The organism is Bacillus sp. MT94 (assembly GCF_058792475.1).
The window spans coordinates 1101277-1153676 of the sequence record NZ_JBXAEZ010000001.1 but is presented as its reverse complement, the minus strand read 5'-3'; the positions used below and the strand labels follow the sequence as shown (position 1 = coordinate 1153676).

Below are 52400 nucleotides of genomic sequence, written 5' to 3'. Positions count from 1 at the left end.
CATCAGCTGTAAATTTAGCCATAGAAAAACTGCACCTCCAATTGTTAGACTGTGTCTAACAATTGGGGTGCAGTTCAGAATTATAATCCATCTTGAACAGATTTCTTTACAATTACCCATGTGTCTTTCTTTTTAACCGTTATAGCTACATTAGTTCCATTAGATTCCTTATAAAAGATATATCCATTGTTTGAGTTTACATATGTTACTGGTTCGCCTATGCAATCTCGCGAGCAGGATTTGTTGACCAGTTCAATTAGGGATAGTTCGCTTGGATCGGTTTTGCTTGCTTCTATAACAGCATCAAGGCTTGTTTTTCGATAACCTTGCAAGTTTATATGAAAAAGTTGCTCTATTTCTCCTGTAATACTAGTATTCATTACTTCTACTGAATTCTTTTTTTCTTGAAGGAATCCGTTTTCATAAAGTAATTTTGCATATCCAATCCATGCTATTAATACTAGCATGAAAAACATACCCGTCAGTTTAAGTATTCGAAGTCGTTTGCTTATAATTGTTTCTGAGTATTTCATTCAGTCTAATCCTCCAATGTTTTTAATTTAAAATATGCTTGGATACGTATTTTTAGAAGAGGATGAGGGTGAATGAGTTTTCAATAAAAAAGAAAACATCTAGAGTTAGATGCTTTCTTTTTTGTATTTTTCGCTATCTGTTAGTTACATGTTTCATAAGTGGTCTTATTTCTTTAACCGGTGGTTTCTTATCATAGGCATCAACGTAAGAAAAGTAGTAGTTTAAGTTTCTTAGAAGACCTTTTCCTATTTTTGCACTTAAGAAAGGAAATACTTGTCCGGTATAATCATCGAGAGATTTACAGTAATATTTTTCGTCTAAATATATGCTGTATTTACATGTTAGTTCTACTAAAGAATTACCTTCATCATCAAATACTTCTTTAGAATCAATAATATCTATTAGTGCAAATTTTTCATTTAGGTAAACTTTCTTTTTTTTCTCGTGTTTATTTGTGAGTATAAAAACGAGACCAATGGCGTTAATCAAACTATTTCCTCCTATAAAAAACGGATATTAATAAAATATATCGATATAAGCTAAATGTAAAGAGGAGAGGTGAAATATCATGGATAAAAATAAGTCGATTTATGTTGGGAAATCGACTTATTTTTATCCAGTATTAATGAGTAGTAACCTACTCTGATTAAAGTTTCACTTTATTGAAAGACTTGCGGGAATTGTTTTACGATTGCGTTTGTTATCATGTCAGCCATTTCTAATGCTTCTTTTTCAATTTTATCGTAAAGTTTTACTCCTGCTTCATAATCTTTATTTAGGAAGGCAAGTGCTTCTGCTTTCGTTAGTGCTAAATGTTCATAAAACATTTTTCTAAATTCTTCTTTATCTATATATGGGTTGATACTGTTAAGAAATTCAATAATTGCGTCACCATTAGCGTACCATTTTTTCTCTATAGCGGCCGCTGCATTTTGATTACCAGCTTTTGCGGCTTTAACAAGATCCGCTGCAATTACTAAGTGATCTTTAATTAATGCACTATATTTTTTCACTGCATCCTCACCGTAAAATGGTTCAAGTGATAGTCCCATATGTGTTGCGTTTTGTAGAAGTCGTCCAACAGTAACATTAACATCTGGTAAATTAAATACTATACTTATAATAGCCAATCTCGTCCAAGCGACGTGTTGTTCCCATAAAGAACGCATATACCCTTTTAAAAAATTCTCATTTTTACTAATTCGGTAGTTCCGTACGGATAAATCATAGTTTACATAAGGGTTATGGTAGGGGGAGTAATACGATTGCCAATAAGAATACATAAATAGTAACACTCCTTTGAACATGTATAACTCAAAGTATGATGAAGATTTATTTTTAGTTACGTGTCCTAGATTATTTTTAGGGAATTTGAAATGGAGAAATTCAACGAATGATGTTGTGGTATATATGAATAAAATGAATATAAAGTAAAAGAGGGTCTGCAAGGGAAGTTGCAGACCCTCAAAAGGGTATTGCCGAGATGTCGGACTCGACTACGTAATGTTATCATAAAATTCTTTTGAAAAAACCTGGTAAATGTGTCCAAATGAAATTGGTACCGTCATAAAGTCAAAGGGACCTGCTTCCCGCGGCAGGCCCCATTAACTAGATAATGTCGATGAGCAAAAACTCATCTGGAGTACTTTTATAGTAACAAGTAAAATGTGTTTTGTGTATTGAGAAAGAAGAATTGCATAATTATATGTGAACAATTTAGATCCCAACAATTAATGATTATCATTAATTGTTGGGATCTAAATATGGTTATAAAATGGAGAAAAGACTTGGAAGTGAGATCGAGGTACACAGAAGTATGTAATCATGAAAAAGACCTGCTAATATAAGCAGGTCAACTTAAGGGGTTTATCCAACAGATTATTATATATGGTAACAACTGAATTGTAGTAAGTCTATACGTTTAATATTGAGAAAACTTCTGTGAATGATACATTTTTTGCGCATATATTAACGTCTAAAAAGTTGAGAAAGAAAATGTAAAAGCTTTTTATAAGAGAATAATGGCTGGTACTTATAGTATGATTCATATTTCCACGCATCATTATTAGAGAATTGGAGTTGTGTTGTTTTCTTTTTTGTTGTGATGGAACTCATATTACGATGTTTCATATAGAAACCTCCTGAATTTATATGTATACGATTAGTAGTATTCAAGAAAGGGAAATAAAATGAATATTTAAATTGAAACTCTTTCTTCATGTGTACTGGATTTACGTTATAAATGTTGTAAAACATATAAAACACGGATGCTAATTCATATTAAATATAGAATAATGAAAAAACAATAAGCATTTATTCATCCCTTTCAAGTCGTATAAGTGATTGATATAATAGAAGTAGATGAAAGATAAAGAAAAGCAGGTGACTCTTTTTTGTTTACTAAAGCACAAGAACTTTTAGCGTCCTACTTTGGTTATTCGTCGTTTCGAAGAGGACAAGATGAAACAATTAAAAATGTACTAGATGGGAAAGATACAGTTTGTATTATGCCAACAGGTGGCGGTAAGTCGATTTGTTATCAAATTCCGGCATTAGTATTTGAAGGAACGACGTTGGTTATATCCCCTTTAATATCACTTATGAAGGATCAAGTAGATACATTGGTACAGAATGGCATTTCAGCTACATATATTAATAGTTCTATTTCTATTGCTGAAGCAAATCAGCGAATTCAATTAGCGAAACAAGGACATTACAAGTTACTTTATGTGGCGCCTGAGCGTCTTGATTCGATGGAGTTTGTTGACCAACTTATCGATATGAAAATCCCTATGATTGCGATTGATGAAGCACACTGTATTTCACAGTGGGGACATGATTTCCGTCCAAGTTATTTACATATACATCGCATTTTAGATTATCTTCCAGAAAAACCGCTCGTATTAGCATTAACAGCAACAGCAACACCGCAAGTACGTGAAGATATTTGTAACACACTTGAAATTAATCAAGAAAATACAATTATGACAACGTTTGAGCGAGAGAACTTATCGTTTTCTGTCATTAAAGGACAAGATCGAAATGCATATTTGGCGGATTATATTCGTCAAAATCAAAAGGAATCTGGGATTATATATGCAGCTACTAGAAAAGTAGTCGATCAGTTATATGAAGATTTAATGAAGGCAGGAGTTTCTGTATCAAAATATCATGCTGGTATGAGTGATAGTGATCGAAATGAGCAACAAGAACTCTTTTTACGAGATGAAGTAAGTGTAATGGTAGCAACATCTGCATTCGGGATGGGTATTGATAAATCGAATATTCGTTACGTAATTCATTATCAGCTTCCAAAAAATATGGAAAGTTACTATCAAGAAGCAGGACGTGCTGGTCGTGATGGATTAGATAGTACATGTATATTGTTATATTCTTCTCAAGATGTACAAGTACAGCGTTTTTTAATTGATCAATCAACTGGAGAATCACGTTTTTCAAATGAACTTGAAAAATTGCAAAATATGACCGATTACTGTCATACAGAACAATGTTTACAATCATTCATTTTGCAATACTTTGGAGAAGAACCGAAAGAAGATTGTGGACGCTGTGGTAATTGTACAGACAATCGCGAGAGCATCGATGTGACAAGAGAATCACAAATGGTTTTATCATGCATGATTAGAACGAACCAACGCTTTGGAAAGCAAATGATAGCGCAAGTATTAACTGGGTCGAAGAATAAGAAAGTTATTGAATTTAATTTTCATACTTTACCAACGTATGGGCTTTTATCGAACCGTAGTGTAAAAGAAGTCAGTGAGTTTATTGAGTTTTTAATTTCAGACGAGTTAATTGCAGTTGAACATGGCACTTATCCGACGTTAAAAGTAACTGAAAAAGGGAAAGAAGTATTACTTGGTAAAGAGAATGTTTTACGAAAAGAACGAGTAGAGACAAGACAAATTGTTCAAGACCATCCTTTATTTGAAGTGCTTCGTGAAGTACGTAAAGAAATTGCACAAGGAGAAGGTGTACCTCCGTTCGTTATTTTCTCTGACCAAACATTAAAAGATATGTGTGTGAAAATGCCGCAAAATGATTCTGAATTGTTGACGGTAAAAGGTATCGGAGAACACAAACTTGTGAAATATGGCTCGCACTTCTTACAAGCAGTTCAGCGTTTTATTGAGGAAAATCCAAATTATGCTGAAACGATTAAGACAGAAGTAGTTTCAGAGCGTAAAAAGTCAGGAAAAGCGTCCGCAAATTCTCATTTAGAAACATATGAAATGTATAAACAAGGTATTGATTTGAATGAGATTGCAAAAGAACGTAACTTATCAAGACAAACAATTGAAAGCCATTTAATTCGCTGCTACGAGGATGGAATGGAAGTAGAGTGGCAAAGTTTTGTTCCAGCAGAGTATGAATCTCTTATTGAAACTGCCGTTCAAAATGCAGAGGGTGGTCTGAAATCTATTAAAGAACAGCTTCCGAATGAAGTGAGTTACTTTATGATTCGTGCTTATTTACAAATAAGAAAGTAGAGACATATAAAGGGGATAAGAATTTATGTATCATGTTTTCGTTTATGGCACGTTAAGAAGAGGACAAACGAATGCTCATTATATGCTAGGTGCAACATGCATTGCAGACAGAGCTTGGACATATGGAAAATTATTTGATACGAACGAAGGATATCCGGCCATGACTTATTCGATTGAAGAAAAGGTGTATGGAGAAGTTTATGTAGTAAATGATGAGATATTGTGTAAGTTAGATGAACTAGAAGAATATACAGGTAATGCGGAGACTGATTTATATGATCGAATTACGCAAACAGTATATGTTGCTTATAGGGAAATTGAGGCATATGTGTATATCGCTCAGAATAAAAAGATGTTAAAGAAAGTGATAGACTCTGGTGACTGGCTTATGTATCAAAAAATATAATAAGGTAGTTTTAAAAATTGGAAAGCAGATAATGACGAATTCATTATCTGCTTTTTATTGTGTGAATAATTGTCGTTCTCTTTTTATTCTTATAGTTCTTAGTACGATTCCAATTCCGAGAAATAAAACAGTAGCAGCGACCCCGCTAATAGGATTTAACCAAAAATCACTACTGTTTGTAAGGGTAATAATCCCTGTTATGGTAACTAAAACAGTAGGAACAGCATCCTCGATCGCATGCATGATAACGCATGGCCAGACGGATTTTGTAAGTCTATATATTTCAACATACATAATTGACCAACAAACCATAAGGATACAGCCAGATAAAAGCATATTTAATCTTGAGATAGATTCAAAATATTCATTTGGCAAAAAGACTAGATAATATGCAGCATGCCAAAGTGCCCAAATTAAACCAGAAATAATATAAATGTACCAATCGTTTAGATTTAGTTCAATCAACTTTGGAGTTAAATAACCACGCCAAGAAAACTCTTCAAAAATATTTTTAATAAAGTTACCAATAGTAGACATGACTATGAGTGACAATAACGTGGATATATCAAAACTAGCAATATGAGCTACTCCAAAAATGAGCGATATGCTTATCGTTATTACTGTAACGAATGGATAAATAAGTAGTGCAGTGAAATACCATATAAAGTTTCCTTTCAAATTTGGCTTGATGCCAAAATCATTCCAATCTCGGCTAATAACTCTAAGTAAAATGCTTACGAGGAAAGGTAATATTAGCCATAACCCCATACCTAAAGTATTTCCTTCAGGTTGATTTGTTAGAAGAGAATCTAGAAATACCCCAATCCATCCACTGGCCAAAACAGTTAATACAAAAATAAGTAAATATAACTTTAGTGATTTCTTTTTCGCGACATTCATTTGAAGAGCCTCCTTTACTTTTGTTTATCCTACTATTTATGGGCAGTAAAACGCCCATTGATTAAAGTCTTTAATTTTTACAATGTTTTTTAATAGATAAATTAAATAGGAGACAAATAGAAAGTAGTATCTTTTGCATGCATCACTATACTATATGTGTATTTGTGTGATTTAGATGTTGCATATTCTTTTTAAATTAGAAAGATGAAAAGTAAGTTTTTTCGGAAAATTTAAATGGAAACTATTGACTTTATGATTGGATTTTTAATACAATAATACTTCGACTGAAAAATTAGAACGGACAGGAGGGAATCGTCGAAATGAGCAACATATTTGAAGATGAGTTACAAAAAATGAAGGATACTTTACATACGATGGATGAGCAATTGGATAAGCTTGAAAAAATCCCAGTTTATTATGGAGAAGATTTTAAAGAGCAAATTCTTGAAAGTATGAGAGAGTCTAATAGACAAAATTTACGTATTGGTGTGCAAGAGCCGTACTTTGGAAGGTTAGATTTTCAGGAAGATGGTAAAGAAGCAGTTATGCCGATTTATATTGGAAAAGTAGGGGTTTCGGATATGGACACGATGAAACCAATCATTATTGATTGGAGAGCACCTGTCGCAAGTATGTTTTATTCATTTACCGGTGGAGAAGAATTAGCATTTTATCAATCACCAGATGGGTTAGTAGAAGGTGATGTGTATTTAAAACGAAACATTTCTATTCGAAAAAGAGAACTTGAACGTGTTGTTGATACATATGTAAAAGGAAATGAAGATGTATCGCATGCCGATGATTTTCTTCTATATCGATTAGGTGAGAATAAAGATAATAAGCTAAAGGATATTGTTTCAACGATTCAATCGGAACAAAATGATATTATTCGAGCGGAAAGAAATTTACCATTACTTATTCAAGGGGTTGCAGGGAGCGGAAAGACAACAATCGCTTTACATCGCCTTGCTTTTTTGATTTATGAATATCGTGAGCAGCTAGAAGCTGAGAGAATGATCGTATTTGCGCCGAATAGTCTGTTTTTAGACTATATTTCGAGTGTACTTCCTGAATTAGGTGTAGGGAATATTAGTCAAACAACGTTTCCAGATTGGGCATTACGTACGTTAGAGGGTTCAGTGAAACTAAAGCAGACAGAAGAAAAATTGAAAGAAGCCTTTTCAATTAATCGCGATGAAAGAAAGATTATGATCGGTAAATTAAAAGGTACGCTAGAATTTAAGGCGTTTATAGAAGAAAGAATGACTCAATTTGAAAATGATTTAGTGCCAACAAAAGATTTTGAGGCATGGGATAAAGCTGTTATTCCAGTGGAAGACGTTAAAAAATGGATGCAAGTTGAATATAAACATTATCCTTTAAAGAAAAGAAGAGAACGATTAGTAGGACGAATGAAGCGCTGGATTGAAATTGAACTTAAAAAATTCGGGGAAACAAACGAGAAAAAATTCCTTAAAAAAGAAGCGACTAAGAGACTGAACGCATATATGAAGTTTTGGCCGAAAATGAGTGCTCTATCACTGTATAGTTCAATAGTAAAAAGTAAAGAAATACTTGAGGTATTACCTGAAGAACTTGTTCAAGAAACAGAAAAGAGTTGTCGTAAAAAAGAAATGTATGTAGAAGATTTACCAGCTTTAATATACATACATCATCGTATAACAGGGATTGAAATAGGGCAGAAGTTTCATCACGTTGTTATTGATGAAGCGCAAGATTTTTCGCCTTTCCAAGTTTATGTATTAAAAGAAATTACATTAGGTAATTCTTTCACTATATTAGGTGATTTATCGCAAGCGATTTATGATTATCAAGGAATTGAAGATTGGAATGCTTTTAAGGAAGTATTCCAAGAAACCGGTTATTATGAATTAACAAGAAGTTATCGTTCTACAAAAGAAATTATTGAATTTGCAAATGAAATAATTAAAAATGCAGAAATCCCAGTAGGACTCGCAACACCAGTCTTCCGCAGTGGAGAAGATGTGAAAGTAATTCATACAGAAAATCAATTTACTGAAATTGTGAAGACGGTAAAACATTTGCAAAATGAAGATGTGAAAACAATTGCGGTAATCGGAAGAACAGAAGATGAATGCCGTGATATATATGTGAAATTAACAAATGCAGGATTAACGGTAAACGTAATTGAAGCAAACCAAAGTAAATATGAAGGTGGTATATCAGTAGTACCTGTCTATTTAGCGAAAGGTTTAGAATTTGATGCGGTGCTTTTAATTGATGTGGATGAGGAACATTACAAAAATACAAAACATGATGCAAAGTTACTATATGTTGGATGTACGAGATCACTTCATGACTTATGGATTTTCCATAGTGGGGAAGCGTCACCTTTAATTAAAGGATTAAAATAAAGTAAAACTATAATCAGTGGGGAGTTTTACTGCAAGCTAATGTGGGATAAATATAAAAAGAGGATTTTCTAGTACAGTATGAAGATCCTCTTTTTTATATTAAAATGGTAGACGAATTAATGACTTGAGCTGTTGTTTAAATGATATACGATGCTTTTTTCTAATTCCTTAGTTTGTTCTTTTTCCCATGTACGAACAGCATCTATTGGAGTTTGTGTATGTTTTAACCAATCTAGAATAAGGTGTAGTTGTTCTTGTATTTGACCAATGTTTTGCTCCTTTATGTTCTTATTCTGAATTCTATTAGTTAATTGAAGCATATAGGGAAGTTTTTCTATACATTCGCTTAAATCTCCGCAATAACCTGAAGGGAATTCATGTGTACCAAATTCTAAAGTATGGATGTAATTAGAAACTAGGTATATCATGGCTTTTTGTTCGGTATCACCACCTAATTCAATCGCTTTTCGAAGGGATTTTTCTAAATCGTCTTCTTTATTGCTAGAGTCCATATAAATTCCTATCCATCTAAAAGGTCTTGAATCAATCGGGTTGTTTTCTGTCCATCTATATAGAATGTCAATTAGAAAACTATTTAGTGAGAAAGTTAAGCCCTCATCTTTTTCGTTTAATGCATCTAAAATAGTAAACAGCGAAATGGCAAACTCTTCTTGATCTTTTGATTCCCATGTTTTTGCATTGGAAATAAATGTCTCTAAATGTTTATAAGCTAATTTTCGAAGTCCCGCTTCGCGATGCTGACAGTAACAAATAAAATCATGCCAATGCTCATTTGTATTCATATGTATAATAATAGTTTGTAATGTAGTGAGAGGTTTATCCATTATAAGTCCCCAATCTATTAAGAACGTGTTGAAAATTTAGTGTTATTATATCATTACATAAATTAAAAAGGGAGAGTTACTATGATTACAAAAGTAATTACGAAAAGTAATTGGGAAATCGCAAAAATAATTGGAAAAATTAATGAAGATTCCCTTATAGAAGAGGGATTTATTCATTGTTCATTAGTAGATCAAGCTTTAAGAGTTGCAGAAAAATATTTCAAGCATGAAGAAGATGTTTTATTACTTACAATTGATCCAGCCCTATTAAAAGCAGAAGTAAAATATGAACTTGCTTCAAACGGTCAAGAATATCCGCATGTTTACGGAGTAATTAATGTTGAGGCGATTGTAGAGGTTGTTCCATTTTCTAAAGAAAAAGGGGAATTTATATTACTTAAATCAGTTCGACTTTAGTAATAGGCGATGGAGTTCGCTATAATTGCTATATATAGCTAATGAATCCTATTGATAAACGAGATTTTTTGTTTATCAGTAGGATTTTTAATTTTATTCGAACAGACTTAAAAAGAGCACATTTGAATAGTGCTCTTTAAGAGAAAAGTGAATTAGGGTTTTTACTTCTAGATAATGTATGAGTGATTCATCATAATGTGACGATGAATCACAAAAGAGCAGTTAGAGTGGGAAGAATTTAAGATGGATTTTATTGGTCACGGGATCCAATCGATTGGTAATGAAGCAGTTCTAACAGGACTCATTATAGACTTTGAAGATGAAACGTAAAAAAATTATTACGTTTATCTGAATATTGAGGGAATACAAAAAATTTATTTATCTAATTTTTAGAAAACATAGACTATAACATTAATAAATGGTATAATTCCCTTGTTATTGGAATTAAAATGAAAATTTTAGAAGAAAAAGGATTGGGCTGGTTTTAATGGGGGATTCTGATCACAAAGAAACAAAGGCAATATTAAAGTTATGGTTTATTTATATACCACTTGCATTTGGAGAGTTTGTCTTTTCGAATATCATAGGTTATTTAAAAAAATAAAGATTTTGCATTTGAAAAACAATTAACCTAATTTAATTGTTTTTTTATTTTACTTTAATAAACCAAATAAAAATAGAGATTTTGAACAAGATGAAGTTTATGAAGGGAATAACGTTGATTAGGTGCTGAAAACAGTGTGAAATCAACAGTGCCTAAAGAATAAAACAGGAATCATTCAACCATGGTAATTTTCCGTTTTATTAGCTTCCTATAGTGATATGTTATGGTCACATCATATGTGTACGATACTTGTAACTTAATATAGCATTACTGGAATTTCAAAATTAGTAGTTAAGGTTGCTACCTTTTAGAGTGTTATAGATATATATATAACTTAGCTAAAAAAGCACAAATCATATAATTTGCGCTTTTCATTATCTGTTTTTGGTAAAAAAAGCACAGTTTTTGTCACACTAATACTGTACGATACATAGTATAAAACACATACTGTATGACATATAGTAATGGAAATGAGGTGAGTGAATGGATACTTTATTAAACTCGTTAATTACTGAGTTAAGAAGAGGGACATTAACGTTAGCTGTTTTAAGCCAATTAAGAACGCCACAGTACGGATATTCACTTGTCCAGTTATTGGAGCAATCAGGGGTTACAATTGATCAAAGTACTTTATATCCACTACTTCGCCGATTAGAAAAGCAGGAATTAGTGACGAGTAGTTGGGATAAAACGGAGAGTAGACCTCGTAAGTATTATGTTTTAAGTGATTATGGATTAGAAATATTTTTGCAGTTGAAAAAAGAATGGATAAAAGATTCGAAAGAACTTTATAACTTATTAAAGGAGGAGGAAGGGAATGAATTTAATTGATCTCTATATCCAAGAGGTTGCGAAGAGATTACCTGAAAAAAATCGTGAAGATATTACACTTGAACTAAGGTCAACTATAGATGATATGTTACCTGAAGATTATAATGAGGAAGATGTAAAGAGCGTTCTCGAAAAATTGGGGAGTCCGGTTTCATTGGCTAATGGTTATTTGGATAGACCGATGCATTTAATTGGACCACGTTATTTTGATGTATATACAACGTTGTTAAAAATGATTATACCAATCGCAGCTGTCATTGCACTCATATCAATGGTTGCAGAAAATTTTATAGGCTATAGTGGTGATCAAGCGGTATTAAATGTTATTTTACAATTGATAGGTAAAGGCATTGGGGAAATTTTTGAAGTGGGCCTCCATGTATTTTTCTGGTTGACACTTGTGTTTGTTATTTTAGAAAGAACAGATAAAGACAAAGGTATCGAGCCGTTGACGACAAGTTTAAAAAAATGGACACCAGATGATTTGAAAAACATCTCGTATATCCCAAAGAAAAAAGCAATCTCGAAGTTTGAAGTTTTTGCAGGTTTAATGTGGACAGCAGTTTGGGCTACACTTTACTTTTATGCGAATCATCTTGTTGGCGTATATAACGGTACGGCAAATGGACTGAAGTTTGTTTCGCCAACTTTTAATCAAGATGTTTTATTGCAGTACTGGCCAATCGTTGTAATTATGATTGTTTTTGAAATATGTATATCCCTTTATAAATTGGTGCAGGGACAATGGACTCAAAGATTGGCGATTGGGAATGCTATTCTTCAAGTAGCTGGGACGATAGTATTCATTGTAATTGTAGTAAATCCACATTTATTTAACGCAGGATTTATTACGTATTTGGCAAATGCATTTACTATTTCCCCAGAGGAGTTTAAAACGTGGCTCATTGGGGGAGGAATTTTCTTTTATATGTTATCTGCTGCAATAAATATATTTGATGGTTTCCGAAAAGCTAGTATTCGTATGTAGATAAAAATCGGAAATTTCGATAAAATAAAACTATTAAAAAGATAGTGAAATAAGATGAACATGATGAAAGGAAGAAAATAATGATAAGGGAAGCAACGAAAAGAGATTTAGCATACATTTTAGATATTTATAACGATGCGATACTTTATACAACAGCTGTATATGCGTATAAACCTGTAACCCTTGAAAATAGAATAGATTGGTATGAACAAAAAAAGGCTGAAGGGTATCCCATTTTCGTATATGAATTAGATAATAAAGTAGTAGGGTTTGCGACATTCGGCCCATTTAGAGCGTGGCCTGCTTATAAATATTCAGTTGAACATTCTGTGTATGTAGATAAGGCATATAGAAAAAATGGCATTGGGTCTTCATTAATGAAAGAATTAATCAAAATTGCGAAGGAAAGAGAGTATATGACCTTAATTGCTGGAATTGATGCAGAGAATGAAAAAAGTATTGCCTTGCATCAAAACTATGGATTTGTTCATGCAGGGACAATAAAAAAAGCTGGTTATAAGTTTAATAAATGGCTAGATTTAGCTTTTTATCAGCTGGAACTTAACGGTCCTGAAAATCCTATAGAAGAATAAATATTTTTCGGTAGCAAGAAAAAATTCATGCTACCTTTTTCTTATTTAAATAGCTGATATGAGCTGCCGAAAAGTTTTTTTATATTCGATATTGAATTTATTGGTATAATAGGAATGTTTAACGAATTTCCGCTTCTTTATGTGATGAGGGGAAAAGATTTACCGAATCGCCGTGAAAATAAAGAGGTAGATGAAGCTTTTGCAGTAGTTTTAAAGTACATATACAAAGAATATAGTGAAAACATGCTAGGAGTGAGCGGTTGAAAAGAAACTTAAAGACTTCAACAATCATTATTTTAATTTTAACGATTATTGCTCTTGAAGTTGGAATCGCACTATATGATCACGATTTGTCATTAGATACAATTTACTTTACAGCGATCCTTATTTGTATTGTATTGCTTTTTGGCACACGTGTTTCTGGAGAGAAAGAAAGTACATCGAAACGAGGAAGAAGAAAAACAGTTCTTATATTTTGGCCATCTATTTTATTGTCTATTGTTTGTTTTGCGGTTATAAGTTACATAAGGGTAGGATATGTCTCTGTACCAGGGATAATTGGCTTTTCATGCTTTGTTACATATGGTGGATTCGTATGTATTAGTATTTTTAAAGAGAAAAAATAAAATGTAGATTACTAAGCTGAAAGGAAGCAATATAAATGAAACATATAAAGAACGGTACACGCACTGAAGGAGAATATATTAAAAATAAAGTTATTCAATATAATATGTCCATCTTAACAGATGAGGCAAGACAGACGATGGAAGAAGTACGCCTCGTAGTAAAAAATGAAGAAGGAAAAATTTTTGGTGGCGTAACAGGTACGATGTATTTTTATCACCTTCATATCGACTTTTTATGGGTTGATGAATCAGTTCGTCATGACGGTTATGGCAGCCAACTTTTACATGAAATTGAAGGGATTGCGAAGGAAAAAGGGTGTAGATTAATATTGCTAGATTCGTTTAGTTTTCAAGCACCAGAATTTTATAAAAAGCACGGTTACAGGGAGTATGGTATTGTTGAAGATCACCCGAAAGGTCATAGTCAGCACTTTTTTGAAAAGAGATTATAATAATATTATGTATACTGTTTGATAGGAGAAAGAATATGTACACGTATAAATTGCAACAAGAACAACCAATCTGTGCAGAAAAAATAAAAAAACTTTATGATTCTGTCGGTTGGTGGCCAGAAAGAAAAGAAGTCGATATTGAAAAAATATTAAAGAATAGCATAGCCATTGGAGTATGGGAAGAAAATGAATTAGTTGGATTTGCTAGAGTCGTTTCTGATGGTGTTTTTCGAGCATACATTGAAGATGTTGTCGTACATGAGAATGTAAGGAATAAAGGTATTGGAGAGAAAATGCTTACAATATTACTTCGAGAAATATCTCATATTGATATTGTTAGTCTATTTTGCGGAGAGAAGCTAATAAAGTTTTATGGTGAGCAGCAATTTCAAGCAACGAAGCAAATTGTGATGCATCGTAATCAAAAAGGGAAAGAATAAGAGGTGCCAATTAAAATGAATGCAACAAGAGCGTACTGTTTATCGAAAAGAAAAGCGACAGAAGATTCTCCAGATGGCTGGAGTGCAACATGTATGAGGCTTAATAATAAAATATTTGCGATAGTAAATCATGAAGAAGGCGAAAAAGCTGCGATTACATTGAAGTGTGATCCAGAAGTCGCATTAAGAATAAGAGAAGATTATCCAGAAACAATTATTCCAGGGTATCATATGAATAAAAAACATTGGAATACCGTTTATATTCATAAGGATATAGAGCAGGAGCAAATTAATAAAATGATTGATTGGTCGTATGATTTAGTACTACAATCATTTTCAAAGAAAAAGCAGCAGGAGTTAATGGATTAATATGTATTAGGAGTGTGTGTAATGAAAGATTCGATTAAAGATACGTATGATAAATTAGCGAGTACATATAAAGAAAATCTAGATTTCGCAAATCCATATAACAGTTATTATGAAAGACCGGCGATGATGGAGCTTATTCCAAAGGAACTAGAAGGAAAAAAGATATTAGATGCTGGATGTGCAGCTGGATGGTATACTTCTCAATTCATAGGAAGAGGAGCAAATGTTACAGCAATTGATGTAAGTCCTGAAATGGTAAAAGCAGCAAAAGAAAATATAGGAGAAGAAGCGACGTTCCTTTGTCATGATCTGCAAGAAACATTGCCATTTGAAGATAATATGTATGATGTGATTGTAAGTTCATTAACTCTTCATTATATAGAAAATTGGAATCAAGTATTTCAAGAATTTCGTCGTGTATTGAAGCCAGGTGGAGAACTTATTTATTCTATTCATCATCCTTTTATGGATTTCACAAAGTTTCCATGTGAAAATTATTTTGAAAAACAGTTATTAATAGATACTTGGGTTAAACCGAATATTACTATTGAAGTCAAGTTTTTTAGAAGATCATTACAAGACATACTAAATGAAACTACAAATTATTTTGTATTAGAAGAGATAGTGGAACCGAAGGCAATTGAAAAAATGAAAGAAGTAAGCGAAAAATCATATCATTATTTAAATATGAATCCACATTTTCTTGTCATAAAAGCAATCAATAAATAGCTAGTAAAATAACTTTGTTTTACTAGATATTTACAGTTTTACATTACATATTAGGAGACTTTAAAATGAATACGAAACGAAATAGAGTAGTATATGCACTATTTACTATAGTTGTTATTATTTTAGGTCTTAGCTCAAGAAAGTTTGCTTTTGCACTACCACATCTATTAAATGATTATTTAGGTGATGCATTATGGGCATTAATGATTTTCACTGGCTTTGGATTTTTGTTTCCTAAAACAGAGACGAAGAAGTTGGCTTTTATTAGTTTAATGTTTTGCTACGGGATTGAAGCGAGCCAATTGTATCATGCGGAATGGATAGATAGCATTCGTGCAACGACTTTGGGGGGACTCGTGTTGGGATACGGTTTTTTGTGGAGTGATGTAGTGGCTTATACAATTGGTGTTGGAGTGGGAATACTTTGTGAGTTTATGTTACGGAGGAAATAATCGATTTTAAAAAGGAGCCCTTTATGAAAAAAATAATATTAATTGGTTCTGGTGGTTCAGGAAAATCTACATTAGCAAGGCAGTTAGGAAATAAATTAAATATTAAGGTGCATCATCTTGATGCATTATTTTGGAAACCGAATTGGGAAGGTGTTCCGAGAGAAGAACAAATAGCAGTTCAAAATAACTTAATTAAAGATGAGAAGTGGATTATTGATGGGAATTATGGCGGGACGATGGATATCAGACTGAATGCAGCTGATACAATTATCTTCCTTGATATTCATAGAACAATTTGTATTTATCGTGCGTTTAAAAGAATTGTAAAATACCGGAATAAAACAAGACCAGATATGGGCGCGGGATGTGAAGAAAGATTTGATTTGCAATTTTTTTAAATGGATATGGGAATATCCTAATGCTAAACGACCTACAATTTTAAAAGGGTTAGAGCAATTGCCCGAAGAGAAAAAGGTTATTGTTTTAAAATCTCCAAATGAGGTTCGGAAATTTTTAGAGCACATATAATAATAGAATGTAACAAAACAATTCTTTGTAGATCTTACCGATTAGTTTAATAAAACTAATCGTTTTTTATTATGAAAAATTTAACGCTTTTTGAAAATTGTATTTTGTAATGAGTATATGACTATAAGTTCATATAAAATGAACGTTTGGAGGAATAGAAAATGACTAACGATTTAATTCAACTAATCGATTCATTAATGGTCAATATTCCAGCTGGAGAGGTAGTATTAAGAGATGATCGAATAAAAAAAGAATGGCTAGTACAAATTCAACCATTTCTTCTTGCAAAGTATGCTGTAACAACGGAACTATATGATGCTATTACAAATAGTACATTAAATAATTTTGAAAATAATCATAAACCAGTTGTAAATATTTCATGGAACGATGCCATTGCGTTTTGTAATGTACTTTCAAAAAAAGCGGGATTAAAAGAATATTATTCTATTAGTGATGGTGGTCAAATTGTTAGATGTAAGTTAGATTCAAATGGCTACCGATTGCCATCTGAGGCGGAGTGGCAATATGCATGTAAAGCAGGTACAACCGGATATACATACGGGAAACTTCATGATATAGCGTGGTATAATGAAAATTCAAATGGACATATTCATGACGTTGGCCAAAAGGAACCGAATGCATGGGGACTCTATGATATGTTAGGGAACGTTTGGGAATGGTGCTATGATTTGTATGATGAAAAAGTATACGGAACATACCGCATTTTTCGTGGAGGTAGTTGGGCTGAAGCAGCGAGAGGTTGCGGCGCTACTTGTCGTCGCCGAAGCCATCCTACATTTCATATAGAAGATCTCGGTTTTAGACTTGCTAGGTCAATTTAGCAGGAATATGATACGAAGGGGATCTATACTCTTGCCAACATAGGAATGATTTAACGTAAGGAGTGTTTATAATGGCGCGTGTTTTATTTATTAACGCTGGATCAGAAGGACATATAAATCCAACTTTGCCAGTTGTAGAAGAGTTGATTTCTCGCGGTGAAGAGGTCGTTTATTTTTCAATAGAAGCTTTTAGGGAACGAATTGAGAAGACAGGTGCTACTGTACGAACGATTGACGATCAAAAATTTATAAAAGCGTTTCTATCTGGAGGCAGAAATTATTTACAGGAAAGAATAAACGGTCTTCTACATACAGCAGATGTTGTTATACCTAGTGTTCTAGAACAAATTGAAGGTGAACATTTTGATTACATAATTCATGATTCTATGTTTGGCTGTGGGCACTTAATTGCTCAAATTCTTAAATTGCCATCCATAAATTCATGTACATCTTTTGCGCAGGATGAAAAATCTTTTGAGCAAATGTTAGGTCATCTGTCAAAAAATATCCCAGTAGAAATTCATGATAAAATACAGAATGATTTTCAAAACTTAACGAAGGGAATTGCTGAAAAATATGGTGTTGAAATAAAATCATCGTATGAAGTTTTCTGTAATCCTGCATCCCTTACTATTGTGTATACAATTAAGGAGTTCCAACCTTTTGGTGATACGTTTGATGAAACATATAAATTTGTAGGACCATCTATCTCTGCACAAATGAAAAACAGAGACGTTGATTTTACTTCAATTGAAGAAAAAAGTCCGATTTATATTTCATTAGGTACTGTTTTTAATGAAGCGATTGACTTTTATAAACTGTGTATGAAGGCCTTTGAGAATAGTGAGCATACAATTGTTATGTCTATTGGTAATAAAACAAAAATAAGTGATCTAGGCGAAATCCCTAAAAACTTCATTGTGAAAAACTATGTGCCTCAAACCGAACTGCTTACTTATACGAAACTATTTATTACACACGGCGGGATGAACAGTGCGCATGAAGGACTGTATAACGGGGTTCCGCTCGTTGTAATACCGCAAAGTGCAGATCAGCCAGTAGTCGCAAAGCAAGTGGAGAGTCTTGGAGCAGGAGTAAAATTACAAATGCAAGGATTAACTGTGGATCAACTAAGTGAAAGTGTAGAAATAGTATTAAATAATCGTTCATTTAAAGAAGTTGCTTTGAATTTGAAGGAATCTTTCCAAAAATCAGGTGGATATAAGGAGGCTGTTGATGAAATTTTTATATTTGTAGGTCAGTGAAAAAAATGAAATTATACATTAGAAAAGCATCTAAATAGGATGCTTTTTATTTAACTTTATAATTCTTATTTTTAATATCTAGTATGGTTAAAACTAAGGCACTGAGAGATATAAGTATAAGAATAAAAGTTAACCAGTTAAATGTATTGTCAATTATGAAGTAAAGATGATAGATAAATATATTCAAATTTTATTTTAAAATGTTAGGACTTAGTTTTACATGTTAGTAATAATTTCACTGTTTCTGCACAACTTCTGCACATACTTAGGTAATTTCTATGTCATGATATATTCATAAAGTGAAATGTTTCACAAGAAAAATATAATTTCACTGCGGTGTATGCATAATTAACACATACATCGGTACAAGTTTGTCTCTTGTTATTCTTTTACATCAAAGCCCACATTCCACTACAAAGTATAACAAGAAGGAGACATGAACATGAATAATCGATTTTTAAAACAACTACAAAATATGAAAATGAACAAAAAAAGTTTAGGAGCTGTAGCATTAACAGCTGGAATTATTAGTACGACACTTATTCCTCAAAATGCTTATGCGCACGGTTTTGTTGAAAAGCCCGGTAGCCGATCCGCTTTATGTAGTTCAACTTATGGTGCGCTAAATGTAAACTGTGGAAGTGTTATGTATGAACCACAAAGTTTAGAAGCTCCAAAAGGTTTCCCACAAGGTGGTCCAGTAGATGGACAAATTGCTTCAGCAGGCGGAAAATTTGGTGGTATTTTAGATCAACAAACAGCAAATCGTTGGTTTAAAAATACAATCACTGGTGGGGAAAATACATTTACTTGGAAGTATACTGCGCCTCACTTAACGAGTAAGTGGCATTACTATATTACTAAAAAAGGATGGAATCCAAATAAAGCGCTAACAAGAGCAGATTTCGAACCAATTGGAACTGTACAACATGATGGTTCTGCAGCTTCAAATAATTTAACTCATAAAATCAATGTACCTACTGATCGTAGTGGATATCATGTGATTTTAGCAGTATGGGATGTAGCTGATACAGCAAATGCATTCTATAATGTAATTGATGTTAATCTTATTAATGATGTGAAACCAGACATAGAAGCGCCAAGTATTCCAAATGGACTTCAGACGCAAAAAGTAACAGCGAATAGTGTAGAACTAACATGGAACGCTTCTACGGATAATGTAGGGGTAAAAGGATATCAAATCTTCCGTAACGGAGAGATGATTGATACAGTACCAGGGACTCATTTTATTGATAAGAAGTTACAACCAAGTACAGAATACTCTTATACTGTAAAAGCAATTGACGCAGCTGGCAATGTATCGAAAGAAAGTACAGCGCTTACAGTAAAAACGACAGTTGAGACTCCTGATACAGAAGCACCAACACAACCAAAAGGATTACATAGTATGGGAACGACAGCGTCAAGTGTGGATTTAATGTGGAGTCCATCTGACGATAATATTGGTGTAGACCATTATGATATTTATAGAGAAACAGAAGGGTCAATGAAAAAGATTGCAACATCCAATACAACTTCTTATATGGATAAAAATCTGCTCGCTAATACTACTTATAAATATGTAGTGAAAGCTGTTGATGTAGCTGGAAATGAATCCGTACAGAGTGATATATTCACAATTACTACAAAAACTGAAAGCGCTTCACATGAAGCGTGGGATGCAAAAAAAGCATATAAAAAGGGAGATAGAGTTCTACACGAAGGAAAAGTATATGAAGCAGTCCAGAGTTATCAAGGAAATGGTGATCCGAACTGGATTTATGCATTATCATTATGGAAAACAGTGTAAGCTTTACCTAGATATGAACTAAGAGATGATGGGCTTTGATTTCAAAAGAGAATCTTGAGAATTCACTTTTCTATTAATAATAAAGGGTAGTGTATGAATACATAAGATTCATACACTACCCTTTTTATTATGATAACATTTTCGTCATAAGTATATGCGGAATGCCATCTTCCATAAATATATCAGAAGAAGTTTCATAACCTAATTTTTTATAAAATCCTTCAGCTTGTGTTTGCCCGTGTAGTTTCACTTTTGTAGCTTGTTCGTTACGAGCAATTTCTTCTAACGTTTGAATGATGACTTTACCTAATCCGTATGTACGATAATCTTTTAAAATGCAAATACGTTCTAATTTTCCGACGCCATCAACAAATCGTATACGCCCTGTACCTACAGGAAGCTCATTATAATAAACTAAAATATGTTTACATTGCTCTCCGATTTCATCGAATGTATCGAATTCATCTGCAAGAGGGACACCTTGTTCTTTTACAAATACTTCTTTTCGAATATGAAAGGCAGTTTCTAAATCAGTAAGTTCTGTTATAAGTTTGGATTGCAAAATGTTCAGTCCTTTCTAGTATGATGTGTTTTCATAGTATATCATAATAAAGCGCTATCAAGAGAAAAAGAACACACTAAAAAGCCAACTTTAAAAAGTTAGCTTTTATTACAATTCCTTTATCCCATTTTTAGCGCCGATAATTACTTTACTCGTCATACTTATAAACAACCCTGTTTCAACTACACCAGTAATCATTTTTAATTGAGTGTGTAAATGGGCAGGATTAGAAATATGATTAGGGAATATACAATCGATAATCATGTTATTGTTATCGGTTATATAGGTTTCATTATTTTTCAAACGTAATGTTGTTTGACACCCTAAAGACTGAATTTTATTTTCGGTTTGTTTCCATGAAAAAGGGATGATTTCAATAGGTAATGGAAAAGTACCTAAATGTGTTACAAGTTTCGATTCATCAGCAATGATAATTAGTTCTTTAGAGGAAGAGGCAACGATTTTTTCACGAAGTAATGCACCGCCACCGCCTTTTATAAGTTGTAAATTTGAATCAATTTCATCCGCTCCATCAATTGTAAGATCAAGACTTTGTACGTCGTTTAACGAAATTAGGGGGATATTTAGTTGATGTGCTAATGCTTCAGTTTCCTTTGATGTCGGTACAGCTTGAAATGATAATCCTTCTTTTACACGCTCACCTAATTTTTGTATTGTCCAATATACAGTAGAACCTGTACCAAGCCCAATCTTCATGCCATCATTTACAAAGTTAGCGGCATATTCGCCAGCGAGCTGTTTTAAATTCATCGCTTTACTCCGCCGGACGCGGTCCAGCATCAAGACCTGAATTTTCAACCGTAAGTACCGGACGAACGACTATATCTTTATGTACACGCATTTGACAAGATAATCGTAAATGATCTTCAATCCCTTTTTCCGTCATTGCATGTTTCTCATTCGCACTCGCTTCACAGAAATCACCTGCTAGTATTTCTACTCTACAAGTTGTGCAACGTGCATTCCCGCCGCAACGATGAAGAATGTTGACACCGCTATCTTCAATTGCTAATACTAACTTCGTTCCTTCTTTTACATCAAATGTTCCCGCACCTTCAATTGTTAATTTTGGCAAATTTGTTCCTCCTCATGTAAAATTGTACATAACATATTTATGACCGCGAATTATTGAACATAAACATTATTTTTTTATATCCCCGTAACTTTTTTTAATGTTGAATCGTTTATTAAGTAAGCGCTGAAAAGGAGTGGTTATTTTGTGCACAAAAGTAACTCATGTTTTAAAGAACCGTATCGATATGAATCATTCAAATATAAACTTTTTAATTGAACAATATGGAGAGTTAAAAAGATACTGTACTTTTTTAACGAAAAACAAATGGGATGGGGAAGATCTCGCCCAAGAAACAGTGTGTAAAGTACTTCAAAAATATAGAAATAAAGATATTTGTATGACACTCGTCTATAAAATAGCAAGAAATCGTTGGTTAGATCAGATGAAGTCTAAGTCTGTTCATGAAAAAATAAGAGAACAAATCACTTCTGAAGAACCACATGAGAACATTGCAGATTTGCATGAAATGGTAGGGAAAGTATTGTCTTCATTAAATGTACAGCAATCCGCAATTTTATTATTAAAAGATGTTTTTCAATATAGTATCGCTGATATTGCTAAAGTGTGTTCTGTATCAGAAGGTGCAGTGAAAGCTTCTTTATTCCGGAGTAGAAATAGGCTGAAAACTGTAAGTGAAGAAGGGGTCGAGATAGTCGAATTCACAGATGATATGGAAGTTGTAGTAACGTCTATTCGAGAAGAGAGACCGGAATTATTAACGAAACTGCTTCCGTCAATAGATTTTACTAAGTTACCATCTAAACAGCCAGTCTTATTATTTAATGTGAAACAACCTTCTTCCTACAGTTGTATGCTTTGCGCAGCATAACAAGTATTGGAGGGATTTAAAATGAATGCAATTCCATATGTAGTAGAACAAACAAAATTAGGAGAACGTTCCTATGATATATATTCAAGGTTATTAAAAGACCGCATTATTATTATCGGTTCAGAAATTAATGATCAAGTAGCGAGTAGTGTCGTAGCTCAATTATTATTTTTAGAAGCAGAAGATGCAGAGAAAGATATATTCTTATACATCAATAGCCCCGGCGGTTCAACGACAGCAGGTTTTGCAATATTAGATACGATGAATTTAATTAAACCAGATGTGCAAACGCTGTGCATGGGCTTTGCGGCATCATTTGGTGCATTGCTATTATTATCTGGAGCAAAAGGAAAACGGTTTGCGCTCCCTAACAGTGAAATTATGATTCATCAGCCGCTTGGTGGTGCACAAGGGCAAGCAACAGAAATTGAAATAACTGCGAAAAGAATATTAAAGTTAAAGCATGATATTAATAAAATGATTGCAGAAAAAACAGGCCAACCGATTGAAAGAGTAGCACATGATACAGAAAGAGATTATTTTATGACTGCAGAAGAAGCGAAGGAATATGGGATTGTAGATGATGTTGTTACGAAAAAATAAGATGAAAAAGGCTAGAGGATATATTAATTCTCTAGCCTTTTTATTAATCCTTTACCCATTCATCAACTAATGCTTGATTTTTTTTAATCCATTTTCGCGCAGCTTCTTCAGGATCTTTTGTTTTATTTAACATGACCATTAACGTACCGAGCTGTTCATCGTTCATTTTCCATTTATCAAAGTATTTTATAACATCTGGGTGATCTTTTTCGAAACCTTTACGAACGGAGTAATAAATGTCATCTTTTTCACCATATACTTTCTTAGGGTCTTTTAAATATTTCAAGTCAAATTCTGAAAACCCCCAATGCGGATTCCAAAGCGTAACAGCGATTGGTTTCTTTTTTGTATATGCTTTCTTTAGTTCACTCATCATCGCAGCTTCAGAGGATTGGACAAGTTTTAGTTTTATATCATATTCTTTCATTGCTTTATTCGTTAAATTCATAAGACTACTACCGGGTTCGATACCGACAATTTTATTATCTAGTTCATCTTTATGAGCATTTAAATCTTCGATACTGTTTATATTTTTCATATAAGAAGGGACGACTAAACCTAGTCCAGTACCTTCGTACCATTTTGATTTTAAGACAATATCATCTTTATAACGATCGTTTAGCGGTTTATCTGTAACTGGTAGCCATACTTCTAAATTCGCATCAACATCGCCACGAGCAACACCAGTCCAAATTGCGGCTTTTTCTAAATACATGAGCTCAACTTTGTAGCCTTTTTCTTCTAATAAAACTTTCCACATGTTTGCAGTTGCAATATTTTCTTTCCAACTTGTTACACCAAGTTTAATTTTCCCTTTCGAATTTGCATTTGTTGCATTACATGAAGTGAAAATCATAGTAATAAATAATGCAAGGCATATAAACCAAATTTTCTTTCGCATTGAAAACCTCCTAAGTGACGTTTGCCTTATAAAATAAATGTATAAGTAAGCATTCTTATTATGAACGGAAACGAGAATTTTAAAGAAATCTTATGAATGTCATTTTTATGTAATATTTCTTTGTAAAATCGCAACACTATGTGAATAGATGGGTAGAAAAGGAGTAGTGACATGGATAATACAAAGGTGCGTGTTGAAAACGTAACAAAAGTATTCGGGAAACATCCGCAAAGAGCCCTTTCCTTATTAAAAGAAGGAAAAAGTAAATCGGAAATTTTAAAAGAGACAGGAATGAACGTTGGGGTGAAAAAAGCAACGTTTGAAGTATACTCTGGAGAAATTTTCGTTATTATGGGTTTGTCTGGTAGCGGGAAATCTACGCTAGTTCGTATGTTAAATCAATTGATTAAACCAACTGCAGGTCATATATACATAGATGGTGAAGACATCGCAACGATGGGAAAAGAAGAGTTACGAAGAGTAAGAAGAACGAAAATGAGTATGGTATTTCAGAAATTCGCTCTATTTCCGCATCGTACAGTTATACAAAATGTTGCATATGGGTTAGAAATACAAGGAGTTCCGGTTGAAGAGCGAGAGAAAAAAGCGTTAGAATCGCTACAGTTAGTAGGACTCGATCATCATAAAGATAATTATCCAAGTCAACTTAGTGGCGGTATGCAGCAGCGCGTTGGAATCGCAAGGGCGCTAACGAATAATCCAGATGTATTACTAATGGACGAGTCATTCAGTGCATTAGATCCACTTATTCGAAAAGAAATGCAAGATGAATTGTTAGAGTTGCAAGATAAAATGGAAAAAACGATTATATTTATTACGCATGATTTAGATGAAGCGCTTCGAATTGGAGATCGTATCGCATTAATGAAAGATGGAGAAATCGTTCAAATTGGAACGCCAGAAGAAATTATGATGAGCCCCGCTAATGAATTTGTAGAAAAGTTTGTTGCGGACGTGAATTTAGGAAAAGTAATTACGGCGGAGTCTATTTTAAAACGACCAGAAACTTTATTAATTGATCGTGGACCTCGTGTAGCCCTTCAAATTATGAGGAATGCTGGTGTTTCAACTGTATATGTTGTAAACAAAAAGTATGAGTTTTTAGGTATATTAACTGCGGATGATGCGAGTAAGGCAGTACAAAAACAGTGGCCGATTGCTGATTTATTACTTAATGATATTCCGCATGTGTATTTAGATACTTTACTGGAAGAGACGTATGCAAAAATGGCGGAGATGAAATATCCGTTACCAGTAATCGATGAGAAGAAAAGGCTAAGAGGAATTATTAAACGTGAAAGTGTCATTCAAGCTCTTGCAGGAAACATTGAGGAAGAGGTGAAAGACGATGAATAGTATACCGCGTATTCCGTTAGGGGAATGGGTCGACTCATTTGTTGTAAGTTTATATGAGCACTTTGAAGGCTTATTCCGAGGATTCTCTTATATTATTGGTGGATTCGTTGATTTACTCACTAATTTTTTAATAATAATTCCTGCCATATTGATGATTATTATCTTATGTTTCCTCATTTGGTACACAACGAGAAAACTATCTTTAGTCATTTTTACGCTTATTGGATTATTATTTATTTTGAATATTAACTACTGGGCACAAACGATGCAAACATTAGCACTCGTACTTACGTCAGTTATTATTTCAATTATTGTCGGAATTCCAATTGGTATATTAGCATCTCAAAATGAACGTTTCTCAAAATTTTTAAAACCAACATTAGATTTTATGCAAACAATGCCTGCATTCGTATACCTTATTCCAGCGATCACATTTTTCGGAGTAGGTGTAGTACCTGGAATTATTGCATCAGTAATCTTTGCAATGCCACCGACAATTCGTTTTACTGACTTAGGAATTAGACAAGTTCCAGAAGATTTAATTGAAGCAGCGAATGCATTTGGATCCACTGCATCACAAAAACTATTTAAAGTACAATTACCACTTGCAACCGGAACGATTATGGCTGGTGTGAACCAAAGTATTATGCTTTCGTTATCAATGGTTGTAACAGCGTCACTTGTAGGAGCTCCTGGACTTGGAGTTGATGTATATCGCTCGGTAACACAAGTTAATATCGGAATGGGATTTGAAGCTGGATTAGCTATCGTAGTAATCGCAATTATATTAGACCGAATTACACAAGGGTTCCATATGAAAAGAAAATAATGACCAAAAAACACACTTTTATACTACAAAGTGTGTTTTTTATTGCATCCAGTTTACATACGAACGATAACAGAACCTCCAGCTGGTGCACAAACTTGGTTTTGCTGTTGTTCCATGGATTTAATTAATTGATTATTTTCTTCAATTAATGAGATTAATTTAGCTAACTGACTTTCAAGACTTGCGATGCGCTGCATCATATATTGTGAATCATGATGCAATGTATTCCTTACAGGATGGGGGAATAAACATACTGTTGATTTATATTTGGATTCCAATGAGGATGCATTTGAATCGTTCCTCCTTCAATAAATTACGGATCTTTCTTATAGTAAATGCCTATATATATTTAATGGTTACTTGAAATTTTTTCATTATAAAAGGAGTATGTACAGAAAATGGAAAATATTATATATGAAGTTAAAGTGCATTTTTTGAAAAGATTCAAGCGAGATAGTGCGTATATTAATACATTTAAGTGAATGCATGTTGTTTAGGGAGAAATGATGGGAGGAGATGCAATTTTGGCTAAAAATAAAAAAAGAAATGATGCTTTGGCAATAGGTGTCGGTATAGGGGTTGTAATCGGTGTATTTCAAGGGCACTTTACAAATAATTTAGTAATCGGAATTGTGATTGGGATTATAATTGGGATTGCGTTTTTGAAGAAATAATGAGGTGTAAATTCATTTCAAAAATTGCTGTATAAAGAGAATGAAAATTCGGAATACGAAACTTATTTTTCCTTTTTTTGTGATATTATATATGAAAAGGATGGTGATGGATATGTCAACAAACAATCAAGTAGAACAAAACTGCTTCATTTGCGAAAAACATAAAGGAAATATTATAGTTCCAGGTGGAGCTATTTACGAAGATGAACTCGTTTACGTTGGACATGTCTACTGGGATAGTGAAGAAACATACCTAGGTTATGTAATGATAGATATAAAAAGACATGTACCTGGCCTTGCTGAACTAACAGATGAAGAAGCGAAAGCGTTCGGACTTATAACAAGTAGAGTAAGTAAAGCGCTAAAAGAAAGCGAAGGTGCAGAGCATATTTACACTTTTGTTTCAGGAAATGGTGTACCACATATGCATATGCACATTATTCCACGTTATCCAAATACACCAAAAGAATTTTGGTCACCAACCGAAGTAGCGAAATGGACTGGTGCACCATATGGTGATGAAGAGAAAATAAAAAAACTATGCGAAAGAATACGTAAGTATATGGTAAATGAGTATGCATACAACAAATAATACACAATATTCATGGGTTGGAAATATAGAAATGTGTTTAGGAGAAATTTCAGTTAAGCAATATGGTGATATTGTACTTGGTAAATATGGCGGGAATATAAGTGCTGGAGCGAAAAAGAATGAAGATGGTGTATTAGTTTGGTCAAATGGTGAATGGGAATTTGCAGCTATATTAGATGGACATAATAGTGCAGAAAGTGTTGATTTAGTAGTAAATACAATCGAAAAAGAATATGAAAATATAAGCGTAATTTTGAATGAACCAATTGATACAGTATTTCAGTATGTTGAAAATCATATACTTACAATTTTTCAGTCATCTTCATTTAAGGAAAAGTGCAAAAGAATACAAGGTGAAACAGCTTGCTTACTATGTGTAAGAAAAGAAAATTATATATGGTGGCTTTCTATTGGTGATTGTTTAGTGTATGTATTTCATGAAGAGTTACATAAGTTAGGACAATATGCATTAAATCAACGTCATTTTTACGAATGGATTGGAAATGTAAACACATTTGATTTACCTGTTCCTTGTTATTCATCAGGTATTCGTGAATTACGTACTGGAAAGAACCGAATTGTAATGGTGACAGATGGAGTATTAGAATGCGGGGAACGCCGATATGAAACGCCAGTAAATCTGTATAATAATATGAATAGAAATAATAAAAAACTTGAAGAAAGTGTTCATCATGTATTAGAGCACGTTCATCATCAATTCGGACGCGATAGTGCGACTATAATTAGTTGGGACGTTGAAAATAAAGAGAGTGCTACGTATCCGAGTGATCAGCCGGAGAAAAGGTAAAGGAGGAGGCCTTTCTGTTTCTTTTGAAACTAATTGTCTTATTGTTATGGATTATAATTTTATTCTTTTTAGAAAAAATTGTGAGGAAGAAGTTAAATATACCGAGACAAACTGGATGGAATAGTAAATATGTCAGCCAATCACATAAATGGGGGCAATGGATTATCATTATTTCTTATGTAGTACTTATGATGATAGGTTCAATTTTGAATCCAATATACATGACTTATATACCAATTTTCTTTTTTATGACGTTGTACATTTTTCAAGGATATATGCAGTGGAAATATGATAGGAAAGCAAAAGAATATATTATTTCGTTTGGAATTGTTCCGTTACTAATAATTACAGGTTTTATTTTGAATGTATTCTATAATACGTATTGGTGATGAATGGTCATACAAATAAAGGGTGAGAAAATGATAAGACCACGTTTACGGGCTGAAGTAATGATTGTAAACGACGAACATTCAAAAGTACTAGTACAATGTGATGAGAATGAATCATTTTATCGTTTTCCAGGTGGCTCTATTGAATTTGGTGAAACGTCAAAAGAAGCAATAATTCGAGAGTTAATAGAAGAATACGATTTGAAAGTTGATGTTCAAGAGTTAGCAATTGTAAATGAACATATTTTTGAGTGGGGCAACGAAAATGGTCATCATTGTACATTGATACATTGGGGGACTGTTGAAAAAATCATTACAAATGAAATAAGGCATAAAGAGCATGAGGATATTATATTAATTTGGAAAAGTCTAGAGGAATTACAGGAGAAGCCGACATATCCTGAAGGCATCATAAGTTATTTAGAAGGGGATAACCGTAATATAGTCCAATTTATTTCAAGTAATTAAATGAAATAATAGGAGGGGTGAAAATGGGAGTTTCTACTTTTGGGATTATAACTATTGTTTTTTGTATAGCTGTCTACTTTCTCGATAAGTTTTTAAGAAAAAAATTGAATATGCCCAAGGGTGGTTTTTTGGGATATAAGAAACATGTAAATAGTTTACATAAAAAATTGGAAATAGGACTACTTTTTATTTATTTAATAACTAGCTTTATATTTATCTTTAAATTTGAAAGTGTTAATATCGCTTATGTCATTTTTACTTATTTAGGTGGGACGTTAATCTTAAGAGCATTGATGGAATGGAAGTATGATAAAGAATCGAAAGAATATATATTTTCGGTAATTGGGGTATTCACGTTTGTTTTTATGACTTCGATACTATTTTACTTCTTTCCACCTGCTGTATAATAAAAATTTGATAGTACAAATAATGAAATAACTAATAAGCAAGAAACCATTTACTACTAAATGGTTTCTTGTTTATTTAAGCATTTATTTTAGTTAATATAGATGTAATGAAATTAGTTTTATCTTCTGCATACTTATGTTTATCAGTAGGATTAGCTTGTGAAAGTTGAATCTTTAACTGTTCATACTGCATGCGTGCAGTTTTATTGTCTATTAAGTAATCACGAAATTGTAATTGTTCTATTAAATATGTATTCCCTTGTTCATACATATGAATTTGATGAGTTCTTGGTTCACCTTTATTAAAATAGTATCTTTCGGGTAATACTTCTTTTCTATATTTATAGTTTAGTAGTTCTAACTTTTTAATACAATGTATACCGTCCGTATAATTTTCTAATTTAATTGCTATATCAATAATTGGCTTTGCACTTAAATATGGAATAGAAGTACTACCAATATGGTGTATCGCTAAAATATGTTCGCCAATTTGTTCCTCAATGATTTGTTTCTCTTTCATAAACTCAATTTCCCATTCTTCAGTCCACGGCACTAAAAACACTTTCCCATACGGTAAACCTAACATTTAATTAGCACCTCTTTCAAAATAGTTTTCAAAAAGTTTATTACATCTTCTTAAAGCTTCTCAAAACAAGGTGTTCCCACAATCTCCAAGGAAGAATCTTCTTCGTAAAGATCATAAATTTTACACCTTTTCCAATAGGATATCGTAAAGTAGTACGCTTTGTTTCAGCAATTTCAACGATTTTATTAGCAACATCTATCGGATTACCAAATGTATCACTACCGCTATTAATATGTTTTTGTATTTTATCCATATATTCTTTGTAAGGAGATGTTGTATCAGATTGGTTTTCAGCTAGTTGTTTACCAACCTCCCATATATTTGTGTTGTAAGAACCAGGTTCAATTAAAGCGACATCTATTCCGAAAGGTTTTAATTCTAAGCGAAGCGATTCACTCCAGCCTTCTAATGCATATTTTGAAGATACATAAGGAGATAAACCAGGGAATCCAACTTGGCCGCTAATGCTGCTTATATTAATGATTTTTCCACTTCTTTGTTTTCTCATATATGGTAAAACAAGCTGGGTAATTGATATAGCTCCAAAAAGGTTCGTTTCAAATTGCTTTCGATATTCGTCTACTGGGATTTCTTCTACAAAGCCCCCATTTGCATATCCTGCGTTATTTATAAGGAGATCTATTCTATTAATTTCTTTTAAAAACAATTGGAAATTATGTATAGAATTTTGATCTGTTACATCTAATTGTTGAACTTTTATATTGTGCTGTAAGTTAAGTTGAGTAACTTGGGATAGTAAGGTTCCTTGTTTTTCTAGGTTTCGCATTGTAGCGATAACTAAATAATCTTTTTTTGCGAGTTCGAGTGTAGTTAATAGTCCAAATCCACTTGAGGCTCCTGTAATTATTGCGATTTTTTTATTCATTTTCCGCCAGCTTTCTTTTTCTTTTATCATAACGAGTTATGATAAGAAAATCTATTATTCTTACATTTAGTATGAAATCAATTTGTATGTAAAAAAAGGGGATCATAGGGAATCAGCGTATATAGAGTAGTGTATATTAATATGATAATGAAATGAGGGAAGAAAAATGGTCCATGTAAAAGATGTATTAGCAGATCAGCTATTAGCGAATGCAAATGATCCCAGTTGGTATATGCCATTTTCAGATGCAGTTAAGGATTTATCTGAGAGGGAAGCTTTCTGGAAACCGAATGAAGAGAGTAATAGTATAGCTGAAATCGTACAACATTTACTGTATTGGAACTCTACGTGGCAAACTAGGTATAAAGAATCAAATGTGAATGCAGTACCCGCTATAGGAGATAATAACAAAAGTTTTATGCTCTCAGATAATCAAACTTTTGATGAATTACGGGAAAAACTACTAGAAAAACTGTTACAATGGCAAAATCTCATAAATGAAGAAAAGGTTGAAAGTGATGTAGTGGGATTTCCTGTTTCTGCAAAGTGGTGGGAAGTGCTAGCGAATGTAACAACTCATAATGCATATCATATTGGTCAAATTATTTACATCCGAAAATTACAGAAGAGCTTTGATAATGAATAAAGTAACAATTCTCTTATTAAGGGAACAAAGGTGGACAAAACGAGACAAACGTCTCATTTTGTCCACTTTTTTATTGTTAAAAGATAGAGAAAACCTATTAAAACAAGGATTCGAAATTGGCACAATACTTGCAATATAAAAGACGAACAAGAAAATAGGAGGGCTGGACATGTTAAAAACAACTGAAAGTAAAGGGAATGAAATTACGAAAGAACAAGCTCATTGGATGTACGAAAAAATGTTAGAAATTCGTAAGTTTGAAGATAAGGTGCATGAATTGTTCGCGCAAGGCGTTTTGCCAGGTTTCGTTCATTTATACGCAGGTGAAGAAGCGGTAGCAGTTGGTGTATGTGCCCACTTAACGGATAGTGACAGTATTACAAGTACACATAGAGGTCATGGACATTGTATCGCAAAAGGTTGTGATTTAAATGGTATGATGGCTGAACTTTTCGGGAAAGCGACAGGATTATGTAAAGGTAAAGGCGGTTCCATGCATATTGCCGATTTGGATAAAGGAATGCTTGGTGCGAATGGCATTGTAGGCGGGGGTTTCCCACTTGCTTGCGGTTCAGCATTAACAGCTAAATATAAAGGAACAAAAGATGTAAGTGTTTGCTTCTTCGGTGACGGAGCAAATAATGAAGGAACATTCCATGAAGGGGTTAATTTAGCGGCGATTTGGAAGTTACCAGTTATTTTTATTGCAGAAAATAACGGTTACGGTGAAGCAACTACATTTGAATATGCTTCAAGTTGTGATTCTATCGCTGATCGCGCAAAAGCTTATAATATTCCAGGTGTTCAAGTAGATGGAAAAGATCTTCTAGCTGTATATAAAGCTGCTGCAGAAGCAGTTGAACGTGCGCGTAATGGTGATGGTCCAACAATTATTGAATGTATGACATATCGTAATTATGGTCATTTCGAAGGTGAAGCGCAAACATATAAAGCATCAGAAGAAAAAGAAGAACATTTAAACGAAAAAGATGCAATTGTGAATTTCCGTAAGCATTTAATTCATGAAGGTTTATTAACAGAATCTGAACTTGTTGATATGGAAAAAGCAGTAGATGATGCAGTACAAAGATCCATTGAATTTAGTGAAAATAGTCCATACCCAGACGATGAAGAATTATTAAAAGATGTATACGTTTCTTACAAATAAGAGGAGGGTGAAAAATTATGACTAGAACAGTAAGTATGTCAACTGCAATTAATGAAGCGATGAAAATCTCAATGCGTCGTGATGAAAATGTAATTTTAATAGGTGAAGATGTTGCAGGCGGTGCACAAGTTGATCACCTGCAAGATGATGAAGCTTGGGGTGGTGTTCTTGGTGTTACGAAAGGACTTGTACAAGAGTTTGGCCGAAATCGTATATTGGATACACCAATTTCTGAAGCGGGTTATATGGGAGCTGCGATGGCAGCTGCTGCAACTGGGTTACGTCCGATAGCTGAGTTAATGTTTAATGATTTTATCGGTAGTTGTCTTGACCAAGTATTAAACCAAGGTGCGAAATTCCGTTATATGTTTGGAGGTAAAGCAAAAGTACCCGTTACAGTACGTACGATGCATGGCGCTGGTTTTAGTGCAGCAGCTCAACATTCACAAAGTTTGTACGCATTATTTACGAGCATACCAGGTATTAAAGTTGTTGTTCCTTCCACACCGTATGATGCAAAAGGCTTATTATTAGCGGCAATTGAAGATGATGATCCAGTAATCTTCTTTGAGGATAAAACACTTTACAATATGAAAGGTGAAGTGCCAGAAGGATACTATACAATTCCATTAGGAAAAGCAGATATTAAACGGGAAGGTTCTGATGTAACAATTGTCGCAATCGGAAAGCAAGTTCATACAGCGCTTGCAGCTGCAAAGCAATTATCGAAAAAGGGGCTTGAAGTAGAAGTAATTGATCCACGATCTTTATCACCACTTGATGAAGATACTATTTTATCATCTGTTGAAAAAACAAATCGTCTTATCGTCATTGACGAAGCGAATCCTAGATGTAGTATTGCAACAGATATTGCGGCAATTGTAGCGGATAAAGGTTTTGATTTGTTAGATGCACCTATTAAACGAATTACAGCACCACATACACCTGTTCCGTTCTCACCACCACTTGAAAAGTTGTATTTGCCAACGCCAGAAAAAGTAATTGAAACTGTATCAGAAATGATCGGAGACCAATCTTTATTACATGTGTAATAAAACGATGAGAAGGGAGAGAGAGACATGGCTGTAGAAGTTGTAATGCCGAAGTTAGGTATGGCGATGAAAGAAGGTATTATTACGAGCTGGAATATTAAAGCAGGCGATAATGTAGCAAAAGGAGAACTAATTGCTAGTATTAATTCAGAAAAAATTGAAACGGAAATTGAAGCGCCAGCTGATGGTACGGTACTTGATATAGCTGTAAGTGAAGATGAAGGAGTGCCGCCTGGTACTGTAATTTGCTACATCGGTAAACCGAATGAAAAGGTAGAAATGCAGGAAAGCACACATGTTGTAGAAGAAAAAACATCTAATATAGAAGTACAAAATGTACAAAATCAAGAAGCAAATGGGAAAGAAGTATCGAAGCAAAGAATTAAAATTTCACCTGTAGCCAAGAAAATTGCAAAGTCTGAAAATCTGAATATCAAGGCATTAGTTGGTACAGGTCCTGGCGGAAGGATTACAAAGGCAGATGTATTAAAAGCACTTGAGGTAAGAGTAAACGTTCCGGAAATATCTGAACGAGAAGAAAGTAAAGCGATTCCTGTTACTGGTATGCGTAAAGCAATCGCAAATCGTATGCACGCAAGCTTACAAAATAGCGCACAATTAACGTTAACGATGAAAGTAGATGTAACAGATTTAGTTGCTTTACATAAAGAAATAGCGGAAGTTGTACAAAAAAGATACGATAATAAATTAACTATTACGGATTTCGTCTCGCATGCTGTTGTATTAGCACTTGGAGAGCATAAAGAAATGAACAGCGCTTATATAGATGATGCAATTCATCAATTTGAACATGTGCATTTAGGCATGGCAGTCGCATTAGAAAAAGGGTTAGTCGTTCCAGCTATTCGCTTTGCAAATAATTTATCTTTAGTAGAGTTGTCTAAAGAGATTAAGAATGTGGCACAAAAGGCACGAGCAGGTAGCTTAAGTAGTGATGATATGCACGGAACGACATTTACAATTAGTAATTTAGGTAGCTTTGGTATTGAATATTTCACACCGGTATTAAATACACCTGAAACTGGTATTTTAGGTGTAGGTGCAATTGAACATGTTCCTGTATTTAAAGGGAAAAAATTAAGAAAAGGAAGTATGTTACCTTTAAGTTTAACATTCGATCATCGTGTATTAGACGGTGCACCAGCAGCTGCATTTTTACGCACAATTAAACATTATTTAGAAGAACCTATAACAATTCTTTTATAAAGAGAAGGTGAGAGAATGAGTAAATTAGTTGTTATTGGGGGCGGACCTGCTGGCTATGTAGCAGCAATTACCGCGGCTCAAAATGGCAAAGATGTCACTCTTATTGATGAAGCTGACCTTGGCGGAACATGTTTAAATGTTGGGTGTATGCCGACGAAATCACTGTTAGAAAGTGCTGAAGTACATGACATTGTGAGAAAAGCGAATGATTATGGGGTTACGCTTAATACAGGAAGTATATCAATTGATTGGGATCAAATACAGGCGAGGAAATCACAAATCGTAATGCAACTCGTCCAAGGAATACAATATTTAATGAAGAAAAATAAAATTAAAGTTGTAAAAGGAACAGCGAAATTCGAAACGGATCATCGTATGCGAGTTGTACAAGGAAATAAAGAAGAAGTAGTTGATGGAGAGAGCTTTATTATCGCAGCTGGTTCCGAACCTACAGAATTACCATTCGCTCCGTTTGATGGAAAATGGATTTTAAATAGTAGCCATGCCATGTCTCTTGAGAGTGTACCATCTTCATTGTTAATCGTTGGTGGTGGTGTAATAGGATGCGAGTTTGCAAGCATTTATAGTAGACTTGGCACAAAAGTATCGATAGTTGAAATGGCACCGCAATTAATACCTGGTGAAGATGAAGATATCGCGAATACTTTAAGAGAGAAATTAGAAAAAGATGGGGTGAAAATTTTTACGGGAGCAGTTTTAAAAGGTTTAAATAACTATAAGAAGCAAGCTTCATTTGAATACGAGGGAATTACTCACGAAGTAACTCCAGAATTTGTTCTTGTTTCTGTAGGAAGAAAACCACGAGTGCAACAATTAGGATTAGAAAAGGCAGGGGTTCAGTTTTCAAATAAAGGGATTGCTGTGAATGAACATATGCAAACGAACGTATCGCATATTTACGCAGCTGGTGATGTGATCGGTGGAATTCAGCTTGCTCACGTTGCCTTCCATGAAGGAACGACAGCAGCATTACACGCAAGCGGAGAAGACGTGAAAGTAAATTATCACGCTGTGCCCCGTTGTATATACACAGCTCCAGAAATAGCTAGTGTCGGGTTAAGTGAAAAAGGTGCAAGAGAACAATATGGTGATATTCTCATCGGAGAATTTCCTTTTACAGCGAACGGAAAAGCTCTTATTTTAGGAGAACAAGTAGGTAAAGTAAAAGTCATTGTAGAACCTAAATACCAAGAAATTGTAGGGATTTCTATTATCGGTCCTCATGCAACTGAACTTATTGGTCAAGGAACCATAATGATTCATACAGAAGTTACCGCTGATATAATGAGAGATTATATTGCAGCACACCCTACTTTATCAGAAGCAATTCATGAAGCGTTAATGCAAGCGGTAGGACATGCTGTACATGCTTAAATTGAAATATAATAAACCACTATTCTCTAAACAAATAAGAGAATAGTGGTTTGATTTTTTATTAATAGAATATCTTATTATTTTTTAATTTCAATCGCTGAAGTAATATCGTTCCAATCAGGAGCTAAATTAGCAGTTTTACCATACCAATCAGCGTGTTTAAATATAACACCTTTTCCATATCCTTGTGTTGAAGTGTGCTCCCAAAGTGTCGTTGAATAACTTGCAGAAGGTGACGCTGTACTTACAGAAGAAATTCTGTCATTCCAGCTAGATGGTAAGTTTTTAAAGCCGCTGCTCCAGTAAATATATTGACCACCTTTATCTTTATGTTCGTAAAAATCAGTACTACCAGCACCGCTACCTAAAGGATTAATATTATTTTTAATTGCTTTTTTATCCTTTGCAATATACGCATCCAATGTTTCACGGCTAGTAAAACCATAAGCTAGCCAATCTCCATTTTCATTTTGCTCTGGTAATACCATAGTAATTTGGATATCTTTCTTATCCTGATCACTTAATTTTGCAAATGAATTAACATTTTGTTCATCCACTTTTAAATAATCAAATGACTTAATTGTGTTACTTTTTTCCTCAGCACTTACTGCACCTAGTCCTCCAGTTAATGCAAAACCAGCTATTAATGTCCCTGCTACTAATTTCTTCAACATATAACCATCCCTTTTTGTTTGAATTTTTGTACAGGTGAATCTTGTACAGCTAAAATGTATTCTAATTTTATACTTTTGTAAATATTCTGAAGTTTTAGAAATAATAGGCGGAATATTTACATTTTTACATTATTTCTTTAGAAAAAATGGTTATTGGAATGATATAATAAGTGGATGTATTGCTTTTACTGGATGTAAAGATATTTTAGGAGAGGTGTCATTGAAATATTTTACAAGAGAATGGTATAAAAAAATGCAAGTTTTATAATTTGTAAGTTTTATAGAGTCTATAAAAGAATGGTCGGAAATGGATATACAAAGTTTAAAGGAAGAAATAGAGGAAAGGAAAATAGATTTATTAAAATTCCTTCCTGAATCGATATACTCAATTATACAAAACATAACAATTAATTCAGAATACCCATCAGGTGAACTGAAAAAACTTATGCAAGAGTGGACAACAGATTATGAGAAAAGAATGGCACAATTAGATCAATCATACGTAGAATATTTTAATTCCATTGAGAAAAAACTTCCGTCAAATGTCGCTCAGTTACACAAGACATCACTACACGATAGTGTAATTAAAGTAATAAAGAGAGAATCAGAAGATACTTTGTCTATCGTATTAGATTGCAGTGGTACTTTTAGTGAATTTGATAAACTTGAAGTAACCTTTATAGGAGTAACAAAGTGTTCTATGCAGGAAAACTTTGACAGTTGTTGGTGGCTATATCATGAAATAGCTCTTACTGAAGATGGTTTTGAACTAGGTGTTTTATTTGACTCTCCATTTAGAGAAGTGACGATTTGCGCAGCAGATGTATTACTTGTGAAGAAATAATGTTGTATGGAGTATTACAAACGTTTGACATAATAAAAAAATAAAGTTATTGTAGATACATGAAGTCTACAATAGGAGCTGTACTATGAAATATTCTAAAGCTACAAATTATGCTCTTCATACAATGCTTTTTCTGGCAAAGGCCACACCAAATAAGTTAGTTAGTGTTCACCAATTAGCAGAAATGCAAAATGTTTCACCAACGTACTTGTCTAAAATACTAACTAAGTTGACGAAGGAAGGGATGATACACTCATCATCTGGTCCAAAGGGCGGTTACTCGCTTAGTAAGAATTGGGAAGATATTTCATTTTTAGATATTATACATGCAATTGAAGGCAAAACATCATTGTTTGACTGTTGTTTACATGACAAACCTGGATGTTTAATTAATGAGGCAATGCTCGCAGCAGAAGAGAAAATGGAAGAAGAGTTAAGAAATCAAAAAATCGTAGATCTTGCGAAAAAAATAAAAGTGGATTTTTAATCTGCTTTTATTTTTAAATTAATTAAGGATAAAAAGGCTCTTTAATATCTTTAATTGTAGTTAGAAAATGATATGAAGAAGGAGAGAAGATGATGAATAATTTTTGGAATGATCGATATAAATCAGATGAATATTTTTACGGGGAAGAACCTAATACATTTATTAAAGAACAAGCATTTCGTTTAGCAAATCACAATAAAGTAATAGCATTTGCGGAGGGAGAAGGTAGAAATGCTGTATTTCTAGCAAGACAAGGGAACGAAGTAACAGCTATTGATTATTCGGAAGATGGATTAGAAAAGACAAAAAAATTGGCAGAGAAGCATAACGTAAACGTGCATACAAAAAAAGTAGATTTATTAGCTGATAGTTTGCCAGAAAATGAATATGATGCAGCAATTATGGTATTTGGACATTTTCATGATGATTATAAAAAAATGATATTAGGTAAAATGATACAAACGATAAAGCCTGGTGGATTAATTATGTTTGAAGTTTACTCAAAAAAACAAATAAACTATGGTACTGGTGGACCAAAAGATGTTGATATGCTGTATGATCCAATTGATATCCTTACTTGGTGTGAAGAACATAAGGTAATTCATTTCTTTAATGGAGAACAAGAGCGAGTTGAAGGGAAAGGGCACACTGGTTTAGCTGATGTTATTCAAGCTGTTATTAGAAAATGAATATAAGTGTTAAATGTATGAATGTAAAAAGACCAGTCGTATAAGGCTGGCCTTTCTATTTAGATACTAAATTATCAAGCTTCCAATATGTATTTGTTAACGGCGCAGCTTTGCTATCTATGTATAAATACATATTATTTAAATCTTTTGGTGAAGTTTTCAGTTCAAACACAATGTCAGTAGTTAAAGAGAATTCGTGTGGAACATTTTTATAGTGCTCGTCATCTATCGGATGAGCTTCACCTTCATATTTCTCGCCAGTTTTTTCATCTTGTATGAAATATTTTATTTCCGAAAGATCAATAGTTTGTCCATCGTCTCGAACATTATTAATCATAACACGAGTAGTAAGGCGCCGCTCTTTGTCTATTTTTTCAAACTTTGCATTTTCAACTGTCGCTCTATAGTATTCATTTTTAACTATTTCTCCATAGTGCATTGCATTCTTTTCGAGAGCGCTCTTTTCTTGTTTTGATGTAGTATTGCTATTACATCCTGTTAATATTCCAGTAAATAATAATGCTGTACATGTCGTTTTGATTAATGATTTCATAGTAATCCCTTTCTGTATTAAAAAGTAAAACATAGGAATAATTTTACATCAATAGGAAGGTAAATGGAAGTATTTTTGCGTAATATACAGATATACATTTATTTGGTTGTCAAGTTAACAGGATAGAAAGAGGGAGAAGACTGTATAAAACGGAATAAATAAGAATTGAAAATATTGTAAAACGGAAGAGGCATGCATATAATTAAAATAAAGTTTAAGTTTCTGAACCTTCAATAACGGTGGTGATAACATGTTTACTGAAGAACGTCGAGAGAAAATTTTAGAACTACTTAATACAGATGGAAGAGTAATAGCAAAGGATCTTGCGGAAAGATTTGATATGTCTATTGATTCTATAAGAAGAGATTTGTCTATTATGGAAAAGGATGGTTTATTAAAAAGAACGCACGGAGGTGCAATTGAACTTACGCGAGTGAGAAACTTAGCTGCGGAACCAACTAAACGTTATAGTGATAGCTCAATATATGAGGACACAATTGCAAGAGTTGCGGTATCTTATATACAAGAAGGTGATTCAATTTTTATTGGTGGGGCTTCCGTTCATAATGCGATGCTGAAATATTTACCGGAAGTATCATTTACGGTTATTACGAATTCTATAGAAATAGCTGGTTATCTACGAGAATATAAGAATATTGATACGTATTTAATTGGCGGAAAAGTAAAACCTTCAGGGAATATTACTGATACACTTGCCTCTGAATTGATAAGTAGATTTTCTATTGATCTGTATTTCTCTACAGGTGGAGGCATTTCATTACAAGGTATTAGTACCGCAACACCTGAAGTTGCTTATTTTAGTAAAAGAGTAAGTGAAATTGCTAGAAGAAATATTTGTTTAGTTCCGCATAATAAACTTGGAATAGATTGTTTTATAAGAGGAGAGTCTCTAAAAAAAATTGACATTATTATAACTGACGAAGAGGCTAGTAAAGAAACTGTTCAGGACTTTGAGAAACAAGGTAAACAAGTTGTAATAGCGCCATTATATTCATTTGAAAGGAGTTTGACATGATTGTAAAAGAGCAAGAGTTTCATATAAATGGATTAACTTATACAATTCGTTCTGCAGCTGAGAAAGATGCTGACCAGTTATCGAAAATTAGAGTTCAGATTGATGGAGAAACTGAAAATATGGATAGAGATGCTGGAGAGGGATTTATAGATAATCTAGGATTTCAAAAAATAATAAAAACAGATAGTGAAGAGACGAAGAATCTCTTTTTAGTTGCAGAAGTGCACAATCGAATCGTTGGATTTTCAAGGTGTGAAGGATCAAATTTTAAGAGATTATCTCATAAAGTGGAGTTTGGCGTTTGCATTTTAAAAGAGTTTTGGGGATATAAAATGGGTAAGAGCCTATTACAACAATCTATTAAATGGGCTGACGAAAATGCAGTAAATAAAATATCTTTACAAGTATTAGAGACAAACGAGAAAGCTATTCATCTTTATAAAAAATTAGGTTTTGAAGTAGAAGGCGTTTTGAAAAATGACAAAAGACTATCGGACGGAAAGTATTATAATACGGTAGTGATGGGAAGGTTTACTGATACTTTTCATAAAAGAGGTGAAGAAGTATGTTTTACAGAAGGAAGTACTATGTAGTGAAAAATGAATTCATAGAAGTATTTAATGATTATTTCAATAACACGAACTTACCTAATCAATTAAAGCATGGTTCTAAGCTAATAGGACGCTGGATGAAAGATAATAAGAATGGTACGTCTGAAGTATTTGCCATATGGGAATATGATAGTTATGAACAGTATAAAGAAATAGAATCGAAAATTAGAAGTGACGAGAGGCATATTAGAAGAATACATGAATGGTATGAAAACCATGGCGGGAAAGAATATGTTTTACAGGAGTACATAGTAGAGATGAAAAATGAAGAGTTAGTATGTACTGTAAAGTAATAGAGGGGTGAGGGATAATAGGAATGAAAACAAAATTATATTTTAGTTTAGCATCCACTATTTTATTTGCAATAGCCGTAATTGTTTTCTTTATAAACGGTAATCCACAAAAGTGGTTTTGGTTATGTATTTTCTTTGCTTCCATTATACAAAATATAGTGCTACTAAAAAAGAATAAAGAAGTGCATTAAGATATTCAAATTATTAACATATTTGTGTCGTCTTTCTAGTTTTATTGAAAACGCTTTTATTCAGTTTTATAATAAAAGTATGTTTTTACAGATCTCCAAAACAATGAATAGGGAGATGATACAATGTTAGCTTCACCGTTTTACTTACATACATGGAAAAAGTTTATTAATGAAGGAGTCCTTGATTCGAACCGTATAAACGAAAGAATTTCAGAGTCATGGCATCGATGTAAACAAGCAAATGTGAATCCTCACATGAATAAAGGTCAGAAAATTTTGTCTTCTAATTTTTTACAAGATCAAAAGAAAAAGAGTGAAATCTTCCTAGATATCGCAATCCCTCAAATACAAAATATGAGAAAAACCATTGATGAACTACAAATGATGGCATTATTAATCGATCCAGATGGTTATGTTCTATCGTTAAGTGGAAATAAACAAACGTTAAAGCGAGCGAAACATATTAATTTTATTGAAGGTGTAAAATGGACGGAAGCAGCTGTGGGGACAAACGCAATAGGAACAGCGCTAGAAATTGAAGAAGCTATTATGATAAGTGGTACTGAACATTACTCCGTGGTATCTCATAGCTGGAGTTGTGCGGCTGCTCCCATTCATAATGATGACGGGAAATTAATTGGTGTTCTAGATTTCTCCTGTCCAATTGAATTTTCGCATCCATATATGCTCGGTATGGTAACTTCAATTGCACATGCGATAGAACGTGAATGTAGCATAAGAGTTCATCAAAATGAATTACACTTAATTCATCGTTTTTTAGATGTCATTGATAGTGATGAACAAGTAGTTATTTGTAATCATCGTGATGTTATCGTTTCTGCGAGTAAGAGCGTTCGTGAACGAATAAATAATTGGTCAAGAATGAAACTTGAAGAGTTAATGCACCATGGATTAGAAACTAAATTAGAGATACCAGTATATAGTAATGAAAGAATGATTGGGAAATGTATGTATTTAAAGGAAAACGAACAAATGAATACATATTCTGCTCTCACATTTATAAAAGGAATTACTTTTCCAGGAGTTACTGGGACAAGCAGAGCATTTCAACACACACTAGAAGAAATTAAGCTTGTTTCAACGACTGATGCTAGTGTGTATGTATGTGGTGAGACAGGAGTGGGAAAGGAATATGTCGCGAGAGCGATTCATGAAAATAGTCCAAGAAAAGACGGGCCCTTTATAGCTGTTAACTGCGGTTCTTTGCCTAAAGAATTAATAGAAAGTGAATTGTTCGGTTATGCTGAAGGTGCATTTACAGGTGCGCGACGTCAAGGATATAAAGGGAAATTTGAACAAGCGAATGGAGGAACATTATTTTTAGATGAAATTGGTGAAGTACCACCAGAGATGCAAGTAGCATTATTGCGTGTTTTACAAGAACGTACAATAACTCCAATAGGAAGTTCAAAAGAGGTACCAGTAAATATTCGTATTATTACTGCCACACATAAAGATTTACTACGGTTAGTAGAAGAAGGGAAATTCCGTCAAGATTTATATTATCGTTTGCACGTTTATCCGTTATATGTTCCGTCGTTAATAGAAAGAAAAGAGGATATCCCATATTTTATACAACACTTTTGCGAACAGAAGAATTGGAATGTTGTATTTCCAAAGAGTATTTGCAATCAATTTTTACAACATACATGGCCCGGAAATATTCGAGAACTAGTAAATGCATTAGAACGCATTTACATTTTGTCGCAAGGACGGGAAATATGCGAAAAACAAGTCGCTCTTTTGATACAAACAATGATGGGAAATCAACAACAACTTGAGTTACAAGTTGAAAATAAAACCGAACATACATTGAATTTTCGTGAAAAAATACAGCGTGATAGCATGATTGAAGCATTACAAAAGACAAACGGAAATGTTTCATTAGCTGCAAAACTATTAGATGTACCCCGTAGTACATTTTATAAACGAATGCAAAAATATAAGTTATAAAGTAGATTTTTGTAATCTACTTTTTCTTTGTGGGCTCATGTTCTGTCGGAATGTGCGCTTACCGGGGAAATAATAGAATTGTTAGAAAGGAAATTTCCTAATGGGGGTTAGTGTGTGAAGTATATTGAAATTGGCTTCGGAAATAGGTGGTTCGTTCGAACAGAAACTGAAAATAAAGATGGAACTGAATTTGAAGAACGAGGAATTATAAAACCTATTTATTTTGAGTCTTTATATGTACGAATTTGGTTTCGGAAAACGTGTTTTATTTTTGATACGAAAGAAGGGTTTAAAAAAACTAAGAAGAGGAGGATTGAATATAAATTTATAGTTGGAATTGTAAGTAGAATAAATAAAGAAAAAGTGTGCTGATATACGTTATTATATTGACCAGGAAATTCTTTGGACTTATATTAAATTCATAAAAAGCAATTTTACTAAATATAAATTGTTAATAAAACCACTAAAAATTATTATCAAGACCTAAAAGCTAAAAATCCTAAAAAAATAAAGGTGAGCGCATATTAGTCATGTATAATATGTACTCACCTTTATTTTCTTGTTCAAAGCACCCGTTAGTCACTCATGGAACATGGAATAAAGTGTGGTATTGATTTGAAATAAAGTTTGATAATTTATAAAAAAGATTGATAAAACCCTGTATTAATATAAGATTTTTCTTTTGCCCCTTAAATTTCAGTTGTATTGTTCAATTAAAGGGCCAAAGTGTTGAGGAAACAGGAATAATAAGAATACTCAAAAGATTGTTTGTGAAGTGTTACACTTAAACTAACGGGCAGTTTAGCTTAAGTACATTTTTTCACAAATTTAAATGGGGAAATTTCCCCATTTTTATACCAGCTTAACGTTGATTCGGGAATGTTGAACTTCGCTACCTGCTAATTGAATTCTACTTCATCTGGAGACCTTTAAATTAAAATGTTTCCTTTCTTCTGACAGACTTATTAAATTTCGAAAACAATCAATTCAATCATCTTTTCGTATAGAAAAACTTATTAAGAAACATGCACTAGAAAAAATATAAATCATATATAGGAGATATCCCGTTTGAATGCTTGAGGAGGATATTATGAAACCTATGTTACCTAGTGAAAAATATTTCGGTAATTTAGAACTAGTTTATGCATTTTATGGGGCTATGCCTACAGGTGTTACTGTTTCAGAAACCGGTCGTATTTTCATTTGCTTTCCGAAATGGGGAGACGATGTTAAATTTACGGTGGCGGAAATTTTTGAGGATAAATTGCAGCCTTATCCTAATTTACAAACCAATTTGGTTAACCCCGAGAATATCCCAATGACTTTCATCAGTGTCCAAAGTGTAGTTGCTGATGGAAGGGGAACGCTTTGGATATTAGATACAGCGGCACCCAATTTTTCTGAACCTATTAAAGGGGGGGCAAAATTAGTCGCTGTTGATTTAGAAACCAATACAATAAGAAAAGTATATACCTTTACAGAAGATGTTGTCCTGCCTACAACTTATCTGAATGATGTCCGTTTTGATTTTCGTGTTGGAAAAGCAGGTTATGCCTATATAACGGATTCTTCTTCAAGAGGACCAGGAGCTATTATCGTCGTAGATTTATCAAATGGAAACGCGTTTAGACGGTTAAATGGAGCAAATTCAACTTCACCCGATCCCTATTTTTTACCGAAAGTAGAAGGTCAAATTTTAATGAATCGAAACAAAGACGGTTCAACTTCTCCATTTAGGTTGGCGTCTGATAGTCTTGCGATTTCTCCCGATGGAAAGATATTATTTTTTGCTCCACTAACCAGTCGGCATTTGTTCTCGATCTCAACAGAAGCCTTGAGAGACAGAACGATACCGGACATGAATTTACCTTATCATGTGGAGTATTGGGGAGAAAAAGGTGCGTCTGATGGAATGATCACCGATGCAAAGGGAGCTGTTTATGCTGGAGATTATGAAAACAACAGTATCCGTAAGATATTGCCAAATGGCATAATGGAAGCTATCGCACATGATCCGAGAATTTTGTGGCCGGATACTTTTTCAATTGGTCCGGATCAATATTTGTATGTCATTGTGAACCAATTACATCGACAGCCTAGATTTCATTATGGAAAAGACTTACGACAGAAACCTTATAGTTTACTTCGTATCAAAATTGATGAATTTCCTGCTCCGACCTTTTCATAATAAAAATAGTCAATTAATTGTTTTCATTGATAGAAAATGATCAAACTTTTTTATAAAACCAAAACATAAACCTGCTGGATAAGAATCCATTTTGATCAATCTTTTTCAAAATGGATTCTTTTTATTTACCATAGAATACGGGTTAACACGATATTTTTAATCAAACTTTATTTGAAAATTACGAAGGAACTCATGAATGTTTTAAAAAATATGGTGAAGTAGTAATACCCCAACTTATGAGTGAAATTAATGAAAAGTTAAAATGGGATGTTGTTAGTTATGTTATGTAGATCATAAGGAGTATGCTTTATGGCCACTACTAAAATATTTTAAAAAGATAATTAAACAAGATTCACAAGAATGGAAAACGCGAGGTTTAGAACTGTATAAATTATCTAGTGTAGCAGATATAAAGGGGAGTAATTTTCTTATCCTTTCTATATAGAAATTGCTATTGGTATTATTATACAATAGGTGTCAGAAAATACAGTTGTTTATTATTGGAGTGGGAGAGAATTGTATGTCAATGTCGCTATATTATAAAAAAATTCGTGAGCAATTAGGCCATGAACTAATTCTAATACCGAGTGTAGCTGCTGTTATTAAAAATGAGCAAGGGAAAATCTTATTTCAATATCCTGGTGGAGAATACTGGAGTTTGCCAGCTGGAGCAATTGAGCCTGGAGAAACTCCAGAAGAAGCGGTAGTTCGTGAAGTGTGGGAAGAAACGGGTTTGAAAGTGCAAGTAAAAAAACAAAAAGGGGTATTTGGAGGGGAAAGGTTCCGTCATATATATCCGAATGGCGATCAAGTAGAATATATTGTTGTTGTGTTTGAATGTGAAATTACTAGTGGAAAACTGAAATCGATAGATGGTGAATCTTTAAAACTACAATATTTCTCATTTTCTGAAAAGCCTACTTTAGCACTACCATACCCAGATAATATATTTTTATAGATGTAAAATAGCACACCGTATTTATTGCAGGTGTGCTATTTATATAACCCCGTCGTATACATCTCCGTCAATGTATGTACTATCTCTTCTAACTCAAATTTTTTATCATTTTTCACAATTGCCCAAAGAAACATCTCATTCATTGCGAACCAAGCACGTGCTACAATTTCTTTATTTAATTCAGGCTGTGCTAATCCACTTTCTTGAGAGTATGTAATATCCTGCGTAATATTGTTTATGAAGCGTTCCCGTATCTCGTCCCATTTTTGACGTATCTCTTTTGATAATCCGATTGCTTCTTCTACAACTTGTAAAATAGCTCGTTCTTTCTTTGCTAGTTGTAGAAATGCTCTAACTTGATTTTGAATCATTTTATGTGCTTCTTCCTTCGTTTGAGGCAAAAAGGAGCGCTTGGCAATATCATAAAATTGATTCATAACATCTTCCATTAAAACGGTGAGGAGATCATCTTTGTTTTTAAAGTATACATATGCTGTTCCGTAACCAGTTTCTGCATGTTTAATAATTTGTGTAATTGTCGTTTTTTGAAATCCGTTATTTATAAAAATAGTGTAACCAGAGTGTAATAGTTTTTTCTTCGTTTCTAAGGAGCGGTGTTTTCTTGATGAAAGGGTACTGTTTTTCAAAGAATCACCTCTTTATACTGAAATATCTGAAAATATAACTGTATTGTAAAAGAAATTCATATATAAAGTCAACTGACATAATATCATTGACGTCGTATCAATTGAGGTGATATATTTCAATTAGTTAGAATAAAAAGAAAATTAAGAGAAGGTGACACCATGTATAAAGAACCATTTCAACCGAATTATGAATATGCGCTTGAATGTGATAAACATGATGAACTGAAAGATTTTCAAACTGAATTCTATAAAAAAGAAGGAACGATATATTTAGATGGAAACTCATTAGGACTACTTTCAAAAAGAGCAGAGAAATCATTACTTACGTTGCTAGATTCGTGGAAAGAGTATGGCATTGACGGCTGGACAGAAGGTGAGCACCCGTGGTTTTTCCTTTCAGAGAAATTAGGTAAACTTACAGCCCCTCTTATTGGTGCTTTACCGGAAGAAACTATTGTAACCGGTTCTACAACTACAAATATACACCAAGTTATTGCGACGTTTTACGAACCAAAAGGAATACGTACAAAAATACTTGCGGATGAATTAACTTTCCCATCAGATATTTATGCACTTCAAAGTCAAATTCGTTTAAAAGGATTAGATCCAGAGGAGCATTTAGTAAGAGTGAAAAGCCGAGATGGTAGAACACTTTCTGAAGAAGATATTATTTATGCGATGGAAGATGATATCGCTTTAATTTTATTACCTTCTGTTTTATATAGAAGTGGTCAAATTCTGGATATGAAACGTTTAACAACGGAAGCTCATAAACGCGGCATTCACATTGGATTTGATTTATGCCATTCAATAGGATCTATTCCGCATCATTTCAAAGATTGGGATGTCGATTTTGCTGTTTGGTGCAATTATAAATATTTAAATGCAGGACCGGGTGGCGTTGCAGGAATTTATGTAAATAATAAACATTTTAATAGACTACCAGGGTTGTCTGGATGGTTTAGTTCTAGAAAAGATAAGCAGTTTGATATGGATCATACATTAACAGCCGCTGATCATGCAGGTGCTTATCAAATTGGTACACCTCACGTTTTAAGTACAGCACCATTAATTGGTTCACTTGAAATTTTCAAAGATGCTGGTATTGAGCGTTTACGTGAGAAATCTTTACATATTACGAGGTACATGCTGAATTTAATTGAACATGAATTAAAAGATTTCGAATTTACAATTGGAAATCCATTAGAGGATGAAAAACGAGGCGGGCACATTTATTTAGAGCATGCAGAAGCAGCACGTATATGTAAAGCACTAAAAGCAAATGGAGTAATTCCAGATTTTAGAGCGCCAAATGGGGTGAGACTTGCGCCGGTCGCTTTATATAACACATACGAAGAAGTGTGGAAATCTGTACAAATATTAAAGAAAATTATGAAAAATGAAGAGTATAAGCAGTTTGAAAATAAGCGAGAGGTTGTGGCATAAATATGAAAACATCAGAGTGGATTGATATTTCACAACCGCTAAATAATAATATTGCAACGTGGCCAGGAGACACACCGTTCTCGTATGAAGTTTCATGGTCAAAAGAAGAAAGTGGCTCGGTAAATGTCGGAAAGTTAACGATGAGTATTCATACAGGCACTCATATTGATGCACCATTTCATTTTGATAATGATGGAAAGAAAGTATTAGATTTAGATGTTCAAGTTTATGTTGGTCCAGCACGGATTATTGACGTTTCTAATTTTGAAAGCATCGGGAAAAAGGAATTAGAAAGCTTTCATTTAGAAGGTGTAGAACGATTATTATTACGTACATCTTCACATGGAAAAGCTGAAGAATTTCCAGATGTGATCCCTCATTTACGTGCAGACATAGCACCTTTTCTTTCAGAGAAAGGTATTCGTTTAATCGGAGTAGATGTACCATCAGTTGATCCGCTAGATGATAAAGAATTAGCAGCGCATCATCAATTATTTAAACATGGAATTCATATTTTAGAAAATGTCGTACTAGATCATGTAGCAGACGGTGATTATGAACTTATTGCATTACCACTTGCATTAACTGATGCAGATGGAAGTCCAGTTCGAGCTGTTATTAGACCAATATAAGTAGAATCATATAAAAGGGGCGTTTGGCTAATATGAAAGAAAATGAAAAAGTAATTATGGAAAAAGGGATTCATACGGATTTTAAAGAGAATATGACGTATGGGGAGTATTTACAATTAGATAGTTTACTATCTTCTCAAAAAAGATTATCGGACCATCATGATGAAATGTTATTTATCGTTATTCACCAAGCAAGTGAGCTTTGGATGAAGCTCATTTTACATGAGCTAAATGCGGCGATTGAATCTATTAAACAAGATAAATTACAACCAGCTTTTAAAATGTTAGCACGTGTATCAAAAATTCAGTCTCAAATTATTCAATCTTGGGATATTCTTGCGACATTAACACCATCAGAATATATTGAGTTTCGTGATTCACTCGGTCAAGCTTCAGGTTTTCAATCGTATCAATATCGTATGATTGAGTATGCACTTGGCTATAAAACGCCACACGCATTAAAAATTTATGAAAAGGATCCAGAATTACATGCACGACTTCATAAAGCGCTACATGCACCAAGTCTATATGATGTCGCGATTCAAGCATTAGTAAAAGAAGGATTCCCTATTCATAAAGATGTGTTAAACCGTGATATTACGCAACCTTATGAAGAAGATGCAACAGTAGAAGCAGCGTGGTTAGAAGTATATGCGGATGTGAAAAAATATTGGAATTTATATCAGCTTGCTGAAAAATTGATTGATATTGAAGACTGGCTACAACAATGGCGTTTTCGTCATATGAAAACAGTAGAACGAATTATTGGACATAAAATGGGAACAGGTGGATCCTCCGGTGTTTCTTATTTAAAACGAGTACTTGATCAACAATTCTTCCCAGAGCTGTGGAATGTTCGTACGAAATTATAAAAATAAACCTGTCAGTTCATTATGACTGACAGGTTTATTTTTATTTGAGCACAATTATGTTTAAAATGAAGGAACAAGATATAATAAATGGAGTAACTATTTAAATGGAGGTAAAGTTTTTGGATTTCAAGCAACTAGAAAATAAATTCGAAAAGAAAAAAGTGAATACATTTCTTGTTTATCAAAAAGGGGAATTAACAACTGAGTACTATAAAACACTTGAATGTGCAAATAAATTATATAAAATAAATTCGATTACAAAAAGTATTGTATCTTTATTAATTGGTATTGCTCTTGATAAGAGCTATATAAATGATATACATACACCGATTACAGAGTGGATTGAAAATGTACCTGGGGAAAAACATGATTTGACGCTTTATCACTTATTAACAATGACTACTGGTGAGGATTGGAAAGAGTTTGGAAATGGAGTAGTATTCCCAAATGACTTTGTAGAATCAGAGAACTGGGTACAGTACATATTAGAAAAGCCAATAATTGAAGAACCTGCTACAAAAATGAATTATAATTCAGGTTCTTCTCATTTACTGAGCTATATTATTCAAGAAGCTACTGGAATGTCGACAGAGCGGTTTGCAAAGAAATATTTATTTGATCCATTAGAAATTAACGAATACGAGTGGCAACAAGATCCGCAAGGTATATATGTCGGCGGCTTCGGTATGAAAATGAAATCTACCGATTTATTAAAATTAGGAAAGTTATGTTTGCAAAATGGATATTGGAATGAAAAAGAAATTGTATCAGCGAAATGGTTAGAAGAGTCAAGTAGGGCTCTATTTGAAACATATGAACATGTCGGTGCATATGGATATCACTGGTGGGTATTAGATAACGGAAGATTTCACATACCGTATTGTATATATTTTGCTATGGGATACGGCGGACAATACATCGTTATCATTCCTCAGTTAGAAATAGTAGCTATTATAAGTAGTCATATGCCAAAACGTGGGCTTGTTCCATTAAAACTATTTATTGAGCATGTACAGGGAAATTCTAATTATATATAAGAAAAGGAGGGAATGTATGAAGGATGAAAAAATTTTATCTTTATTTAGATTATGTTTAAGTCTTCTAGTGTGTAGCACCATTATTACGCAATTCATAATTAGGGCACAAGTGAAGCCGTTTAATCCAGTTAACTTTTTTAGTTTCTTCACTATTGAAAGTAACATTTTAGTTGCATGTATTCTCCTTTTAAGCAGTATCGGAACAGCTACATTTGGTCGCTCAGAACAGTTTAGT

General features: G+C 33.5%; 62 protein-coding genes, 3 pseudogenes and 1 riboswitch (1 of these 66 running past the window's edge). Of the genes and pseudogenes, 49 read left to right on the top strand and 16 right to left on the bottom strand.

Annotation, left to right across the window (positions count from 1 at the left end; all coding sequences use genetic code 11):
- Positions 1–80: 80 nt before the first annotated feature.
- The 4 genes from AC1Q51_RS05650 to AC1Q51_RS05635 all read right to left on the bottom strand — a co-directional run bounded on the left by AC1Q51_RS05650 (position 81) and on the right by AC1Q51_RS05635 (position 2664).
- Positions 81–533 (bottom strand): hypothetical protein, encoded by a 453-nt coding sequence (locus tag AC1Q51_RS05650; RefSeq protein ID WP_090977835.1) that lies wholly within the window; start codon positions 531–533, stop codon positions 81–83.
- A 133-nt stretch (positions 534–666) separates the two neighbouring features.
- A complete protein-coding gene (locus tag AC1Q51_RS05645; RefSeq protein ID WP_023522187.1) occupies positions 667–1023 on the bottom strand; it encodes a hypothetical protein in 357 nt (118 codons plus the stop codon).
- 170 nt (positions 1024–1193) lie between these two features.
- A complete protein-coding gene (locus tag AC1Q51_RS05640) occupies positions 1194–1817 on the bottom strand; it encodes a hypothetical protein (protein ID WP_000287727.1) in 624 nt (207 codons plus the stop codon).
- A gap of 685 nt (positions 1818–2502) precedes the next feature.
- Positions 2503–2664, bottom strand: a complete 162-nt coding sequence (locus AC1Q51_RS05635) for a hypothetical protein (RefSeq protein ID WP_000682745.1) — start codon at positions 2662–2664, stop codon at positions 2503–2505.
- Positions 2665–2927: 263 nt separating this feature from the next.
- On the opposite strand from AC1Q51_RS05635, the gene recQ reads away from it, so the two are divergent.
- Positions 2928–5045 carry a DNA helicase RecQ gene (gene recQ / locus AC1Q51_RS05630; protein WP_098250629.1) on the top strand — a complete coding sequence of 706 codons (2118 nt, stop codon included), beginning with the start codon at positions 2928–2930 and terminating at the stop codon, positions 5043–5045.
- 25 nt (positions 5046–5070) lie between these two features.
- The gene (locus AC1Q51_RS05625; RefSeq protein WP_090977839.1) at positions 5071–5451 is read left to right on the top strand and encodes a gamma-glutamylcyclotransferase family protein; all 381 of its coding nucleotides are present in this window, start codon (positions 5071–5073) and stop codon (positions 5449–5451) included.
- A 54-nt stretch (positions 5452–5505) separates the two neighbouring features.
- Here the strand turns inward: AC1Q51_RS05625 and AC1Q51_RS05620 are convergent, their stop codons facing one another.
- Complete coding sequence (locus AC1Q51_RS05620) at positions 5506–6351, bottom strand: CPBP family glutamic-type intramembrane protease (protein ID WP_098566593.1); 846 nt, start codon at positions 6349–6351, stop codon at positions 5506–5508.
- Between the two features lie 320 nt (positions 6352–6671).
- Between AC1Q51_RS05620 and AC1Q51_RS05615 the strand changes: the two genes are divergently transcribed.
- A complete protein-coding gene (locus tag AC1Q51_RS05615) occupies positions 6672–8747 on the top strand; it encodes a HelD family protein (RefSeq protein WP_492331429.1) in 2076 nt (691 codons plus the stop codon).
- A 116-nt stretch (positions 8748–8863) separates the two neighbouring features.
- Here the strand turns inward: AC1Q51_RS05615 and AC1Q51_RS05610 are convergent, their stop codons facing one another.
- Positions 8864–9592, bottom strand: a complete 729-nt coding sequence (locus AC1Q51_RS05610; protein WP_492331428.1) for a hypothetical protein — start codon at positions 9590–9592, stop codon at positions 8864–8866.
- Positions 9593–9673: 81 nt separating this feature from the next.
- Between AC1Q51_RS05610 and AC1Q51_RS05605 the strand changes: the two genes are divergently transcribed.
- The 15 genes and pseudogenes from AC1Q51_RS05605 to AC1Q51_RS05535 all read left to right on the top strand — a co-directional run bounded on the left by AC1Q51_RS05605 (position 9674) and on the right by AC1Q51_RS05535 (position 20538).
- On the top strand, positions 9674–10009 hold the full coding sequence (locus AC1Q51_RS05605) for a DUF952 domain-containing protein (RefSeq protein WP_000629080.1): 336 nt from the start codon (positions 9674–9676) through the stop codon (positions 10007–10009).
- Positions 10006–10067, top strand: a riboswitch (Fluoride riboswitch). (Overlaps the previous gene by 4 nt.)
- Before the next feature lie 1029 nt (positions 10068–11096).
- A complete protein-coding gene (locus AC1Q51_RS05600) occupies positions 11097–11444 on the top strand; it encodes a PadR family transcriptional regulator (protein WP_000380302.1) in 348 nt (115 codons plus the stop codon).
- Entirely contained in the window at positions 11431–12432 is a 1002-nt protein-coding gene (locus tag AC1Q51_RS05595) for an HAAS signaling domain-containing protein (protein ID WP_001048872.1), read from the top strand. Before AC1Q51_RS05600 ends, AC1Q51_RS05595 begins: the two co-directional genes overlap by 14 nt.
- Positions 12433–12512: 80 nt before the next feature.
- Complete coding sequence (locus AC1Q51_RS05590; RefSeq protein ID WP_000617523.1) at positions 12513–13025, top strand: GNAT family N-acetyltransferase; 513 nt, start codon at positions 12513–12515, stop codon at positions 13023–13025.
- A 99-nt stretch (positions 13026–13124) separates the two neighbouring features.
- Positions 13125–13289: pseudogene (locus tag AC1Q51_RS05585) on the top strand (serine hydrolase); the annotation flags it as partial.
- Positions 13286–13651: a hypothetical protein gene (locus AC1Q51_RS05580; protein WP_492331427.1), complete on the top strand. Its 366-nt coding sequence runs from the start codon at positions 13286–13288 to the stop codon at positions 13649–13651. The pseudogene AC1Q51_RS05585 and the gene AC1Q51_RS05580, both read left to right, overlap by 4 nt.
- A gap of 35 nt (positions 13652–13686) precedes the next feature.
- Positions 13687–14103 (top strand): GNAT family N-acetyltransferase, encoded by a 417-nt coding sequence (locus AC1Q51_RS05575; RefSeq protein ID WP_000680536.1) that lies wholly within the window; start codon positions 13687–13689, stop codon positions 14101–14103.
- Between the two features lie 35 nt (positions 14104–14138).
- Positions 14139–14543 carry a GNAT family N-acetyltransferase gene (locus AC1Q51_RS05570; protein WP_492331426.1) on the top strand — a complete coding sequence of 135 codons (405 nt, stop codon included), beginning with the start codon at positions 14139–14141 and terminating at the stop codon, positions 14541–14543.
- Between the two features lie 15 nt (positions 14544–14558).
- On the top strand, positions 14559–14912 hold the full coding sequence (locus AC1Q51_RS05565; RefSeq protein ID WP_000994620.1) for an MmcQ/YjbR family DNA-binding protein: 354 nt from the start codon (positions 14559–14561) through the stop codon (positions 14910–14912).
- A 21-nt stretch (positions 14913–14933) separates the two neighbouring features.
- Positions 14934–15641 carry a class I SAM-dependent methyltransferase gene (locus tag AC1Q51_RS05560; RefSeq protein WP_492331425.1) on the top strand — a complete coding sequence of 236 codons (708 nt, stop codon included), beginning with the start codon at positions 14934–14936 and terminating at the stop codon, positions 15639–15641.
- A 65-nt stretch (positions 15642–15706) separates the two neighbouring features.
- A complete protein-coding gene (locus tag AC1Q51_RS05555) occupies positions 15707–16093 on the top strand; it encodes a ribosomal maturation YjgA family protein (RefSeq protein ID WP_001093460.1) in 387 nt (128 codons plus the stop codon).
- 23 nt (positions 16094–16116) lie between these two features.
- A pseudogene (locus AC1Q51_RS05550) lies at positions 16117–16621 on the top strand (DNA topology modulation protein).
- A 161-nt stretch (positions 16622–16782) separates the two neighbouring features.
- Positions 16783–17463, top strand: coding sequence for a formylglycine-generating enzyme family protein (locus AC1Q51_RS05545; RefSeq protein ID WP_063547515.1), 681 nt, complete (start codon positions 16783–16785; stop codon positions 17461–17463).
- Positions 17464–17534: 71 nt separating this feature from the next.
- The gene (locus AC1Q51_RS05540) at positions 17535–18728 is read left to right on the top strand and encodes a macrolide family glycosyltransferase (RefSeq protein ID WP_098272633.1); all 1194 of its coding nucleotides are present in this window, start codon (positions 17535–17537) and stop codon (positions 18726–18728) included.
- 442 nt (positions 18729–19170) lie between these two features.
- Entirely contained in the window at positions 19171–20538 is a 1368-nt protein-coding gene (locus AC1Q51_RS05535) for a lytic polysaccharide monooxygenase (protein ID WP_001065161.1), read from the top strand.
- 127 nt (positions 20539–20665) lie between these two features.
- Here AC1Q51_RS05535 and AC1Q51_RS05530 read toward each other — a convergent pair whose 3' ends face one another.
- The 3 genes from AC1Q51_RS05530 to AC1Q51_RS05520 all read right to left on the bottom strand — a co-directional run bounded on the left by AC1Q51_RS05530 (position 20666) and on the right by AC1Q51_RS05520 (position 22196).
- Positions 20666–21100, bottom strand: a complete 435-nt coding sequence (locus tag AC1Q51_RS05530) for a GNAT family N-acetyltransferase (RefSeq protein ID WP_043935622.1) — start codon at positions 21098–21100, stop codon at positions 20666–20668.
- Between the two features lie 108 nt (positions 21101–21208).
- The gene (rpiA, locus tag AC1Q51_RS05525) at positions 21209–21871 is read right to left on the bottom strand and encodes a ribose 5-phosphate isomerase A (protein ID WP_001049982.1); all 663 of its coding nucleotides are present in this window, start codon (positions 21869–21871) and stop codon (positions 21209–21211) included.
- Positions 21872–21875: 4 nt separating this feature from the next.
- Positions 21876–22196 (bottom strand): 2Fe-2S iron-sulfur cluster-binding protein, encoded by a 321-nt coding sequence (locus tag AC1Q51_RS05520; RefSeq protein ID WP_001125388.1) that lies wholly within the window; start codon positions 22194–22196, stop codon positions 21876–21878.
- Positions 22197–22338: 142 nt separating this feature from the next.
- On the opposite strand from AC1Q51_RS05520, the gene AC1Q51_RS05515 reads away from it, so the two are divergent.
- Complete coding sequence (locus AC1Q51_RS05515; RefSeq protein ID WP_016512688.1) at positions 22339–23025, top strand: RNA polymerase subunit sigma-70; 687 nt, start codon at positions 22339–22341, stop codon at positions 23023–23025.
- Between the two features lie 21 nt (positions 23026–23046).
- On the top strand, positions 23047–23628 hold the full coding sequence (gene clpP / locus AC1Q51_RS05510; RefSeq protein WP_000991612.1) for an ATP-dependent Clp endopeptidase proteolytic subunit ClpP: 582 nt from the start codon (positions 23047–23049) through the stop codon (positions 23626–23628).
- Positions 23629–23671: 43 nt separating this feature from the next.
- On the opposite strand, the gene AC1Q51_RS05505 is transcribed toward clpP, so the two are convergent.
- Positions 23672–24529 (bottom strand): glycine betaine ABC transporter substrate-binding protein, encoded by an 858-nt coding sequence (locus AC1Q51_RS05505; RefSeq protein WP_001227615.1) that lies wholly within the window; start codon positions 24527–24529, stop codon positions 23672–23674.
- Between the two features lie 171 nt (positions 24530–24700).
- On the opposite strand from AC1Q51_RS05505, the gene AC1Q51_RS05500 reads away from it, so the two are divergent.
- Both AC1Q51_RS05500 and AC1Q51_RS05495 read left to right on the top strand, forming a co-directional pair.
- Positions 24701–25906, top strand: a complete 1206-nt coding sequence (locus tag AC1Q51_RS05500) for a quaternary amine ABC transporter ATP-binding protein (RefSeq protein WP_000370606.1) — start codon at positions 24701–24703, stop codon at positions 25904–25906.
- A complete protein-coding gene (locus AC1Q51_RS05495) occupies positions 25899–26735 on the top strand; it encodes an ABC transporter permease (RefSeq protein ID WP_016512689.1) in 837 nt (278 codons plus the stop codon). Before AC1Q51_RS05500 ends, AC1Q51_RS05495 begins: the two co-directional genes overlap by 8 nt.
- Positions 26736–26788: 53 nt before the next feature.
- Here AC1Q51_RS05495 and AC1Q51_RS05490 read toward each other — a convergent pair.
- Positions 26789–27024, bottom strand: a pseudogene (locus AC1Q51_RS05490) (hypothetical protein).
- Positions 27025–27241: 217 nt separating this feature from the next.
- On the opposite strand from AC1Q51_RS05490, the gene AC1Q51_RS05485 reads away from it, so the two are divergent.
- The 6 genes from AC1Q51_RS05485 (at position 27242) to AC1Q51_RS05460 (ending at position 30073) form a co-directional block, all read left to right on the top strand.
- Entirely contained in the window at positions 27242–27409 is a 168-nt protein-coding gene (locus AC1Q51_RS05485) for a glycine zipper domain-containing protein (protein ID WP_000508401.1), read from the top strand.
- Positions 27410–27500: 91 nt separating this feature from the next.
- Positions 27501–28001, top strand: coding sequence for an HIT family protein (locus AC1Q51_RS05480; protein WP_025118383.1), 501 nt, complete (start codon positions 27501–27503; stop codon positions 27999–28001).
- Positions 27985–28809 carry a PP2C family serine/threonine-protein phosphatase gene (locus tag AC1Q51_RS05475; RefSeq protein WP_492331424.1) on the top strand — a complete coding sequence of 275 codons (825 nt, stop codon included), beginning with the start codon at positions 27985–27987 and terminating at the stop codon, positions 28807–28809. Before AC1Q51_RS05480 ends, AC1Q51_RS05475 begins: the two co-directional genes overlap by 17 nt.
- Before the next feature lie 23 nt (positions 28810–28832).
- Complete coding sequence (locus AC1Q51_RS05470) at positions 28833–29198, top strand: DUF4181 domain-containing protein (RefSeq protein WP_000767735.1); 366 nt, start codon at positions 28833–28835, stop codon at positions 29196–29198.
- 30 nt (positions 29199–29228) lie between these two features.
- Positions 29229–29666 (top strand): NUDIX domain-containing protein, encoded by a 438-nt coding sequence (locus AC1Q51_RS05465; protein ID WP_000620919.1) that lies wholly within the window; start codon positions 29229–29231, stop codon positions 29664–29666.
- 23 nt (positions 29667–29689) lie between these two features.
- Positions 29690–30073 carry a DUF4181 domain-containing protein gene (locus tag AC1Q51_RS05460; RefSeq protein WP_492331423.1) on the top strand — a complete coding sequence of 128 codons (384 nt, stop codon included), beginning with the start codon at positions 29690–29692 and terminating at the stop codon, positions 30071–30073.
- A gap of 76 nt (positions 30074–30149) precedes the next feature.
- On the opposite strand, the gene AC1Q51_RS05455 is transcribed toward AC1Q51_RS05460, so the two are convergent.
- Positions 30150–30659 carry a GrpB family protein gene (locus tag AC1Q51_RS05455; RefSeq protein ID WP_492331422.1) on the bottom strand — a complete coding sequence of 170 codons (510 nt, stop codon included), beginning with the start codon at positions 30657–30659 and terminating at the stop codon, positions 30150–30152.
- 40 nt (positions 30660–30699) lie between these two features.
- The gene (locus AC1Q51_RS05450; protein ID WP_001034793.1) at positions 30700–31545 is read right to left on the bottom strand and encodes an oxidoreductase; all 846 of its coding nucleotides are present in this window, start codon (positions 31543–31545) and stop codon (positions 30700–30702) included.
- Between the two features lie 166 nt (positions 31546–31711).
- Between AC1Q51_RS05450 and AC1Q51_RS05445 the strand changes: the two genes are divergently transcribed.
- The 5 genes from AC1Q51_RS05445 to lpdA all read left to right on the top strand — a co-directional run bounded on the left by AC1Q51_RS05445 (position 31712) and on the right by lpdA (position 37033).
- Positions 31712–32191, top strand: coding sequence for a DinB family protein (locus tag AC1Q51_RS05445; protein WP_000233794.1), 480 nt, complete (start codon positions 31712–31714; stop codon positions 32189–32191).
- Between the two features lie 169 nt (positions 32192–32360).
- Entirely contained in the window at positions 32361–33359 is a 999-nt protein-coding gene (gene acoA / locus AC1Q51_RS05440) for an acetoin:2,6-dichlorophenolindophenol oxidoreductase subunit alpha (RefSeq protein ID WP_097923872.1), read from the top strand.
- 17 nt (positions 33360–33376) lie between these two features.
- Complete coding sequence (acoB, locus tag AC1Q51_RS05435) at positions 33377–34411, top strand: acetoin:2,6-dichlorophenolindophenol oxidoreductase subunit beta (RefSeq protein WP_000198898.1); 1035 nt, start codon at positions 33377–33379, stop codon at positions 34409–34411.
- 27 nt (positions 34412–34438) lie between these two features.
- Positions 34439–35638, top strand: coding sequence for a dihydrolipoamide acetyltransferase family protein (locus AC1Q51_RS05430; protein WP_000257778.1), 1200 nt, complete (start codon positions 34439–34441; stop codon positions 35636–35638).
- Between the two features lie 15 nt (positions 35639–35653).
- Positions 35654–37033, top strand: coding sequence for a dihydrolipoyl dehydrogenase (gene lpdA / locus AC1Q51_RS05425; protein ID WP_072938713.1), 1380 nt, complete (start codon positions 35654–35656; stop codon positions 37031–37033).
- Between the two features lie 77 nt (positions 37034–37110).
- Here the strand turns inward: lpdA and AC1Q51_RS05420 are convergent, their stop codons facing one another.
- On the bottom strand, positions 37111–37707 hold the full coding sequence (locus AC1Q51_RS05420; RefSeq protein ID WP_072938710.1) for a hypothetical protein: 597 nt from the start codon (positions 37705–37707) through the stop codon (positions 37111–37113).
- A gap of 280 nt (positions 37708–37987) precedes the next feature.
- On the opposite strand from AC1Q51_RS05420, the gene AC1Q51_RS05415 reads away from it, so the two are divergent.
- The 3 genes from AC1Q51_RS05415 (at position 37988) to AC1Q51_RS05405 (ending at position 39727) form a co-directional block, all read left to right on the top strand.
- On the top strand, positions 37988–38551 hold the full coding sequence (locus tag AC1Q51_RS05415) for a DUF4085 family protein (RefSeq protein ID WP_492331434.1): 564 nt from the start codon (positions 37988–37990) through the stop codon (positions 38549–38551).
- Positions 38552–38636: 85 nt separating this feature from the next.
- Positions 38637–39038, top strand: coding sequence for an Rrf2 family transcriptional regulator (locus tag AC1Q51_RS05410; RefSeq protein WP_000877649.1), 402 nt, complete (start codon positions 38637–38639; stop codon positions 39036–39038).
- Positions 39039–39127: 89 nt separating this feature from the next.
- Complete coding sequence (locus tag AC1Q51_RS05405) at positions 39128–39727, top strand: class I SAM-dependent methyltransferase (protein WP_492331421.1); 600 nt, start codon at positions 39128–39130, stop codon at positions 39725–39727.
- Positions 39728–39782: 55 nt separating this feature from the next.
- On the opposite strand, the gene AC1Q51_RS05400 is transcribed toward AC1Q51_RS05405, so the two are convergent.
- Positions 39783–40280, bottom strand: a complete 498-nt coding sequence (locus tag AC1Q51_RS05400) for a hypothetical protein (protein WP_000838465.1) — start codon at positions 40278–40280, stop codon at positions 39783–39785.
- Between the two features lie 250 nt (positions 40281–40530).
- On the opposite strand from AC1Q51_RS05400, the gene AC1Q51_RS05395 reads away from it, so the two are divergent.
- The 8 genes from AC1Q51_RS05395 to AC1Q51_RS05360 all read left to right on the top strand — a co-directional run bounded on the left by AC1Q51_RS05395 (position 40531) and on the right by AC1Q51_RS05360 (position 47531).
- Complete coding sequence (locus AC1Q51_RS05395) at positions 40531–41316, top strand: DeoR/GlpR family DNA-binding transcription regulator (RefSeq protein ID WP_000493642.1); 786 nt, start codon at positions 40531–40533, stop codon at positions 41314–41316.
- Positions 41313–41909, top strand: coding sequence for a GNAT family N-acetyltransferase (locus AC1Q51_RS05390; protein ID WP_000635672.1), 597 nt, complete (start codon positions 41313–41315; stop codon positions 41907–41909). Before AC1Q51_RS05395 ends, AC1Q51_RS05390 begins: the two co-directional genes overlap by 4 nt.
- Entirely contained in the window at positions 41882–42220 is a 339-nt protein-coding gene (locus tag AC1Q51_RS05385) for an NIPSNAP family protein (RefSeq protein ID WP_071713682.1), read from the top strand. The genes AC1Q51_RS05390 and AC1Q51_RS05385 overlap by 28 nt, the downstream gene beginning before the upstream one ends.
- 23 nt (positions 42221–42243) lie before the next feature.
- Positions 42244–42411, top strand: a complete 168-nt coding sequence (locus AC1Q51_RS05380) for a hypothetical protein (protein ID WP_000850650.1) — start codon at positions 42244–42246, stop codon at positions 42409–42411.
- A gap of 123 nt (positions 42412–42534) precedes the next feature.
- Positions 42535–44385 carry a sigma-54-dependent Fis family transcriptional regulator gene (locus tag AC1Q51_RS05375; protein WP_492331420.1) on the top strand — a complete coding sequence of 617 codons (1851 nt, stop codon included), beginning with the start codon at positions 42535–42537 and terminating at the stop codon, positions 44383–44385.
- 114 nt (positions 44386–44499) lie between these two features.
- Complete coding sequence (locus tag AC1Q51_RS05370; protein WP_000873825.1) at positions 44500–44757, top strand: DUF3977 family protein; 258 nt, start codon at positions 44500–44502, stop codon at positions 44755–44757.
- Between the two features lie 718 nt (positions 44758–45475).
- Positions 45476–46573, top strand: a complete 1098-nt coding sequence (locus tag AC1Q51_RS05365; RefSeq protein ID WP_033657518.1) for an L-dopachrome tautomerase-related protein — start codon at positions 45476–45478, stop codon at positions 46571–46573.
- Positions 46574–47093: 520 nt separating this feature from the next.
- Positions 47094–47531: an NUDIX hydrolase gene (locus tag AC1Q51_RS05360; RefSeq protein ID WP_025118390.1), complete on the top strand. Its 438-nt coding sequence runs from the start codon at positions 47094–47096 to the stop codon at positions 47529–47531.
- 35 nt (positions 47532–47566) lie between these two features.
- Here the strand turns inward: AC1Q51_RS05360 and AC1Q51_RS05355 are convergent, their stop codons facing one another.
- Positions 47567–48178 carry a TetR/AcrR family transcriptional regulator gene (locus AC1Q51_RS05355; RefSeq protein ID WP_000798544.1) on the bottom strand — a complete coding sequence of 204 codons (612 nt, stop codon included), beginning with the start codon at positions 48176–48178 and terminating at the stop codon, positions 47567–47569.
- A gap of 159 nt (positions 48179–48337) precedes the next feature.
- On the opposite strand from AC1Q51_RS05355, the gene kynU reads away from it, so the two are divergent.
- The 5 genes from kynU to AC1Q51_RS05330 all read left to right on the top strand — a co-directional run.
- Entirely contained in the window at positions 48338–49624 is a 1287-nt protein-coding gene (gene kynU, locus AC1Q51_RS05350; RefSeq protein WP_305925712.1) for a kynureninase, read from the top strand.
- A gap of 2 nt (positions 49625–49626) precedes the next feature.
- Positions 49627–50256 (top strand): arylformamidase, encoded by a 630-nt coding sequence (gene kynB, locus AC1Q51_RS05345; protein WP_000858069.1) that lies wholly within the window; start codon positions 49627–49629, stop codon positions 50254–50256.
- A gap of 32 nt (positions 50257–50288) precedes the next feature.
- Positions 50289–51128, top strand: coding sequence for a tryptophan 2,3-dioxygenase (gene kynA, locus AC1Q51_RS05340; protein ID WP_000661957.1), 840 nt, complete (start codon positions 50289–50291; stop codon positions 51126–51128).
- A gap of 119 nt (positions 51129–51247) precedes the next feature.
- Complete coding sequence (locus AC1Q51_RS05335; RefSeq protein WP_098256602.1) at positions 51248–52165, top strand: serine hydrolase domain-containing protein; 918 nt, start codon at positions 51248–51250, stop codon at positions 52163–52165.
- A gap of 16 nt (positions 52166–52181) precedes the next feature.
- Positions 52182–52400: the start of a Pr6Pr family membrane protein gene (locus tag AC1Q51_RS05330; protein ID WP_492331419.1), read on the top strand. The gene runs 405 nt beyond the window's last position; only the first 219 of its 624 coding nucleotides appear in the window; the start codon lies at positions 52182–52184; its stop codon lies beyond the right edge, outside the window.

Bases quoted from the DNA above. Each gene is read 5' to 3' on its own strand.
- AC1Q51_RS05555 (WP_001093460.1), top strand. From the start codon at position 15,707: ATGAATACGAAACGAAATAGAGTAGTATATGCACTATTTACTATAGTT.
- AC1Q51_RS05445 (WP_000233794.1), top strand. From the start codon at position 31,712: ATGGTCCATGTAAAAGATGTATTAGCAGATCAGCTATTAGCGAATGCA.
- AC1Q51_RS05405 (WP_492331421.1), top strand. From the start codon at position 39,128: ATGATGAATAATTTTTGGAATGATCGATATAAATCAGATGAATATTTT.
- AC1Q51_RS05465 (WP_000620919.1), top strand. From the start codon at position 29,229: ATGATAAGACCACGTTTACGGGCTGAAGTAATGATTGTAAACGACGAA.
- AC1Q51_RS05450 (WP_001034793.1), bottom strand. From the start codon at position 31,545: ATGAATAAAAAAATCGCAATAATTACAGGAGCCTCAAGTGGATTTGGA.
- AC1Q51_RS05625 (WP_090977839.1), top strand. From the start codon at position 5,071: ATGTATCATGTTTTCGTTTATGGCACGTTAAGAAGAGGACAAACGAAT.
- AC1Q51_RS05605 (WP_000629080.1), top strand. From the start codon at position 9,674: ATGATTACAAAAGTAATTACGAAAAGTAATTGGGAAATCGCAAAAATA.
- AC1Q51_RS05505 (WP_001227615.1), bottom strand. From the start codon at position 24,529: ATGCGAAAGAAAATTTGGTTTATATGCCTTGCATTATTTATTACTATG.
- AC1Q51_RS05590 (WP_000617523.1), top strand. From the start codon at position 12,513: ATGATAAGGGAAGCAACGAAAAGAGATTTAGCATACATTTTAGATATT.
- kynU (WP_305925712.1), top strand. From the start codon at position 48,338: ATGTATAAAGAACCATTTCAACCGAATTATGAATATGCGCTTGAATGT.
- lpdA (WP_072938713.1), top strand. From the start codon at position 35,654: ATGAGTAAATTAGTTGTTATTGGGGGCGGACCTGCTGGCTATGTAGCA.
- AC1Q51_RS05365 (WP_033657518.1), top strand. From the start codon at position 45,476: ATGAAACCTATGTTACCTAGTGAAAAATATTTCGGTAATTTAGAACTA.
- AC1Q51_RS05535 (WP_001065161.1), top strand. From the start codon at position 19,171: ATGAATAATCGATTTTTAAAACAACTACAAAATATGAAAATGAACAAA.
- AC1Q51_RS05455 (WP_492331422.1), bottom strand. From the start codon at position 30,659: ATGTTAGGTTTACCGTATGGGAAAGTGTTTTTAGTGCCGTGGACTGAA.
- AC1Q51_RS05615 (WP_492331429.1), top strand. From the start codon at position 6,672: ATGAGCAACATATTTGAAGATGAGTTACAAAAAATGAAGGATACTTTA.
- kynB (WP_000858069.1), top strand. From the start codon at position 49,627: ATGAAAACATCAGAGTGGATTGATATTTCACAACCGCTAAATAATAAT.
- AC1Q51_RS05565 (WP_000994620.1), top strand. From the start codon at position 14,559: ATGAATGCAACAAGAGCGTACTGTTTATCGAAAAGAAAAGCGACAGAA.
- acoA (WP_097923872.1), top strand. From the start codon at position 32,361: ATGTTAAAAACAACTGAAAGTAAAGGGAATGAAATTACGAAAGAACAA.
- AC1Q51_RS05650 (WP_090977835.1), bottom strand. From the start codon at position 533: ATGAAATACTCAGAAACAATTATAAGCAAACGACTTCGAATACTTAAA.
- AC1Q51_RS05475 (WP_492331424.1), top strand. From the start codon at position 27,985: ATGCATACAACAAATAATACACAATATTCATGGGTTGGAAATATAGAA.
- AC1Q51_RS05640 (WP_000287727.1), bottom strand. From the start codon at position 1,817: ATGTATTCTTATTGGCAATCGTATTACTCCCCCTACCATAACCCTTAT.
- AC1Q51_RS05375 (WP_492331420.1), top strand. From the start codon at position 42,535: ATGTTAGCTTCACCGTTTTACTTACATACATGGAAAAAGTTTATTAAT.
- AC1Q51_RS05540 (WP_098272633.1), top strand. From the start codon at position 17,535: ATGGCGCGTGTTTTATTTATTAACGCTGGATCAGAAGGACATATAAAT.
- AC1Q51_RS05495 (WP_016512689.1), top strand. From the start codon at position 25,899: ATGAATAGTATACCGCGTATTCCGTTAGGGGAATGGGTCGACTCATTT.
- acoB (WP_000198898.1), top strand. From the start codon at position 33,377: ATGACTAGAACAGTAAGTATGTCAACTGCAATTAATGAAGCGATGAAA.
- AC1Q51_RS05385 (WP_071713682.1), top strand. From the start codon at position 41,882: ATGTTTTACAGAAGGAAGTACTATGTAGTGAAAAATGAATTCATAGAA.
- AC1Q51_RS05620 (WP_098566593.1), bottom strand. From the start codon at position 6,351: ATGAATGTCGCGAAAAAGAAATCACTAAAGTTATATTTACTTATTTTT.
- AC1Q51_RS05480 (WP_025118383.1), top strand. From the start codon at position 27,501: ATGAAAAGGATGGTGATGGATATGTCAACAAACAATCAAGTAGAACAA.
- AC1Q51_RS05420 (WP_072938710.1), bottom strand. From the start codon at position 37,707: ATGTTGAAGAAATTAGTAGCAGGGACATTAATAGCTGGTTTTGCATTA.
- AC1Q51_RS05600 (WP_000380302.1), top strand. From the start codon at position 11,097: ATGGATACTTTATTAAACTCGTTAATTACTGAGTTAAGAAGAGGGACA.
- AC1Q51_RS05635 (WP_000682745.1), bottom strand. From the start codon at position 2,664: ATGAAACATCGTAATATGAGTTCCATCACAACAAAAAAGAAAACAACA.
- AC1Q51_RS05575 (WP_000680536.1), top strand. From the start codon at position 13,687: ATGAAACATATAAAGAACGGTACACGCACTGAAGGAGAATATATTAAA.
- AC1Q51_RS05560 (WP_492331425.1), top strand. From the start codon at position 14,934: ATGAAAGATTCGATTAAAGATACGTATGATAAATTAGCGAGTACATAT.
- AC1Q51_RS05610 (WP_492331428.1), bottom strand. From the start codon at position 9,592: ATGGATAAACCTCTCACTACATTACAAACTATTATTATACATATGAAT.
- AC1Q51_RS05360 (WP_025118390.1), top strand. From the start codon at position 47,094: ATGTCAATGTCGCTATATTATAAAAAAATTCGTGAGCAATTAGGCCAT.
- AC1Q51_RS05430 (WP_000257778.1), top strand. From the start codon at position 34,439: ATGGCTGTAGAAGTTGTAATGCCGAAGTTAGGTATGGCGATGAAAGAA.
- AC1Q51_RS05390 (WP_000635672.1), top strand. From the start codon at position 41,313: ATGATTGTAAAAGAGCAAGAGTTTCATATAAATGGATTAACTTATACA.
- AC1Q51_RS05485 (WP_000508401.1), top strand. From the start codon at position 27,242: ATGGGAGGAGATGCAATTTTGGCTAAAAATAAAAAAAGAAATGATGCT.
- AC1Q51_RS05380 (WP_000850650.1), top strand. From the start codon at position 42,244: ATGAAAACAAAATTATATTTTAGTTTAGCATCCACTATTTTATTTGCA.
- AC1Q51_RS05570 (WP_492331426.1), top strand. From the start codon at position 14,139: ATGTACACGTATAAATTGCAACAAGAACAACCAATCTGTGCAGAAAAA.
- AC1Q51_RS05500 (WP_000370606.1), top strand. From the start codon at position 24,701: ATGGATAATACAAAGGTGCGTGTTGAAAACGTAACAAAAGTATTCGGG.
- clpP (WP_000991612.1), top strand. From the start codon at position 23,047: ATGAATGCAATTCCATATGTAGTAGAACAAACAAAATTAGGAGAACGT.
- kynA (WP_000661957.1), top strand. From the start codon at position 50,289: ATGAAAGAAAATGAAAAAGTAATTATGGAAAAAGGGATTCATACGGAT.
- AC1Q51_RS05410 (WP_000877649.1), top strand. From the start codon at position 38,637: ATGAAATATTCTAAAGCTACAAATTATGCTCTTCATACAATGCTTTTT.
- AC1Q51_RS05395 (WP_000493642.1), top strand. From the start codon at position 40,531: ATGTTTACTGAAGAACGTCGAGAGAAAATTTTAGAACTACTTAATACA.
- AC1Q51_RS05460 (WP_492331423.1), top strand. From the start codon at position 29,690: ATGGGAGTTTCTACTTTTGGGATTATAACTATTGTTTTTTGTATAGCT.
- AC1Q51_RS05595 (WP_001048872.1), top strand. From the start codon at position 11,431: ATGAATTTAATTGATCTCTATATCCAAGAGGTTGCGAAGAGATTACCT.
- rpiA (WP_001049982.1), bottom strand. From the start codon at position 21,871: ATGAATTTAAAACAGCTCGCTGGCGAATATGCCGCTAACTTTGTAAAT.
- AC1Q51_RS05545 (WP_063547515.1), top strand. From the start codon at position 16,783: ATGACTAACGATTTAATTCAACTAATCGATTCATTAATGGTCAATATT.
- AC1Q51_RS05400 (WP_000838465.1), bottom strand. From the start codon at position 40,280: ATGAAATCATTAATCAAAACGACATGTACAGCATTATTATTTACTGGA.